Genomic DNA, 57,671 nt, shown 5'->3' on the forward strand with positions numbered 1-57,671 from the left:
CCCATAATCAATACCTGAACTACCTGGTGACATTCGGAATCGTTGGATTCGCTATCCTGATGTTTCTGCTGATCTACCCGCTGTTTCGGGTTGGAAAATTATCAGTTCTCACAGTCTTTTTCCTGCTAACCATCGGCATTGCGAACCTGGGAGACGACAACTTACAAACCCACACCATACGTACCTTTTTTGCTCTTTTTTATACCCTGCTTGTTTTCGGTTTTGCCAATAGTGCGAAAGAAACGGCAGGCAATTTTGTCTCAAACAACAATCATCAATGAAACTGAAAATCCTTGTCATTCAGCAAAAGCGAATCGGAGACGTTCTCCTGGGAACAGTTATTTGCAATCAACTTCGAAAGATGTATCCCGAAGCGCAAATCGATTACATGATTTATGCGTTTACCCGCGAGATGGCGGAAAACAATCCCAATATCGATAACATCGTCGTTTTTAATGATTCCGACCGGAAAGTCGGCAATTTGCTGAAGTTCGCCTGGAAAATCAGAAAAGCCAAATACGATATTGTCATCGACGCATATACCAAGATGGACAGCTGGGTGACCACTCGTTTGTCGGGAGCGAAAAAGCGGATTTCGTACAAGAAATTCGGACGTGGACTTTACTACAATATTCTGGTCGATAAGCACAGCCGACCTGCTTCTATTGCCGGACCTGTCATCGAGGAGCGTTTGGCACTATTGGAACCGCTGAAAAAAGAAGGCATCGAGTACGACCCGTATCCGCGCCTTTACCTAACTGATGAAGAGAAAGCTGAAGGCAAACAACTGCTCGAGGAGGCCGGGGTGGATTTGGAGAAGGAGATAATTGTGGCCGGCATCTACGGAAGCGTGGAGAACAAAACTTATCCCGAAGATTACATGCTGGCGGTCATCAAACATTTGATGGAGAATTATTCTGCGCAAATCATCCTCAATTACTTCCCAAATCAAAAGGATGCTGCCCGGGCTTTCGCCGAAAAGCTGGGCCATCCCGAACTTGTCTTTTCCGGTTTAACCGGGAAAAGCCTGCGTGAACTGGCCAAGATCGTTACACATGCCGATGCCTATATCGGGAACGACTGCGGCCATACCAACCTGGCAAAAGCGCTTGAAATTCCAACGTTCACCATCTTCTCTCCTTTCATCGCCCGCGAAAGCTGGGGAATTTTCGACGACGGGAAAAAGAATCTTTCTGTCCATCTGAACGATTTCAAGCCGGAATTAATACAGGGAAAACCCTATAAACTGCTGAAACAAGAATCATCGGGCCTTTATCGCGATTTCCTTCCGGAAATGGTTATCGGCAAGCTTGACACGTACCTGCAAGGTCTTAATATTTCTTAATTGATTTACCGGTAAACAGAAAAGTCTGTTTGTAAAACAATTCTTTAACTACTTTTGTGGCGGAAAATTTCTACAAGATGAAAAAAATAACTCTGCTTGCACTGTTTGTGGCCCTGCTGTTTATGGCAGGATGTGCCCCGAAAACACAGAAATATGTATACAACGAAGGCACCGTTTACACCACGCTTTATCATTTTATCTATTCTAGTCCTGACGGAAAAGATTTTAAGGACTCAATAGAATTAAAGATGAACGAATTCGGAAACTCGCTTTCCACCTTCATTCCGACTTCCACCATTTCACGTATCAACAAGAATGACTCGACGGTGAAAGTAGATCCTTACTTCAGGAAATGTTTCCTGAAAGCTGAAGAGGTTTCGAAGAAAACCAACGGTGCTTTTGATATGACTGTTGCTCCACTGGTCAATGCCTGGGGATTTGGGTTTACCAAGAAAGACAGTATCTCGAAGCAACTAATCGACAGTTTGATGCAGACCGTCGGTTACCAAAAAGTGAAGTTGGTCGGCGACAAAATTGTGAAGGAAAACCCAAATACGATGCTCGATGCCAGCGCTATATCAAAAGGTGAAGCGGTTGATATGGTTTGTGATTTTCTGGCCTCGCATGGTTGCAAAAACTACATGGTGGAAATCGGCGGAGAAGTACGGGCGCATGGCGTTAATGCCAAAGGAGAAACTTGGCGTATCGGGATTAATAAGCCCAACAACAAGGGATTGTACGACGACAACGACCTGGAGGATGTCATTCACCTCAAAGACAAAGCACTGGCCACTTCGGGAAATTATCGCAATTTCTATGTGAAAGATGGCAAGCGATACGCTCATACTATCGATCCTCATACGGGTTATCCTGTTCAGCACAGTCTGCTTAGCTCTAGTGTACTCGCCAATAACTGCATGACCGCCGATGCTTATGCAACTGCCTTCATGGTAATGGGGGTTGAAAAAGCCAAAAAGATTGTGGAGAACGATCCGAATCTGGAGGCGTATTTCATCTACGCCGGCGACAACAACATGAATATGGTTTGGTATTCCAAGGGGTTTAAAAACCTCATCATAAAATAACTATCGGAATTCATCCGAAAAGAAATCCCGTAACATCAAGGTTGTTGCGGGATTTTTTATGTCATCACTTTTTCAGCAGCTTCGTTACCATGGGCGACTGATTTTGCTGCCACACTTTCAGTAAATAAATTCCCCTGGAAAGATTCGGAAGAGATATACTGAAATGGTCCTGTTTTTCAGCTCCCGGTGTTCTTTCCGCCCGGTACACCATCTGCCCTTGCGAAGACCACAGTTCAATCTGCATCGGTCTTCTGCCAGTCGTTTCAACCGAAAGGTTAATCTGATCGACAAATGGATTGGGATAAGCTTTAATTCCTGAACCTGCCAGTGAAGGTTTGTCTTCTATCCCGGTTTCCAACAACCATTGTGTGTCCATCCAATCGAGACGATCTTGCAACCAATCCTTCAGGTAATTAATCTCGGAAACATAGGACGAACCAACAAAAGCATTCGGCCAAACATACTGCCCGATGATAGGCCAGCGCTTATAATTCCGGTCGATGGCATCACCCAGCATCGTTACCTGCTCGTTGATATAATTGCTTAGCGAGTCGTTGTTAAACGAACTATTCCGCAATTCTGTCCAGCGGTCAAATAACGCTTTTCGGTAAGGCTCATCCTGCATCAACCGGAACCACCAGTGCATACAATTGGGCTCGTCGGGTCCGAAGTGAGTGTACACCCATTGGTCGGTGGCCAGAAAATCCGGCGCATAATCCACATTACCGTATGCCAGATTGAAATCCCACAACGGTCCGGCGAACAGCTTGCCGCCGTTCGAGTCTTTCTTCTTGTAAAAATAGGTGCTATAACGGTACGCATCCACGTTGTTACCCAACTCCGACATGATTTGAATATCGATGAACGAGGTAATGTCGATGTATTTCGGATAGCCGTTCACGGGGTCCGCAAACTGACTGCCGTTGAGCATATTCTCGAACCCGGTGATAAAATCCTGAATGTAACCTCTCTGCTCGGTAACAATATCTTCTGCCTTTGGGTAGTAATAGGAAAACGCATACCGCCGGGCATTCATAAACGTAGTTTGCGGATACGAATAAAAGTAATCATTCGCAGTGAGTCCATCCAGTTTGTCGACCCGGACAATGTATCCTCCGGTCAAATCGTCGCCCGAAATTTCTTCTTCTTTCAGTTTATTGATGTCAACCCGGCTTTTATCACGCTTGATTTTTTCGATCAACAAATAAACGCCGTTGTAATTGCCATTCAGATAAACTTCGCAAAAGCGAAAACGCGGTTGCCATTGCCCCAACTTTGCACCAAAATAGTAGGTCAGTGCATTCCGTAACATCGTTTTGTCGCTGTAGGGAGCATACAAAACCCAATCACTCTCCTCCGGCATTCCCAGTAAAGTCACTGTAGAATCTTCACCAGCCTCATTACGGACTTCGACGGAATATGATTTTTTCGGAAACATCTGGGATGATTGTCCGCGAATCTCAATACCAATATCTCCGTCGTAGTCCGTTGGCTCATCGTAAATGGAATTCTTTGCTCCTTCCCCGTTGTTGATAACCTGCATCTTCGCCATGATTTTAGGCTCATCAGGAATCGTTTGCCCCTCTGTACTTATCATGATTAAAGGCAGATAGGAAAACTCTTCGGCTGGTTCGGTAAACCAGGATGGAACCGGACGATAGTCATTACTTGTGTCGGTAATCCCCAAACTCAACCAGGTCGAAGACGATAAATCGCTCGAGGTAGCATTGGCATTATGTACCTGCAACGCCAGAATATTCCTTCCGTTTAGCAGATACTGTTTTAAGCTGTCACGATGAATCAGAAAAGAAGGTGGAACACCTCCTTGCGGAATCTGCGCTTCGTAGTCGTACGAATCAGCAAATTGATCATGCGGCGGACGAACTCCTGGGGTACCAATATTGGCACGGGCAATTTCATGTCCATTCAGGTAAGCTACAAATCCATCGTCAAAATCAACATGCAAAACGGCCCGGCCAACTGAAGCTGAATCGACAATATCAAACTCGGTCCGCATGTAAACCGATGTACACGAAGGAATCACTGTCCCGTCATCGTTATCGCCGTAACCAATACCTCCGGGGCCCTGCTCCCACGTCGAATCGTCGAAGTTCAAATCGGCCCAGCTAAGCGGCGGTTCGGAAGTGCCAATGAAATAGTGCCATGTATCATCGTCGTAAACAACCGATTCCCAATGGTCAACATCCTGTGCCGACAACCGGTTGGTTACAGCCACAAGCAAAAAAATAACAGCTAACGCGAAAGGGACACGAATGGAAAGCATGATTGGTTAATTGTTTGGTTTAGATTAGTTCTGAAATCAAGGTAAAAATAACAAAATCTCAAAATCTTAGCTCCGGAAAGTTTCTTGTTCCCGACATACAGAAGACCTTTGATAAATATAACCGAAATTACTTTTCCTTTTGGTCAGAAATCCCTGTTCTAAATAGTGGGTACCACTTGACTTCTTATCTGTTTCGCCTTATTTTTAATAACAATAACATTCCCCTCCCCGGAGTTCACCATTCACCAGTGAAACGGAATACCTATGAAGTATTTTTACCTTGTTGTCCTGCTTTTTTCTGCCCATACTATTTTAGCCAGCTCGTTACCACGACCGGTTGAATTGTCCGACCCAATTTTGGTAAAAGACTGGCAAAACGGAAGAGCGGTGAACGTTACCCTGGAAATCGATACACTTTCTCCGACTCATTTTTTCCTGGAGATTGCCAAAATCGATGGCCAACTATTGCGTCAGGTGCGTTTTTACGGAGCCGGAGAAAAGGTTTCTCTCGACAATCTTTCTCACAAGCTGAATAAGAAGAAAGTGATAGAAGACGGAATTTTCAAACAATGGTACCCCAATGGCAACCTCTACTCGACGGAGACATTTCAAATGGGGGTTCCGACCGGAGTCAAAATAGTCTACCATTCTAACGGAGAAAAAGAATTCTATTGCGTTTACGATCCACCGGGGTTCATCTCCGAGCTTCATTCATATACCCGGACAGGCAAAGAGGTAAATGTGAATAAATACCTCGATAACAAAATTTATAGCAAAGTAGACCGGGAACCCCAATTCCCGAAAGGTGAAACAGCACTACGTCTGTACATCAACCAACATATCAACTACCCCGAAGAAGCTTTGAAAAAGGGGATCGTCGGCGAAGTGGTCGTTGCGTTTGTGGTCGACGAAAACGGACGAATTATCGACCCGGAGGTTGAAAAATCTCCCAGTCAGCTTCTTTCACAGGAAGCAATTCGTATGGTCAGCCACATGCCACGATGGCAGCCGGGGTTCCTGGCAGGTTATCCCGTCAAATCGCGAAAGACTGTTTCTATTATGTTCCGGGCTTTCTAACCTTCCCCAACTACAATTTTATTACCATCTAGCTTGTTACATTTCTCTCTCAGTATTCATTATTCATGCCGAACAAAAAAAGCAATGAACCGTAAGGAAGCGCTGTCTGTTCAAACACTGAACAAACAAAAACCAGAAGACAATGCAGAACAGACAGATTATATTAAAGTCAAGGCCTGTTGGACGGCCAACCGGAGATAATTTTGAATTGAAAGAAATCGAAATACCAACTCCAGCCGAAGGAGAACTTTTGGTGAAATCACTCTACATTTCAGTCGATCCATACATGCGTGGCCGAATGAGCGACGCCAAGTCGTATGTCGAACCGTTCAAGGTAGGAGAACCTATTAATGGTGGTGCTGTAGCTGAAGTGGTAGAAAGTCGTCATGCTGGGTTTTCCAAAGGAGACGTCGTTGTTGGACGCCCGCTGGCCTGGCAGGAGTTGCAGGTTGTCCCGGCCGAAACAGTTAACAAGATTGACAAAAATGCTGCACCGCTGAGTTACTATTTGGGAATCCTGGGCATGACAGGAATGACCGCTTATTTCGGTTTACTCGATATTGGCAAACCCCAAAAAGGTGAAACTGTTGTGGTGTCAGGTGCGGCTGGAGCCGTTGGAACTGCCGTGGGACAAATTGCTCAAATTCAGGGTTGCCGTGTGGTCGGAATCGCCGGAAGCGATGAAAAACTTCGTTACCTGAAAGACGAACTCCATTTTGATGAGGTTATCAATTACCATGAAGAGAAGGAGATGGAAAAAGCAATCGCTGATGCATGTCCCGACGGAGTTGATGTTTACTTCGACAATGTGGGCGGCGAAATCTCCGATGCAGTGATGGCGAACATCAACAAATTTGCACGCATTCCAGTCTGCGGACAGATTTCACTCTACAATGCCACGAGTGTTCCGACCGGCCCTCGCATACAACCCACCATTCTCAAGAAAAGCGCGTTGATGCAAGGATTTATCATCAGCAACTACCTTGACCGTTTCCCGGAAGGAATAACCCAGCTCACCGAGTGGGTGAAAGAAGGAAAACTGAAACATCACGAAACCGTTGTCAAAGGATTTGAGAAATTACCGGAAGCTTTCATCGGACTATTCGACGGCGTGAATACCGGAAAATTAATTGTCGAAACAAAATAAAACCCCCAAGATACAAGAATATGAACCCTAAATATGCTTCCCTTTGGGAACCGTTCCGTTTACCGGTTTCCGGAATTGATTTGAAAAACCGAATCATGATGGCCCCCATGACAACCTGGTCCGGCAACTCCGACGGAACCGTGTCGGACGCCGAAATTGAATACTACAAAAAACGCTCGGGCGGTGTTGGCGTAGTCGCTACTGCCTGTGCCTACGTCCAGCCGGAAGGCAAGGCATTTTCAGGCCAAATCGGGGTACATTCTGATGACATGCTCCCCAGCTTGAAACGGATTGCCCAAACCATTCAGAAGGAAGGTGCCAAAGCAATTCTGCAAATCCATCACGGAGGAAGAATGTGCCCTCCCGGTGAGGTGCCGGACGGTCAGCCTGTCAGTGCGAGCGCTGTTGCAGCTGAACGTGAAGGAGCCGCCGTTCCGCGGGCTATGACCGAAGAAGAAATTCTGGCCGCCATCAAAGCTTATGGGAATGCCACGCGACTGGCGATTCTCGCTGGCTTCGACGGGGTGGAAATTCATGGAGCCAACACGTATCTAATTCAGCAGTTCTTTTCACCGCACTCTAATCGCCGGACCGACGAATGGGGCGGTACACTGGAAAAACGGATGAAATTTCCGCTGGCGGTGGTCGACGATGTTTTGAAAAATGTCAAGCAATACGCTACATCTCCTTTTGCGGTTGGTTACAGGCTTTCGCCCGAAGAGGTGGAAGAACCAGGTATTACCATCGAAGACACATTTCAACTGGTGGATGCCTTGGCTGAAAAGCCGTTGGACTACCTGCATATTTCGACACTCAATTTCTGGGATGGTTCCATGCGTGATGATTCAGATAACCCCTCACGGACGTTATTGATACAGGAACGCGTTGGCAACAAAATTCCGGTTATCGGAGTAGGTTCTCTTCACACTCCCGACGACGTACTGAAAGTCGTAGAAGAAGGGAATGTACCACTGGTTGCATTGGGACGTGAGTTACTAATGGAACCGGAATGGGTCCAGAAAGCTCAGAATGGTTCGGTAGATAAAATTCGAACAACGCTTTCTGTTCACGATCAGGATGAATTGGTGATTCCGGACAACCTGTGGCACGGTTTAATAACCCGCAAAGGCTGGTTGCCGGTTGTAGACAACGAATAAAAACGAAAAGAGGGGGAACACATGTTTTCCCTCTTTTTATTTCTTGTAGTTCACGGAGCGCGGACTGAGCCAAGTTCCCCGGAAGGGTGCCAGGAAATAGTAGGCCAGCAAGCGGCGATACAAATGGGTGTACTGGTTTAACCGCCGAACGAAGAAAAACGGAAGTCCGAAAATGGCGGGTACTAATTTTCCCAGAAGGACACCTGTCATGACCACGAAATGCAGACCGGCAGCAGATAAACCGCAGTAGTGCCGCGAGAGATAAACGTGCCTGGAAATAATGACTTCCGATTTGGTTAGCGCCGTAACCCTCGGATTGATGCGCGTGGCTCCTCCGTGGTTGTGAATAATTGAAACGTGGTTATGCAAAGCCACTTTCCCCCCGGCATCGGTTGCTCGTTTGCACAAGTCGACATCTTCATAGTACAACCAGTAATCATCATTCCAGCCGCCCAACTCTTCGAACTGCTGCTTCGAAATCATCACCACCGAACCGGAAACCCAATCCGGATAAATAATCTCCTTTTCGGAAGAAAAACGTGCTGCCAGCTCGGTCTTTTTTACTTTCCGGTAGACCGCACGCAATATTCCGCTTACCGTGAATAACGTAGGGAAAAATCCATAAGGGCGTTCTTCACGACCATTGCTGTTTTTCTGTCCGCAAGAAAGAATGGTTATTGGAGCCTCGCGCCGAATAGTTGCCAGCAATTCCTTTACTGCTTCTTCTGACGCAACTGTGTCGGGATTCAGAAAGAGGAAATACTCACCGGTTGAAACTTTGGCTCCCAGGTTGCATCCGCTGGAAAAACCGTTGTTACCACTATTCAGATGAAAACGGAACTCCGGAAATCGTTGTTGAAAAGCCTCCAACTTGCCATCATTCGAGCAGTTATCGACCACATTCACCTCGAAAGAGAATTCCTCTCCACTAAAGTTTTTCAGGGCTTCCAAACAATTCGCCAAATGTTTCCACCCCCGGTAATTGACTATAATTATGGATAAATCAACCAAAGCACAACAGTTTGTTTGCGTCACGAAAATATAAATTTAACTCATTGAAGTTGGCAAGAATCTCACTTATTGACTCTTTCATGCATAAAAAACAATCAACTGCTCTGCCTTCAGTAAACTGACAATCTGTCCTTTGTCTGCAAATTTCAATTTATTATCCATGGAAATGAGAGCGAATTATGGATTCTTTGTTTAAATTACGCCGTATTTTGTATCGAAGAGAAAGATGTATCGCAACCTTATTGCGTTATTGACCGTAGGCATTTTACTCACTGTATTGGGTATTGATACCAGTTGGGGTAATGAAAATCACGCGGTTCGTCCGGAAACAAGTTCGCATTCCGGAACAATCTCTCACATCCTCTCACCATCCATTATTTTTGAAAGCGGTGTTACTGATTTTCCCGGAACGGAAAGTCAATCACTGCCGGTAATGGTTCGCCTTGCCGGGAACACCAAATCGACTTTTAACTTTCAAATTTTCCCGAATGCACTCCGCCAGCCTTTCATCACCCGGAAAAGGCCGATATACATCATGGTGAGGTGCCTTCGAAATTAGCGTAATCACGTCATACGAATGAAAAAAAGTCCCGGAGATGACCTTCCGGGAAGAACATTGATGTATAGTTACATTGAAAAAATAAAGAGATGGAAAAACAAGAAGTACAACAGGACAACAGTGCAGAAAACGGCAAAAAGCATTTCAATAAAGACATCTTTTTGATGGTGGCTGTTATTGCCGGACTCATCATTGTTCTGGTAGTCATCAAACATTTGATGGGACTCCAGTAAAAACTCCGGTTTTTGATTAAAACATAAAAAAGGCGCCAATACAAACCGGCGCCTTTCTCTTTTATAATAACTCTTTCAGTTATCTTTTCTCGTAGGGAGCATGCTCTGGTTTTCCTTTGTAATCTTTTAGTTTGTTATTTACCCATTCAATGGCCCGATCGAGCTGCGGATCGTCTCCTTTCGCTTCTTTTGTCAGGTTTTCTTTCACCACGATATCCGGGTCTACACCATGACCTTCCTTGAACCAGGAACCATCAGGGTTGTACATCCGGAAGGTTGGTATAGTCACATAACCGCCGTCAATCAATTCGGGGGCACCGGTAATTCCAATCAAACCGCCCCATGTACGGGTACCGATAAGCGGGCCTAATCCTGCTTTACGGAAGAAGTCGGGGAATGCATCACCTCCGGAACCACTCCAACCATTAATCAGCATGACTTTCGGACCGAAATTGGCTTTGGGTGGCCACGACCAGTCTTTTCCATCACGAACCGCAAAGTAAGCCAGATTCTTCCTGTTAAGTAATTCTATGAAGCGATCCGGAATTTGTCCGCCACTGTTGAAGCGCTCATCGATAATCAGCCCCTCTTTATTCCACTGAGCCATATATTGACGAACCAGATCATTCTGACCGTCGATTCCGGTACTGCGAACATAAATGTATCCAACTTTTCCATCGGTGGCTTTATCTACTTTTTCGCGTTTGGCTTCTATCCAGGCAAGGTTGCGTAACCGGCTTTCGCTGCTTAACGTCTTAACGACTATTTTGCGGGCTGTTTGCATATCCGGTTTGCTGTTCACCATCAACTCGACAGTTTTGTCTGCCAAGCCCTGAAATGCTTCATAGGGCTCTTTATCGGTGGTAATAGGACGTCCATTCACACTCAGAATATAATCGCCTGCGTGCACTCTCAAATCAGGAGCCGAAAGCGGAGAACGAACTTCCGAATCCCATGGAGCTCCATTAATGATATTTTTGATCCGGTAATACTTACCATCTGCTTCCCAATTTACGCCCAGGTAACCGGTGTTGGTCTTCTTGGCATTAGCCAGGTCACCACCACCACGGTAGGTATGCGACGAACTCAACTCACCGATTAATTCGCCCAACACATAATTCACATCCCAACGGGTAACGGCATCATCGAGTAATTTGCCGTACTTCACTTTCTGTGCATTCCAGTCAACACCGTGCATGTGCTTATCGTAGAAGAAATCACGTTCGAAACGCCATACATCATTAAATATTTGTCGCCATTCGGCACGAGGATTTACTGTCATCACCATTTCATCCAATGGCAAGGCTTTTTCCAGCTTTTGTTCGGACTCAGGCTTAATGATATACAGGTTATCTCCCTTCCGCACCAACATCTTTTTGCCGTTGGCCGACAAACGGTAACCATCTGCATCTTCAACTACGGTTTTTTCTTCCCTTTTTTTCAGATCGTAATATTTCACCGGATGTTCTGTCTCCTTGCCGGCATCAACTTCTGTCTGGTAGAAGATTTTTCCGTCTTTAGCACTCAACCCACTATAATCGTTGGCATCCGGAGGAAGAATTGCCAGTCGTTCTTCGAAATTATCGAAATCGATACTGACCGATTTGACCTCTTTGCCGGCATCTTCCTTCTTGTCATTCTCTTCATCATCGCCGTTTTCCTTTTTCGATAAATCGACCACATCGTTGCGTGGAGCTACCGCAGAAGGAATATCTTTTCGCAACGGAATAGCAGCAATTTCTGTTGTTTTCGGATAGATAAACGTATTATCCAAATCGCTGTACTGCGGTTTGAAAGAACGCCCCGTCAACAGGAACAGGTATTTTCCGTCAGCACCAAACACCGGATTATGGTCGTCATAATGACCACTGGTTACCTGGTGTTTAATTTTATTCTGGGTATCATAAATGAAGATAGCATCGTTGCGATTGTCAAGTCCTCTGTCGTAAGTCAGCCAGCGACTATCGGGCGACCAGCTGCATGAAAAGCTTTGCAGTGCTCCCTGGTACATCCAAAGTCCTTTGTCAACTGAAACCACCTTGTTGGATGGGATATCGAAATAAGAAATATTCATTGCCTGATCGATGAAAGCAATTTTCTTGCTATCAGGTGACCAGTACAAGTGATAGCGATATCCGGAAGTAAAGTCTGTTACCTTCTTCGCCTCACCGGTCTCCACGTTCTTCAGCATCAAATTGTATTCGCCCGAAGCGTCGCTCCAGTATGCAATGGTCTTTCCATCGGGTGACCAGGCACCAAAGCGCTCTGCCGAACCGGAAGATTGTGTTAAATCGGAAACCACGCCATGCTCGGCCGGAACCGAAAACAGATCACCGCGAGCCATGACCAGCGCCCGGTTTCCATCGGGTGCGATATCAGCCGACTGCATCAGGTCTTTCACTTTCTCCTGCTTCGGCATTACTTCCAATTCATCCGTTACGACCTTAACATTCACTTCATGGTATTGGTCGTCTTTCAGATCCATCAGGTAAAGATTGCCATCCGCTTCGAATACGATATCGTCAGGTCCCAGAGACGGAAAATGGACATCGTAATCGGTGAAGTGAGTCAACTGAGTCGATTTGTCAGTGGCAATGTCATACACCCAGATGTTGTATCGTTCTGCTTCGCCGCGGTCCGACAGGTAGTAAACCTTGTTACCGTGCCACATCGGAAATTCATCGCTGCCATCATCGCGGGTAATGTTTTTCGAACTGAAGTCCTTCAAATCGAAAATATAGATATCCGGAGCCCAACCTCCGCGATACCGTTTCCAGGTGCGGAAAACACGCGACTTGTAGTTCAACGCGAGCTTCGTGCCATCGGGAGAATAGGAAGCAAAATCACCGTAAGGCAACGGTAATTTCGTTGCTTCGCCACCGGTGGCTGCAATCGTGTACAGCTGGTTAAAGCGTTGTCTTCCGCTTTCGCGGGAAGATGCAAACAGGACACTTTTCCCGTCGGGCGTCCACCCAACCGTTCTATCAGTGCCGCTGTCGAAAGTTAACCGCTTCGGGACTCCTCCCATTGTCGGAATTACATAAACATCTCGGTTGTCGTCATAACTTGCCGAATAAGCTATTTCGCTGCCATCGGGCGAGAATTTAGCGAACAACTCTTCTCCTTTGGGGGAACTCAACCGGTGAGCAACTCCGCCTTCTTTAGCAACGACCCATAAGTCGCCAGCATAGGAGAAAACGATGTTTTTTGCAGAGACATCGGGAAACCGAAACATTCGCGCATTTACCTGCGCGTTGGAATAAAACACCGTGCTGCAAAGCATTAGCACCGTGCCAATAAACGTGAACAATCTCATATTTTTACTATTTGGGTTATTAGACATTGGTAGTCGTAAATCATTACAGATCTCATGTAACCGATGCATACGAAATGGTGGGAATCATAGCATCACACTCTATCCCAAACAACAAAACACCTTTCCGGTTTTCCTCTCGAATCAAATATGCATGTAAAACATTTCTTTTTTAAGACAAAACCTTCGTTTTCCTTATTCCGGTTACCGATTCACTTCTCAGAGCCGGATATATTCAGTCAAATCAGATGTCAGAATCCGAAAAAGCTCATCCATCTGGTCGCTCCTGGTTTGGCCAAAAACAAATCCAAATAATGGATAGCTTTTGTAATCCACTCTTCTCAGTTCAAGCGGATTTTCAAAGTTCTTCATCAACCTTTCATAATCGAAAGACCGAATATCTGCGCCTTCTTTGCCGGTACTGTTATCGAGAACCACAACACTGAAAACCTCACCATCTTTTTCCGCCAGCAGCTGATCCCAATCCGGCTCTTTCTTTGAAAGGAAATAATCGTAAATATTAAAACCATGTGCATGCCAGGCCAAATCGGGTGTGGTGCACCATCCGCCAAAACGCATCGGGTTTACCTCAATCGGAACGATGCGGCCATTGTTGTCAATCCGAACTTCGACGTGCGCTGCAAAATTCTGAACACCGGCAATCATCCCCATCTCTTTCAGAAAATGCTTCATCGGCTCCAGATTCGATGAGATAACCTCTTTTGAGGTGATGTAAACCCGGTCACTCATATCCTTATCCGATGAAAAAAGGTGCTTCATAATATTCAGAATAACCGGTTCTCCTTCGGCGTTATAGTAGCAATCGATGGCATACTCGGTTCCTTCGATGCTTGCTTCAGCGATGAATTCCGTCGAATCGAATACCTCTTTGGGATAAAGATCCTGAACAAGCTTTACCTCTTTAGTTATCTTTTCAACAATGCCGGGCCACTCATCCGTTTTATCGACTTTATAAACTCCCATGCTGAAAAAGCCCACCGCGGGTTTAATGATGAATGGGAAAGAAAAGCCGGAAATATCAGTTTTAGCCAATTCCCCGAAAGGGATACTTTGAAAAAAGTAATCGGGAAACAGGGGACGAAGTAATTCGCGAAATCGAACTTTATTTTTGAAAAGATTAATCCTGCCTGGTAAACTGGTAAAGGAAAGATGTTCCTCAATCCAATGTATCGAATTTTCGGAATTGGTATAAATCAGTTGCTCCGGATTTCGCTTCATCCGTTGAACGGCCTCTTCTACTGAAATGGTAGGTTGTTCTTCCTCAGCGAAGACTCCCGCTGAAAAAGAATTACGAATTACGGGTATCCGGTACTCTTTAATGGTTTGTTTGAGAAAATCTGAAACGTAAGGTCCTTCTAATAAAATCATTATCAATTCTGATTTAGTAATGGCATGCAACTTCAAATTACTGAAAAACGAATGTACTCTTTTCCTTAGAGAATTAATGTGCTAAATATTACGAAAGCAGAAATTATCAAGTACCCCCGGACTCTTGTCAATAGGCTATTTTCACGAAAAATAAAAGAGAATTATACACCCTACATTACTTTAGATTGATTCCAATCTTTGAAAATCAAATTCGGACACCCAAGTCTTTATATTTCTGAAATATACACTTTCAGCAAGCCTGATTTATAAAGGGATACAAAAGCTTATCAAACCGAACGAAATTTCAGTATATATAGCTTTGTCTATATATGCTTCTAAACATTTGGATGTTTTAGTATTTATACATCTTGATGTAAGTATAAGTTTGTATTTTTCAGCACTCTGAACCACAAAATCATTTAAATATGAAAAATCGTCTATCAAAAAGTCTTTTATTAGGACTTGTTTTTTTGCTGGGAAGCGGAGCGGCATTTGCCACGGATGGTTATTTTAGCCCTGGATATGGAACCATCAGTAGCGGCTTTGCCGGCGCTGGAACAGCATTTTACGAAACATCATTAATTGGAGGTAACCCTGCTGGGAACGTATTTAACTCAAGTGAATTGAGTTTTGGTATTGGTTTGTTTAATCCGAACCGTCAATATACCATCACTGGTAGTCCTTCAGGCTATCAGGGTACTTTTGGTCTTACTCCGGGTACCGTAAAAAGTGATTCGAAGCTTTTTATTATGCCGAACATCGGTAAAAACTGGAAGCTGAATGAAAACAACGCTTTAACGCTGTCGATTTACGGAAACGGTGGTATGAACACTAACTACCCGACACAAACATTCTACGACCAGTCTGCAGACCATACAGGCGTCAATCTGATGCAGATGTATGTGGATTTGGCTTACTCATTCAAGCTGGGAGAAAAACACAGCTTGGGTATTTCTGCTTTGTTGGGAGCCCAATCTTTCGAAGCTAAAGGTTTGGCTTCTTTCGCTCCCTTCTCAACAGATGCTACCAAACTGAACGGAAACGGAACAGACTATTCGGCCGGCGTTGGTTTCAAAGTTGGTTATATGGGTGAGTTGTTCAACGGTTTCTGGTTAGGTGCCAAGTACCAGTCAAAAATCTACATGGGCGCATTCAAAGACTACGCAGGCTTGTTTGCAGAGCAGGGAAAATTCGAAATTCCTTCGAACTGGAGCGTAGGTGTTGCCTACCATCTTTGCAGTGATTTTACTGTATTGGCTGATGTAAAACAAATCAATTACACCAGCTCAAAATCAGTTTCCAATCCGATGATGACCGCTACCGGAATGAATCCACTGGGATCAGACAACGGTGCCGGCTTTGGCTGGAAAGATATGACCATCTACAAAGTTGGTTTCAACTACACAGGCATTGATACCTGGACTTTGCGTGCAGGTTATTCATACGGAAAACAACCGATTCCCGCCAGCGAAGTGATGTTCAACATCCTGGCCCCGGCTGTTAACGAAAGCCATATTGCACTTGGCTTTTCTAAGAAAATCAACGAAAAAGGTAATGCTCTGAATTTCGCCTTCAATTACGCATTGAATAATAAAGTTTCTGGTCCGAACCCTATGGAAGTTCCGGGTCAGCAGACAATCGAATTAGAGATGAATCAACTCTATTTCGAAATCGGTTTTACCTTTTAATGCCTACTTAACTACAGTAACAAACGCGGATTAGACACCGCATTAAAAACCCCGGATTACTGCACCTACGTAATCCGGGGTTCATTTTTCCAGTCAGGATATCTTACTCACCGCTGGATTGAGAATGATGTTTCCTTCCCCACAGTCCTTCCATTTCCTCCAGTGTTCTTCCTTTGGTTTCCGGAACGACTTTCCACATAAACACTGCGGCCAAAATTCCCATGATTCCATAAATCCAATAAGCGAATCCGTGATGGAATGCATTGGTTAGTGCAGTCGAATCATTCATAATTGGGAAAGTCCACGAAACGATAAGATTCGCAACCCATTGTGCCGCTACCGCGATGGACATCGCTCCACGAATGGAGTTGGGAAAGATTTCCGCCAACATTACCCATGCAACAGGTCCCCACGATACAGCAAATGATGCCGTGTAGAGCAACATGAAAATCAGTGCTGCAATTCCCACATTTCCGATATAGAACATCAAACCTAATGCGAGCATCGAGAAGGCCATTCCAACGGCACCAATAATCATCAGCGGTTTTCGTCCCAGCTTGTCAACCGTTAAAATTGCTACTACCGTGAAAGTCAAATTAACAGCACCAACAATAATGGTTTGCAGCAGCGATGTGTCGGTTCCCGAGCCCATATTCCGGAAAATCTCCGGTGCATAGTAAAGAACCACGTTGATGCCGACAAACTGCTGGAAAATGGAGATAAACACACCGATGATAATCACCAAGCCTCCAAAAGAGAGCCAGGGTGCTTTTCGTTCAACCAATGTCTTCTTAATATCTTGCAAAACAGACTTTGACTGACTCACTCCTACCAGTCGGTTCAGTACCTTTTCCGCCTTATCATCCTTGTCCGCCATCACCAGATAGCGTGGCGATTCCGGAACGATAAACAAAAGGAAGAAGAACAATCCTGCCGGGATGGTTTCAGAAGCAAACATCCATCGCCACCCGATGGTATCGAGCCAGGTATCGTTTCCCTGACTGGCAATAGCGTAATTCACAAAATAAACCACCAACATTCCGAAAATGATAGCAAACTGGTTCCATGATACTAACTTTCCACGAATGCCAGCCGGAGCAATCTCGGCAATGTACATCGGCACAATCATCGATGCCAGGCCAACACCAATACCTCCAACCACGCGGTAGAAGATAAACGAACTCACCAGTTCAAAACCCAGGAAGTTCATCTTATCAGGAATCGCAGAGCCGATAGCAGACAAAGTAAACAGGAAAGCTGCCAGCATCATTCCGTTGCGACGGCCAAGCGTTTGACTGATGTAACCCCCCAGCGATCCACCGATGATACAGCCCACCAACGCGCTGGAAATCGTAAAGCCATTAATGGCGTTTGCCATTCCTTCCGTTAGCTCGTTCGTTTGTGCCCAGAAACGGAAATACCAGATCAGGATAGCAACAATGGCTAATACCGCCATGTAAATCCCACCCTTTTTGCTTCCGTAAAGCTTCACCAGAAAACTGCCCAGCAACACTGCAACGATAACCAGACATAGCGAAACGATAAATTTGTATTCCAGAATCACTTGTGCGGCAAGAGCCGGATCTGAATATAAAGGAGTGATAAAAAAGCTCTTGAGTGCTCCGGTTGCCCCGGAAATAACAGCCGTGTCATATCCAAATAACAGCCCTCCAAGTGTGGCAACCAGGGTGAGTGCAAAAATATATGTCGCACTTCCTTTATTACTTTTCATACGTTGAATAATTATTGGTTTAGATTCTCTCTAATGTCTCAGTCTACAGAGATTCCGGCGGTTGGTGCCACAACTCTGCTTCAACCTGACATTTCTGTTTACACCGAAAGTGTTGGCAGTATTAAAACTGAAAACCTGTTTCCAATGAGACCTCTTCATTCCTCTCCTCCTGTCCGGGAAAGGAAGAAGAGAGTCTCAATACTTTGGAAAACAGGAACAGTCCAAATTATATGCTGATTAAATGTACCAGTTGATCATCTGCTCAAACAGCTCTTGCTTGCCGCTGATTTGCTCGGGTTCGCCCACTTCACTGGCGACTTCACGCAACTGTTCGAGGGTTAGTTTACCAGCCTCGAATTCGGCTCCTTTACCGCTATCGAATGAAGCATAACGTTGTTTACGACGCTCCAGATAATCGCTTTCGTTCAGAATTTTGTCCGCGATAATCAGACCACGGGCAAAAGTGTCCATACCGGAAACGTGAGCGATGAAGATGTCCTCCAGGTCGGTAGAATTACGACGCAGTTTTGCATCGAAGTTGATACCACCGTTGGTAAATCCACCTGCCTGAATAATTTCCATCATGGCTTCGGTTACTTCGTAAATGTTGGTTGGAAATTCATCCGTATCCCAGCCGTTCTGATAATCACCTTTGTTGGCATCGATAGATCCCAGCAAGTTGGCATCGGCAGCCATTCTTAACTCGTGTGTAAATGAATGACCAGCCAGCGTAGCATGGTTTACCTCAATATTCAGTTTGAAGTCTTTATCAAGATTGTGCTGACGCAGGAATCCGATAACCGTTTGCGAATCGTAGTCGTACTGATGCTTGGTCGGTTCCATCGGCTTAGGCTCGATAAGGAAGGTACCTTCGAAGCCATTCTTGCGGGCATAATCACGAGCCATCGTGAGGAATTGTCCCAAATGATCCAGTTCGCGACGAGTATCCGTATTGTGAAGACTCATATAACCTTCGCGTCCGCCCCAGAATACATAGTTGGTTCCACCCAGTTCGATGGTCGCATCAATAGCATTCTTAATCTGTGTTGCCACATTCGTCAACACGTTGAAATCCGGGTTTGTGGCTGCACCGTTCATATAGCGCGGGTTACTGAACACATTAGCAGTTCCCCAAAGCAATTTAACGCCGGAAGCCTCCTGCTTGGCTTTCATTTCAGGAAGCAACTGTGCCAGTCGTTTTTCAATTTCAAAAACAGAACCGTCACCTACCAGGTCGGTATCGTGAAAACAGTAGAATGGCGCATTTATTTTGGTAATGAATTCAAATGCTGCATCCAGTTTTTCACGAGCGACATCCATTGGATTAGCTGCAACTGCCCAAGGGAAAACTTTCGTTCCGGGACCGAATGGATCACCACCTTCGCCGCAGAACGTGTGCCAGTAAGCAACTGCAAAACGCAAGTGCTCTTTCAGTGTTTTTCCGGCTACAACACGATTCTCATCGTACCATTTAAATGCCAGCGGATTACGTGAATCCGGTCCTTCAAATTTAACCTGCCCGATTTCGGGAAAATAAGCTTTCTTTCCTTTTAAAATTTCCATGATTATTTGATTAAAGGTCTGTAAACGTTATATATTGAATTGCTTTAAATAAATCGATTCAGTGTATCTAACCATTTTTGATAGGCCGCTTCCGTTGCTTCGACTTTGCTCTGGTCCGGCTCAACTACTTCCAACCTCTTCAACCCGCTGAAAGCTTCTTCGAAACCGGAATAATATCCAGCTCCAATACCCGCTCCACGTGCTGCTCCTACCGAACCATCGGTATTGTACAACTCGATAGTGGCTCCGGAAATATTGGCCAGTGTTTCACGGAAGACCGGACTGAGGAACATGTTGGCTTTACCGGCGCGAATAACTTTCGCATCGATGCCCATCTCTTTCATGATATCCATTCCGTAACGGAAAGAGAATACTATTCCTTCCTGCGCAGCACGAAACAGGTGCCTGCGATCGTGGATATTGAAATTCAGTCCGCTGATTTGTGCTCCAATTTCCTTGTTTTCCAGTACGCGTTCAGCTCCGTTTCCAAAAGGAAGAACAGAAACACCGTCGGAACCAACCGAAACCTGCGCCGCCAAATCATTCATTTCAGGATACGATAAGGTTTCATTCCCCACATGGCGGTTCAACCAAGAATTAAGGATACCGGTACCGTTGATGCAAAGGAGTACTCCCAGGCGGTTAGCTGTTTCCGAATGGTTCACGTGTGCAAAGCTATTCACACGCGAAAGCGGATCATATTTCACCGTATCGCTCACGCCGTACACAACCCCCGATGTTCCGGCTGTCGTAGCAATCTCTCCGGGTTGCAGTACATTCAGCGAAAGCGCATTATTAGGCTGATCGCCGGCACGATATGCTACGGGAATACCGGCCTTGATGCCCAACTCTTTTGCGGCTTTATCGGTCACCAATCCCTGGATGCCAAACGTGGGAACCAATTCGGCGGCCAGGTTATCCTGAAAACCAAATTCCTTCATCAGCATTTCCGAAAGCCCGTTTTCACGGAAGTTCCAGAAAATTCCTTCCGACAGGCCGGAAATCGTTGTTCTTACTTCCCCGGTCATTTTCATACCAATGTAATCACCGGGCAGCATAAACTTATCGATGCGACCGAACAGTTCCGGTTCGTTCTCCTTCACCCACTTTAGCTTGGCAGCCGTAAAGTTTCCGGGGGAGTTCAGCAAATCGGCCAGGCAACGCTCTTCACCGAGCTTCTCAAACGCATTCTGCCCAATTTCCGAAGCCCGGCTGTCGCACCAAATAATAGAAGGCCGTAATACTTCCTGATGCTTATCTACCAGCACCAGGCCGTGCATCTGGTAGGAAATCCCGATGGCACCAATGGCGTTGGCAGACACATTACCAGCCTGCATCGCTTCCTGTGTTGCCAGCTTCAGGTTCTCCCACCAACCCAATGGCTCTTGTTCGGCCCAGCCCGCCTGCTTGGCGGTAATAGCCATTTCCTTTTTCGGATAAAAAGCCGAACTGACGATTTCGCCGGTTTCTCCGTTTAAAATGGAAGCTTTTACAGACGAGCTTCCTACATCAAATCCCAGTAGATACATTTGTTATGATTGTTTTCTTGGTTTGTCATTACTATTCTGCTCTGTTATGTTTACCTACAATGATTCCCGTATGACCAGGTGGGTTGGAATCACCCGATCGAGCTTTTCATCGCCGGTTACAAAACCCGCAGCCGCTTCTCCCATCTTCACAAAATCGGTTGAAATAACCGTAATGCCTCCCATCACAAACTCTTTCATCGGGGTATCGTTATAGGACAAGATTCCAATATCGCTTCCCAGCTGAAACTTCTTGCTGCGCACCTGCTTCAACAGGCTGCCCAGATCAATATCCTCAAATACCAGATAGGCCTTTCCGATGGTCATTTCCAGCTTCTTCACCTCTTTTACAACCGAAAATCGTAGACCTTTTTCCCTACAAAATCGCTCAATCGCTTCCACTGAATCGTAAGGGTGATACGTATATTCCGGATATACACACACAATTTCTTCGTACTTCTGCAGAAGATGTTGGCCTTCTTCCAGACACCGAGTGACTGAATCGCCAAAATCCTGGTAAACATGAGAGTGTTCCGGGCCGGCATTTATCTTCCAGTCGATAACCAACAGCCTGTCAGCCGGTATTTTCTTTATAATGCGGGATACATCAGGATGGTCGAAATTCATCACAATGTAGGTATTGTACTTCCCCACACTGTTTTGAATAATGCTTTCGAAAACATTGATGTTGTAGTGATGAAAATTCACATCGACCACGATATCTTCCGGAAGCGACTCTTTGAAAGATGAATACAAAACCTCCTTATAAGCCTTGAATGTATCGAGAAACAGAAACACACGCTGCTGATTGCTGGCGACGAAATATCCTTTGTTGGGAATGGCCTCGACAATCCCGCGCTTTTTGAGCTCAGCATATGCTTTAAAAACCGTATCCCTCGACATCGACGACTCCTTAATCAACTGATTCACCGACGGCAGGGCATCTCCTTCCTGTAAAGCTTTGCGGTTAATGGCATCAATCACAGCATCGACCAACTGCTGAAACTTCAGCACCGTTGAATCCGGGTTCGGTGTAAACGAAAATTCATTCATAGGTTGAAATTTCACAACATCTATTCTGTTCTGTTGTGTTCTGCTAAATTAGATCAAATTTTCTTTCGAAAGCACAGATCAAAACATTTTTTACAGCATAAACCGAAAACGGAATGTGGTAAAATCGGCTCAACCGCCTTTATTTTCCTGAATAGATAAGAAATGTTAAAACCTCAGCACCAGTATAATTATATGTAAACAAACGGTCGGTTTCAGTCGTTTTCACATAAAGACGTCCCTACTTTAACCATCATGTCCTACTAAAAACCTTCAATCATGAAAACGAAAGCAATCATTCTGACGATTTTGATATCAGCAGGCATTCAGCTAACTGCAAAAGCGCAGGAAAATGAGACCGATGGGAAAAAACCGGTGTTTGTTACCGGCATTGTATTTGACAGGAAAGAGATGAAGCCTCTTCCGGAAACGGTATTCATGGTTAACCATCAGAATAGTTCAATCACCGACGACGATGGGAAGTTTTCGTTCTGGGGTTCACCGGGCGACACCATCACCGCCAGGTATGTAGGATACAAAGAGGTAAACATGGTTGTTCCGGATACCTTATCCGCTTCGGAATACCTGATGGGAGTTTTCATGTCGCCCGACACCGTGCAGATTAAAGAGGTTATTATCTTCCCGAGAAACTACAACCTGATGAGTGAAATGAAGCAATTGCCAGTGGATGAGAAAAATCTGATGAATGCTCAACAGAATGTTGACTTGGGAACGGTTCAGGGATTGACCCGATCGCCAAAAACGTATGATGCTGACATGAATACCCGGAATACCATGCGAAAATACCAGATGCAGGCGGAATATAAAGGATTGAAAGTAAGTCCGGCAAACAGTGTGGGCATCTCAACCGGAACCATTACTCCATCGAACTTTCTTTACGGAAAACCGATTCTTCACAAGGGAAAACTGAAAAAACAGGTCATTTCGAACAACGAACAGGATGTGGTTATTGGCCGATACCAGGCTTATCTTGCCAAAAAGTGGAAAAAATACGATGAGAAGAAAAAGGAAAAACAAAGAGAGGTGAATCCGAATTAATAGCTCGTCATATGATCGATAAACAAAAAAAAGACCGCTCAGTGAATTGAACGGTCTTTCTTGCTTTTAGGAGCCTATTTTGTCATCCGCGGACAAACAGAGCCTTGATGATCAACCAGGCCATGTTCGGATTTTCTTTCAAACGGCGGGTTGAATAACCAAACCACTCCACTCCATAAGGTACGTAAACCCTCATGCGATGACCGGCACTCATGATGCGGCTGCGCAAATCAGGCGTTACTCCATACAACATCTGGAATTCGTATTTGTCCTTAGGTGTATTGTATTTCTCGAGTAATTCGAATGCTTTATCAACGAGATATTTGTCATGCGTAGCAATACCAACATAAATCCCGTTTTGCAACATGTACTCCAAATCCTCTAAATAGTGATCGCGAACTTCCTGGTATTTCTTGTAGGCAACTTCAACCGGCTCGACATAAATACCTTTACACAACCGGAAATTCAAGGGAGCTTCCTCTGAATGCATATCCATCAGGTCGCGAACATCACTCAGCGTGCGACGCATATACGACTGAACAACCAATCCTACACGGGTAGGAAATTCAGCTTTCAACCGACGGAAAATCTCAACTTCAGCGTCTGTGCAGGTGGAATCTTCCATGTCTACCCTGATAAAGGAATCACACTCATCCGCTGCGGCAACAATTTCGCGGATATTCTGGTAACAACTCTCCTTGTCTAGCAACAAGCCGAACATCGACGGTTTTACCGAGAAATTACCATCAATCTTCTCGTCGGTAAACCGCTTGATAAGCTCGATATACTGTTTCTTATTCTCAGTGGCTTCTGATAATTCTTTGATATACTCACCCAAAATATCAACAGTCACCATGGTCTGTTCAGCATTCAGTTTTCTCGATTCCCGAAGTGCATCTTCAATATTTTCACCAGCAATGTAACGTTTGGAGAAAATCCAGACCAACTTTTTAGGCATGTAAGGCAGGATTCCTGCTATCATTTTATTGAACATAGTCGTAATAGTACTAGTTAGAAAATTTTACTCTTTTTCATCAAGAGGTAAAAGTAGTAAACGCAAAAGGCCCGATTTATGACGTTTATCAAGAGTAAGGGCTAATTTATTTCATGAATTATCAGAAATTGGTTTTCGCAGCCAACAAAATTTAAGGCGCATCCTTTGTGCATTCAGCAATTCGGTTATATTTGTCATTCCTAATTCCATACAAACAATCATTTTACGATTCATATGAAAAATAACTCTACACTCATTCATGTTATTTTGGCACTGGCTGTTATTGGCCTCTATGTATTATACTTTACAGGAAATCAAAAAGGCCAGTCAGACCAGGCAACCACTGAAACACAAACGGGAAATGAACCAGTTAAGGTGGCATTTGTAAAACTCGACTCTGTGTTGGTCAACTACGATTTGGCTAAAGAATTAAACGATAACTTCAAGAGCAAGCAGGATGCTTACACTAATGAGTACGGCCAAAAACGAATCAACTTTGAGAAACAGGCCAACGCTTTCCAGGAAAAACTGAAGCGCGGTGGTTTCCTCACTCAGGAACGCGCCATGCAGGAACGCAACCGCCTTATAGGTATGCAGCAGGATATTCAAAAACTGGACAACGATCTTTCCAGCAAATTGCAATCCATGCAACAGGAAATCAATCAGCAAATAATTGATAGTATTTCCAACTATGTGAAAATTTACAATGCTGATAAGAAATACGATTTGATTTTCAGCAACGCCAATCTTCTGGAAGGTTCTGATCAGCACAACATCACCCGCGAAGTGATTACAGCGCTGAACAAGCGTTACCACAGTTCGAAAAAGTAAGACCCAATTACGATATAACTTGAAAGCCCTGCAAAATCAGGGCTTTTTTTGGCATTATGCATAGCTTCGATTCCTACCTGAAAAAACATGCCGGTTTCCCGCCGTTCATTACCGAAAAGCCGGAAGACCAACTCTCGTGTTGCGTGGTAATTCCGTGCTACCGCGAACCGGAATTGTTCAAAACCCTGGAATCGTTGTTGTCGGCCACACTGCCCTCTCTCCCAACCGAAGTCATTGTGGTGGTTAACTCACCCGAAGCGGCTCCTTCTGATGCCCTTGAAATTAACCAACAAACTATCGCTCAATTTCAATCCTGGAAACAGAGAACTCCATCCGGGAAGATTAGCTTCAAACTTATTCACATCCCGGAACTCAGGAAAAAATGGGCCGGCGCAGGTTGGGCACGCAAAATTGGCATGGATGAAGCCATTTGCCGATTCAACCTTGCGGGAAATGAAAACGGAATCATTGTTTCGCTGGATGCAGATTGCCGCGTATCGCCGAACTACTTTGTGGCGATTGAAGAAGCTTTTCAGAGTTGTTCTAAATGCCAGCTCTTCACCATTGGATTTGAACACGATCTGCAAGAATTCGGTCTGGATGCTAGTCTCCGCGAAGGAATTACCCGGTACGAATTGTACATGCGTTACTACCGGCATGCCATGCAACTAACCGGTTATCCGAATGCTATTTATACGGTAGGTTCAGCGTTCGCTGTACGGGCCGGAGCCTACGTAAAACAAGGCGGCATGAACCGCAAAAAAGCAGGAGAAGACTTTTACTTCCTCCACAAAGTTGTCCAACTGGGAACGTTCGGGGAAATCAGTGAAGCGCTGGTTTTTCCGGGAATCCGAACGTCTGACCGAGTGCCGTTTGGAACCGGGCCAAAATTGGCTCAATTCCTTTCCGGGGAAGACTCCATGGAAACGACTTATTCCTTTCGGGCTTTCGTAGATCTGCAGCCTTTCTTCCGGAAAGCAAATGAACTTTACCACCTGAATCAAGAACAACTTGCTGAAACAATCGATGGTCTTCCGGCACCGCTTCGTCGGTTTTTGATGCAGTCCGGAGCTACCGATATGATACTTGAATTGCAATCCAACTGCTCTGGTGATAGCATTTTTGCCAGACGTTTCTTCCATCGGTTTAACGCCTTTTGGATACTAAAGTACCTGAATTTTGTGCACGACGAGGATTTTAAACCGGAATCGTTGCTGAAAGCCGCCCGGCAACTATTGCAGGCGAAGAGTATCGAAAGTGGAGCATCCTCCGATTATTCTACACTTCTTCATATTTTCAGAAATATAGATTACCCGAATCATATTTGAACTATCTTTGCACCAGAGAAAAGAGATGTTATGGTTTTAGTAAAGGTAATTTTACTGGCCGTTGCTCTTGTTTCCCTGGCTTTCTTCGGGTTAGCCTTACAAATTGTTCTTAAAAAGAATGGGAAATTTCCGGATACGCATGTCGGACATAACCGCGAAATGAAAAAGCGTGGTATTGTTTGTGCTAAAACATTCGACCGGATAGAGCAGGCAAAAGTAAAGAAGGAACAGAAGCTTAAAAACCTGAAGCTCGCGAAGTAAACGGTATATAGCTTTGAAATAATCACACCGGAGAAATCGGGTGATTATTTTTGACTTCATTTAAGACCTTTTTATCTCTTTTATTATTACTTTTGAAGCACAAAACGTTAATGCTATGTTGAAATTGTTTTTACTTGTTTTGGGCATGATCAGCTTCGTATTTTTTGCTTTGGGATTGCGTTTTCTCAAAACAAAAAAGGAAGTCACCGACCCGACTCTGGCCGATCTGAGAACAGGCACCGGCTGCGGTTGTGGTGGCGGAAGCTGCGGTGTCAGTACCGATTCATCATGCCATACCGATTTATAATAATCAACGACTTTAATCAGAAAAAGCCGGACTACTTATCGTAGCGCCGGCTTTTTTTATGACCATTAATTTCTTCTGATTAGAAACGCGATTCTACAACGTCCCAATCCAGAACTTTCCAAAATTCTTCAATGTACGCGGGACGAAGGTTTTGCTTATCCAGATAGTAAGCGTGTTCCCACACATCACAAGTTAACAACGGTGTTTTGCCATCGCGCAGCGGGTTGCCGGCATTGGCGGTCTGGACAATTTCCAGCTTACCGTCAGCATTCTTTACCAACCAGGCCCAACCCGATCCGAAAAGTGTAGCGGCAGCGTTGCTAAATTTTTCTTTGAAGTCTTCCAATGAACCAAAATCACGCTCAATAGCCGATTTCAGTGCTCCTCCCGGTGATGTTTTGGGTGAGCCCGAGAGTTGGAAAAAGTAGAAAGTATGATTCCAAACCTGTGCTCCGTTATTAAAAATACCGCCCTCGCTCTTCTTGATAATCTCTTCGAGATCGGCATTTTCAAAAGGGCTTCCCGGAACTAATCCGTTCAGTTTGTTTACATACCCCTGGTGATGTTTTCCGTAATGAAATTCGAGGGTTTTCTTACTAATGTGTGGTTCAAGCGCATCGAGTGCGTACGGCAATTTAGGTAATTCGAATGCCATGATAAATTTATTTTAAAGGTTAATGATGATTTTACTGCAAGAACGAACGACGATCGAAATTTGTTCGCTCTTTTCATGGCAAACTACCCCTAAAAGCAAAAAAAAGCCGGAGCATCACCTCCGGCTTCTCAAACCAAAAAATCAATTAACCTTTAAAACGTCTATCAACCTCGTCCCAGTTGATAACTTTCCAAAAAGCTTCGATGTATTCGGGACGCTTGTTCTGATACTTCAGATAATAAGCGTGTTCCCATACATCTATACCTAAAATGGGAGTTCCTTTCACATCAGAAACATCCATGAGCGGATTGTCCTGATTCGGTGTGGATTCCACCTTTAGTTCGTTTCCATCCTTCAGTAACCATGCCCAGCCCGAACCGAAACGTCCGGCTGCTGATTTTGAAAATACATCCTTGAATGCTTCGAGTGAACCGAATGCAGCGTTAATTGCGTCTGCCAATTCACCTTTAGGCTCTGAACTTCCACCCGGTTGCATTACATCCCAATACAGGTTGTGGTTGTAAAACCCACCTGCGTTGTTACGCACAGCCGCCGGAAATTTTGATACTACCGATAAAACTTCTTCAATGGTTTTACCGTCCAATTCGGTACCTTCGATGGCGTTATTCAACTTACTGGTATACCCTGCATGGTGCTTCGTGTAGTGAATTTCCATGGTGCGGGCATCAATGTATGGCTCAAGAGCCGTATAATCGTATTTAAGTTCTGGTTGAATAAAACTCATATCACTAATGGTTTTTAGTAGTTCAATGTTTTTCAAAAGTAATCTTTATTTGGATTTGTTCCAAATTAAAATAAAAACTTTTTTGTCCTTTTTCTTCACTCTATTTTTGTGGCCTGAAAATGAATATTTAAGCATCAAAACCTCAACACCTTGAACCGAAAAATACTTGACCTCGCCATTCCCAACATAGTTAGTAACATCACCGTTCCGTTATTAGGTCTTGTGGATATGACCCTGATGGGGCACCTCGGATCAGCCGTTTATATCGGCGCTATCTCGCTTGGCGGTGTCATCTTCAACTTTTTGTATTGGATGTTTGCCTTCCTGCGAATGGGAACCAGTGGATTTACGGCACAGGCAACCGGCAGGAAAGACCGGAAAGAAAGCGAATTGATTCTGGGACGTTCTTTTGCTCTGGCGCTGTTTTTCGGCGTCTTGCTGATTATTCTGCAAGTTCCAATCGAATGGGTTAGCTTCAGTATTCTCGGAGGAACCGAAGAGGTCAAGCAATTGGCCAGTCAGTATTTTTATATCCGTATATGGGCTGCACCCGCTACCATTGGCCTCTATAGCCTGAACGGCTGGTTCATCGGGATGCAGAATGCCAAAGTTCCCATGACGGTGGCTATTATTATTAATGTAGCCAACATCATCTTCAGTGTACTGTTTGTGTTTGCTTTCGGAATGAAGGCCGACGGAGTAGCCCTGGGAACCGTTCTTTCGCAATACATGGGTCTGTTTCTTTCGCTTTGGTTTGCCCGGGAAAAATTCGATGCTCCATTATCGCGCCTTTCGAAGAAGCAGGTTCTCGATATAAAAGCATTACGGATTTTCATGCTAGTGAACAGCGATATTTTTATCCGGACGCTTTGCATCATTGGTGTTTTCACCTTCTTCACCTCGAAATCGGCCGGAATGAACAACACGGTTCTGGCTGTTAATTCCCTTTTACTTCAGTTCTTCATGTTCTTCTCATTTTTCATGGATGGCTTTGCTTATGCAGGTGAGGCACTGGCCGGGAAATATTTTGGAGCCGGAAGTAGAGCCAAGCTCAAAAAGGTGAGTCAGCTGCTGTTTCTTTGGGGTACTTCTTTAGCGATTGTGTTCTCGCTAATCTACCTCTTTGCAGGCAACCAGATTGTTGCCCTGTTGACCGACCAGGTTTCGCTCAGAAAAGCAGCCCGGCCATTTATCTGGTGGACAGCATTGGTTCCCATCAGCGGATTTGCCGCCTTTATCTGGGACGGCATTTACATTGGGGCTACCGCTTCGAAAGGAATGCGCAATAGTATGTTGGCAGCAACCTTTCTGCTGTTCGTTCCTGGCTTTCTGTTGTTCAAAGATTCCATGGGAAACGACGCCCTGTGGCTGGCGATGATTCTTTTTGTATTCGGGCGCGGACTGTTTCAAACCATCCTGGCGAAAAGAGCAATCTATAGACGAATACACTAAAGCCTGGATAGCTTGTATAAATAAATTTTCAAAAAATTATACATTTAACGCTACCCATTAACTTTTTTTTTAAATTCGTATTGTCTAGACAGAATCAATCTTATTTTTTAACCTTTAGCCTTGCCCACCAGACATGGCTTTTAACTCAAATTCATTATGAAAAAATTAATTCTCCTGCTGGTTATATTTCTACCGATTGTTTCTATGGCACAGGAAGTAAATCATGGCTTTTTTACCATGTTCGGGAGCTCTGTACTTATCACTACAAACAACAGGTTGGTCAGTAGTAAATATGCCGACACCTTTGCTAATGCAGAAACACAAAATCAAGTTCCTGTTTCCCCAAATGGCAATATCTATTCCGGAAGTCAATATGAATTCGACTCAATGAGTGGATTAGGTATTAACGTTATAGCCGGATGGTATATTACGCAGAAGTTTTCCCTTGGAGCAGGAATTGGCGCACAGCCAAACACTGTTCCTGTGTTTCTGAATGGGAGATACTGTTTGACAAATAAAGCCAACGCACCTTTCCTGGTAACGGACGTTGGGATATTCACAAAGTTACTCCATGCCAATAGTGGACATTTTTACCGGTTAGGAGGAGGTTATCGTATCGGATTAGGAAAAAGCCAAAAGACTCGCCTGCTTCTTTCGCTAAATTATGATCGTTCTTTAATAAAAGACGGAGCCTATTACTGGTCAGGAAACGATTTTAATTCAATGATTGCTCACTATGTTGACACACATTTCAACAACCTTGTTTTCTCTGTTGCTGTAGAATTATAAACTGTTTCTGCCAATATTTAATTCCCCAATCCGCTTATCCAATAACCATTATAAGCGAATTGGGGAATATTTTATTAGTAATTGAAACTACTTCCTCCCAGAAATTCGCGCAATACGGAAGTAGGTGGTATTTCCTGCGATGAGATTGGATAAAAGTAGGAAATGAATACCAGCAACCGAACAGCTTCAGCATATTCCGGCGCGTTCTCAGGAACAAGTTCAAGCAGATGTTCTGCATACCGTTTTAGAACACCTAGCTCGTAAATCAGAGCTGAGTTAAACATGACATCGGCATTTTCCTGGTAAGGGAAAATATGCGTATCCTCTCCCCTGCGAACGCTCGGCCAGCGTTGAATAGTTGTTCGGGCATCGTATCCGCGGTATTTGCTATCGCGAATAATGCGCCTCAACAAACGGTTGTCCGTCGTGGGAATATACGTGTGCTCATCGATGGAAATCTGGGTCAGCGCCGAGATGAAAATTTTGAAAATCCGCTCGTTGTCAATTCCGGGAATCAAACCAGGATTCAACCCGTGAATACCTTCGATGATGAGAATGCTGTTCTCCTCCAGCTTCAGCATCTCCCCTTTGAACACCCTTTCCCCGCTATGGAAATCGAATACCGGACGTTCCACGGTTTCACCGTTCATTAACTTGGTCAGGAACTCGTTGAAATACGCAATATCGATGGCTTCCAAAGCTTCAAAATCATATTCACCCGACTCGTCTTTTGGGGTGTGTTCCCTATCGACAAAAAAGTCATCCAGCGAGATGGAAGTAGGCCGCATTCCTACAACAGCCAGTTGAATCCCTAACCGCTTGCTGAAAGTCGTTTTTCCCGAACTCGAAGGTCCGGCTATCAGTACCAGGTTCACCTTATTGCGACGGGCATAAATCTGGTTGGCAATCTCCACGATTTTCTTTTCGTGAAGCGCCTCCGATATTTTAATGATTTCACCGGCTCGTTTTTGCCGAACCTTCTCATTCAGACCGGCAATATCTTCTATCCGAAGAATTCCGGCCCATTCCTTATGCTCACGGAATATTTCGAAAAGTTTTTCCTGGCGAATCATCGGTTCCAACTCTTCGGGAGAGTCCGGATTGGGAACCCGCAACAGAAGTCCTTCATAATATTTCTCTAACCCAAAGTGCTTCAAATAACCGGTCGAAGGCAATACGTGACCATAGAAAAAGTCACGCCTTTCGGCCAGGCAAAGAAGCGGCGCATAAATGCGGCCATATTCCTTGAAGAGTTCCGCTTTGCGGTGCAAACCTTCCTGCTCAAAAATTTTAACAGCTTCTTCGGTCAGTACCCTTTTTCGGGAAATAGGTAAATCTTTGTCGATCAACTCATGCATTTCCTCCCGAAGTGTCCACACATCCTGATCGGTAAGCGGTCTTCCTAAATTCTCTATTTCACAGTAGTAGCCTTTCGATATCGCATGATCGATTTTCAACTGCGCTTCAGGCCAGATATTCCGCATTGCCACATACAAGACAAACGAGAGCGACCGAAGATACATACGCTGCCCATCGGTGTTGCTGTAATCGAAGAACTCTATCTTCTTCGGCTTGACCAACTCAAAATCGAGTGGTTTTACACGGTGGTTCACGTAAGCTCCCAAAATAGGAGACGGTAATGAGACTTCCATACTACCGGCTATTTCGCCGAGTGTGGTTCCCAGTGGGAAGTTGCAGAGCTTTCCACTGTTTTCGCATTGCAATTCAATATCTCTTACCATAAAAAGGCTGTTTTCTGGTGAATGGGTGCATTAAGTTAGTACATTTTGTTCAATTGCTTCCAAAATGTTCACTGCACTTTTCGGAGGCAAACCTCCCTGCATTTATTTTCTTTTCAACTCTTCTTTCAGGAACCGTGCCGTATACGAGTTGCGGTGTTTGGCGACCTGTTCCGGTGTTCCGGAACAAATGACTTTTCCACCAGTTCGTCCGCCTTCCGGCCCAATATCAATGATATGATCGGCCACCTTAATTACATCCATGTTGTGCTCGATCACAATCACTGTGTTTCCTCGTTCGACCAGCTTGTTTAAGACATCGAGCAATACCCTGATATCTTCAAAATGAAGACCGGTAGTGGGCTCATCCAGGATATAAATGGTTTTGCCCGTATCGCGTTTGCTGAGCTCGGATGCGAGTTTCACGCGCTGCGATTCTCCACCCGACAAAGTCGTTGATGACTGTCCTAACGTGATATAACCCAGTCCCACTTCCTGAAGACTTTTCAACTTGGTTAAAATCGACGGGATATTCTCGAAGAATTCAACACCCTGATTGATGGTCATATCCAGCACATCGCTGATGGACTTTCCCTTGTGACGGACCTCCAGAGTTTCGCGATTGTAACGCCGGCCATTGCACTTATCACAATGCACGTACACATCCGGAAGGAAATTCATCTCGATAACCTTCATCCCGGCTCCCTGACACTCTTCGCAGCGCCCGCCTTTCACATTAAACGAGAAACGGCCAGGTTTGTAGCCACGAACTTTCGATTCCGGCAACATCGCAAAGAGATTACGGATATCGGAAAATACGCCGGTGTAGGTTGCCGGATTGGAACGTGGCGTCCGTCCCAGCGGTGACTGGTCGACCTGGACTACTTTATCGATATGTTCAAGACCTTCAATTTTTTCGTAAGGAAGCGGATCTTTCACCGATTTATAGAAATGCTGACTCAGAATCGGCTGCAGAGTTTCGTTAATGAGCGTTGATTTTCCACTTCCGGAAACGCCTGTAACGCAGATGAATTTTCCTAACGGGAATTCGACATCAACCTTTTTCAGGTTGTTACCGCTCGCTCCTTTGATGCGAAGCACCTCACCGTTTCCTTCTCTCCTCTTTTCCGGGATGGCGATCTTTTTCACTCCGGTCAGGTAAGCTGATGTCAGCGTATCCAGCTTTAACAGCTCTTTCGGATTTCCGGCAGCAACGACTTCACCACCATGCCGACCGGCAAACGGGCCCATGTCTACCAGGTAATCAGACTCCATAATCATGTCGCGGTCGTGCTCCACTACCACCACCGAATTTCCGGTATCCCGAAGTTGCTGCAATGAATTAATAAGACGCAGGTTATCGCGGTGGTGCAAACCGATACTCGGCTCGTCGAGGATATACAGCACGTTGACCAGCTGCGAACCAATTTGCGTTGCCAACCGGATGCGCTGCGATTCCCCACCGGAAAGACTCCGCGCCGAACGATCGAGCGAAAGGTATTCCAACCCAACGTCCAAGAGGAATCGTAAGCGATCCCGAATTTCTTTCAATACTTCCGAGCCAATCAGTCGCTGTCGTTCGGTTAACCGCGACTCGATGTTCTCGAGGAACATCGAGAGTTCTCCAATGTCCATCTTCGACAGTTCGGCAATATTTTTTTCGTCAATCTTGAAGTGGAGCGCTTCTTTATTCAACCGTTGTCCGTTACAAACGGGACAAACATTGGTCTTATGAAACTGATCCGCCCACTTTTGCGCCTTCTTAGACGGGTTATCGCTTTTCTGATTGACGATATATTTCACCACACCTTCGTAGCTCATCATGTAATTGACTGAGCTGCCCAGCGGCGTATTTTTTAACTGAATTCTTTCACTCGTGCCGAAAAGAATGGCATCGATGGCTTCTTCAGGGTACTTACTCAAGGGAGTTTTTAACGTCACTCCATATTTCTCAGCCAACGCTTCGATTTGCCAAAATATCAGCGAGTTTTTATAGGAGCCTAACGGTGCAATTCCGCCTTTGGCAATACTTATTGACGGATCGGGAATAATCTTGTCAATATCGATTTCGGTTACTTCTCCCAGACCGTTGCACTTCGGACAAGCTCCCTGCGGCGAGTTAAATGAGAAGCTGTGCGGCGCCGGTTCGTTGTACGAAATTCCGGTCGTCGGACACATCAGGTGACGGGAATAATACTTGGCTTCATCACTTCCTTTTTCCTGGATCATGATGATTCCGCTTCCGTGTTTCATGGCTGTTTCCACCGAATCGCGCAAGCGCTTTCTGTCAGCCGAATCCACCACCAGCTTGTCGATGACAATTTCGATGTGGTGATTCTTGTAACGATCGACTTTCAGACCATGCGTCATTTCGCGCACCTCGCCATCGACTCGGGCGTACAGAAACCCCTTGCGGCGAATTTGCTCGAACAATTCACGGTAGTGCCCTTTACGCCCTTTTACTACCGGAGCCAGAATAATGGTTGGTTTGCCGTCGAAACGCTCCAGGATCAAATTGATGATCTGCTCGTCGGTGTACTTCACCATTTTCTCGCCGGTGTTGTAGGAATAAGCAATGCCGGCACGGGCATACAGCAACCGGAGAAAGTCATAAATTTCAGTGACCGTTCCTACTGTAGACCGCGGATTTTTATTCGTTGTTTTCTGTTCGATGGAAATCACCGGGCTTAAGCCACTGATTTCGTCCACATCGGGGCGTTCCATGTTGCCCAGAAATGAACGGGCATACGCCGAGAAAGTCTCGATGTAGCGTCGTTGTCCTTCTGCGTAAATGGTATCGAATGCCAGTGACGATTTTCCACTTCCCGATAGGCCGGAAATCACCGTCAGTTTGTTGCGTGGTATCTCAACATCAATGTTGCGGAGGTTGTGCACACGTGCACCCCTCACAACAATTTTATCTTCTTTGTTCATTCAATCTGCTTATTCGTCCTGGTCGGAAATAGAATCCTGCTCTGCCTTATTCACTTCCTTGTCCCAATGAAAAGTGCGGTAACCTTCTTCAGGTAACCTGATGACGTAAGTCTTTCCTGACGGATTGGACAAAGTTGTTTCCCTCAACCAGGGATTGAAATATTTCAATATTTTATAATTCACACCATGCTCCCGGGCAAAATCGGCAAAATCATCTACCGGCCCGTCGATTGTTATGTTATAGGTCGGAATGATCGGATAGATTTCGTCCTTCGGGACTTTAAATCCATAGTTCTCCGGATCGCTCAGAATCAATTTCAACGCCAGTATGCGATAAACATACCGCCCGGTTTCTTCACCTAATAACAAATCGTAATAATTGTGGTTCTTCTGACGAACAATTTGCCGCGCCACACCGGTACGGCCAGCATTGTAAGCCGCTGCCACCATGGTCCAACTACCATATTTCTCGTAATTGTGCTTCAGGTATTTGCAAGCGGCCTGCGTGGCTTTCACCAGATTGTACCGTTCGTCCACCTCATTATTCACCTCCAAACCATAATCGCGGGCGGTCGGTTTCATAAACTGCCAAATGCCCACAGCACCCGCCGGACTCACTGCCCGGTCGAAAAAACTGCTTTCGGCCAAAGCCAGATATTTAAAGTCATCGGGAACGCCCTGTTCCTTCAGAATGGGCTCAATCACGTGAAAATAGCGTGGTGCCTTCTTGATAAAAAGTAATGTTTGAGAATGAAAATAGGTATTCACCAACATCTCCCGATCGAGTGCTTCCTTCACATCAAAATCCTGTAAAGGAACCGGTTCGCCGGCAAAGTTAAGCGTATCGGGTAACTCAGGCGGACTGAAATAAACCTTTCCTGTATTGTCATTCAATGAATATGGCGATTTGGTATTGTCATCACTGGTACTGTTGAAAAACAATCCTCCGATGATAACTCCAATGGCAATTACCGATAAAAAAATGGAAATGCTGTTCAGACTCCCCCTCTCGCGTGATAAATTCCTCTCCTTCAATTTTCCAGGGTTTTAAATTCGAGTTTCAAAGATAACCTTTTTGAAAACCGATTCAAACCCCAAAAGCAGGCAGAATTTTAATTAAACGCATAGGTCAATCCCGTGTAAATACCCAACTGGTACGGACGGTAATTGATTTCACTGCTGGTACTAATGGAATTGAGATAATATTTTATCCTTGGTTCCAGTGTCACGGTCACCCGCTTACTCAACTCATATCCCAACCCGAGGCCAACGGTTCCGGCATAAACCAGATCGCGCAGTTGACTGGTTTCACCACTTTGCGTCTTCACTCCGCTTTCGTAAAGAGAAGCATTGTTGCCGACCAAAATGTTGGTGCTCATTCCTCCGGTTAAATCGACATTCACTTTGCGGTCGATGAGATGGTAGGCTACCAAAACCGGAACCTCAATATACTCCAGGTTCTGCTTCAAATCGGCATTGCTGGCATAGGCAGTAGTACTAGTGCTCATACCATTAGACGAACTCACAGCTAAATATGCTCCGTCCTTTATTGACGACGGCGGTTTCCGGAAGTTAACCATCCCAACTTCGGTATTAGCTGCATAGGCTGTCGAGTTGGAATTAACTCCGTAGTCAGTTCTGACGTTCGCAAATTCCGGATTATTGTCGCCAAAAACGGGAACCCGGCTGGTGTTATGCCTGATCTTTGAGTACACGATACCCGATCTGACTGATAACCGCTTGTTGAGCTTATAACCAAACATCACTCCGCCTGAGAATGTAGGTTCTGTGGAAGTAGAGGACTGAGAGACACTTGAAAACGCATTGGCTGCTGCATACAAATCGCCATGACCTCCTGATGACGACTGTCCTGAAAAAAGAGGAGATGCTTCTGCTGCCAATCTCCATCGATTGATCGGTTTATTCTCTTTTTCGTCCTGGTACTTCTGAATGTTGTCAGCAATGATGCTCTGGTCATTCAACTTCTGTTTTAAAGCTGCCAGTTGCGAATCGTTATCATTGTCCAGCCCCAAATGCTTTGACAGGAATTGAATCCAGCTTTCATTTCGACCTGACAATGCGGAGTTACTACCAGAAGGAACAGACGGTATGCGGGCGTTGATTTCCGACATGGTCTCATCCTGCTTTCTTTCGGCCATAGCCAAAACAGCCGCTTCGTTTATCTGTACAGTATGATTGCTTCCGTTACCGGGACCTCCGATCATTTTCACCGGCATCACAGAAGCCGAAAGTGTAGACATTTTGACCGGAACAACCGTTTGCGTTGCACCAGGTGTAGTTTTTTCACCGGCAACGTCAGCCGGTTGGGGCGTAACCGTTTTTTGCGGCACTACTGCCACTTCGTTTGCCGCTTGCTCCTGGTGTGGTTGGGTTACAACCCATCCGGCGATAAACGCCAGAACCACCGCAGCTGCAATCGACAATCCCTTTATCAAAGCCAGCCTATACGCTTTCTTCCGCTTGTCCAGCGAATCTTCGATATTTTTCCAGACATACATAGGAGGAGTTTCTTCAAATCCCTCCAGCCTGTCCCGGAAAAGCTGGTCAATATCGTGTTTTTCAGCTAACATATTGTATTGTTGACTTTGCTCCTTTCAACACCAAATTTTTCATATACTTTCTTCTGTAATATCACTCGCGCCCTCGACAGGTTCGACTTCGAAGTTCCTTCTGAAATCCCCATCATTTCCCCAATCTCCTTGTGGGAAAATCCTTCAATCGCATACAGGTTGAACACCATACGATAACGGGCCGGCAGTTCCTGCACCAACTTGAGCAATTCATTGGCATTAATCTGCGCCAACAAATCTTCACTCAGTTGTTTCCCCTCATATAAGGTAATATCCTCTACCGGATACAGATTATTTTGCTTGCGGAATTTTTCAAGTGACGTGTTTACCATGATTCGTCTCATCCACCCCTCAAACGAACCTTTAAACTGAAACTGGTCAATCTTGGTAAAGACCCGGATAAACCCCTCCTGAAGATTATCCTCCGCTTCGGTGGCATCTTTGGAATACCGCAGACAGACCCCGTACATCTTGCCTGCGAAGCGTTGATATAACAGGGACTGCGACTTTCGGTCGCCAGCGGAGCATTTTTTTATGATATCATCCAGGTCGGTCACGCAGTATACTTTAGTTCGAATTCTCGATCAAAAATCAGGCCCGAATCAAATTAAACTGCAACCTAAATAAATTCCACCAATATAAGAACGCAATGCACGAGCTATTTCTGTTAAAAAATGTTGATAAACTCTCTGTATTTGGGGATGAATATTCATTCTCATTTCATTTAGATTAACCGGTATTTTTCTAAACTCAATGATTAGACGCAAAGCCCGTCGCAAATGGTTGCGTCACTAGTCAGAATTTTATCTACGCAACCAATTATGCTTTCCTCCCATCTAATTCCAAAATGCCAGGCCATGAAGTTAACAAAACTAGTTACCCTGATTCTATTGCCGGTGTCGATGACCGGTTGTTCTTCCGGGGCGAATGATAATACACCCGGAACCGACATCAAACTCGATGAGAAGTCGACTGAAATAGTCAATTCAGATAATCAGTTTGGCTTTAACCTGTTCGGCACATTGATTGAAAACAGTGAAGCCGGCACCAACCTGATGATATCACCATTAAGTATTTCAAGTGCCCTGAGCATGGCCCTCAACGGAGCCAATGGTGATACCCGTACCGAAATGGAGCAGGTATTGTCGTCAAGCGGATTTACGACGGATGATATTAACTCTGCCTACCAGAAATTAATTCCCGCTTTGCGGAATTGCGACACCAGCGTCGACCTCGATATTGCCAATTCCATCTGGATTCGGAAAAATTTTGATGTACTGGAAAAGTTCATCAAAGTCAATAACGACTATTACGACGCGGAAGTTACCCGACTTCCCTTTGATAACACTGCCGTGAATCAAATCAATGATTGGGTCAGCCGGAAAACGCACGATCGGATTCAGAAAATGGTGACCAACATCGATCCGAATGATGTGATGTACCTGTTGAATGCCATTTATTTCAAAGGAAGCTGGGCCGAGAAATTCGATTCGGATGCCACACAGAATAAGCCATTCACACTGACCGATGACAACACAGTCAACGTTCCGATGATGCGGAAACACCTGAAGCTGTCGTACCTGGCGACCAACAAATTTCGGATGGCGGCTTTTCCTTACGGACGGGGGAAATTCAGGATGCTCGTAATGCTGCCCAACGAAGGGGTATCAAATACCGAGATATTGCAATCGCTGGACGCCGATTCATGGCAGACTTATTTGAAAGGAATGAGCCAACCGGTGGAACTGGATGTTTGGCTGCCCAAATTCACCTTTTCGTGGGAAACCGGACTGAAAGACGTGCTGGCCTCCTTGGGAATGCCCAAAGCCTTTTCGCAATCCGAGGCAGACTTCACAAATATCAACAGCGACGGAAGATTATACATCAGCAAAGTGAAACATAAGACATTTATTGAAGTAAACGAGGAAGGAACGGAGGCGGCTGCTTCCACATCAGTGGGAATTAGTCTTAATTCCATTGGGCCTTCGGCTGTGGAGTTTCATGCCGACCATCCTTTCCTTTTCTTCATTACGGAAGAAGATACCGGGGCTATTTTGTTTATGGGGCAACTGTCGGACCCGGAGACAGAAAGTTAAGAGGGATCACACCAGGCCCGGCAACTAACCAGATTTTTTATTCATACCTCTGTGTTTTTAGGCACAAAAAAGGGACGGCCCCAATGAGTCGTCCCTTCATTTTTTTATTTCCTATCAGAACATCGGGTCCCACGGCGGCAGCATTTCTGCTTTTTCGCTCCAGGCTTTCAATGTTTTGCTATCGAGATATTTTTTGTTAATGACGAACCGGAACATGTATTGGTTGAACCAGTTGTCGGTAAACGTCAGGTAGCCGTGGTAATCAGAATCCGGGCCCCAGCTGTTTTCAAACTGCCACTTGGTGGGTTTTCCCTGGTCGTTCACATCAACGGCAATCAGCGCCATTCCGTGTGAAGAACCACTCTCGCCAGTCAAAATACGCTGCTTCTTATCCATGCCGAATTTCACTCCGTAAACCGATCCGTAGTCGTAATTCTCAGTAGACAATACGCCTGAACCTTTTACGTAGAAAGCGCCAACATCGCAGGAAGCATACATCGGTTCGTTGTTTTTAATCGACTCGATGGCAAACTGCTTGATAACATCATTGGGAAGGTTCACGTAGTTCCAGTTGATGCCTTCTTCGGTATTGCGGTAATTCTCGATTTCGTAGTGTTTGTAATACGGGCGCGTCGGGTCGTTCATCAGCATGACGTAATCCGACAGTTTGATGTCGCCCAAAACTTCATCGCGGAATTGCTGCGGTGTGTAGTTTTTGTATTCCGAGAGATTACCGTCTTTATCCTTGTATCTCCAGCGGAACTGTTCCGGCGGATTTCCCAGGTTCAGGGCCAGCATCCGGTAAACGCCTTCCAGCATTTCTACCCGGCGGTTCTCGATGTCGGTTTTCGATTTTTTGTCGGCTACCATCTGGCGGAGTTCCAATCCATCCTGACGCAACTTGGTCACGATGAACTTCACCATCTTCCGGGTGTTCTCGCTCGAATGAGTTTCGGGCATGACACTCTTGGGAACCATGCCGTACTTGTTCACCAGGTTGACAAACGAGTTCCAAACGCCACCGTCGTCTACCGGCGATTTGAAATACCAGTTCACCTTCCGGCTCGTAAACGGAAGGTCAGCGCTGGCAACCACATTGTTCAGGAACAGATTGGCCTTCTCGAAAATATCGTAGAAGTAGAGGTAATTCTCCGAGAACTCAAACTTTTCGACGTTAAAATGCCGCATGGCCACCGGCCGGAAGATATTCAGCGAGGTAAACATCCAGCAACGCCCCGATCCCTTTTGATCGGTGATGCCGGAAATGTCATCCACCTTGTATTTAAAATGCTGGTCAACTTTGTCCACATTGTCGCGGTTAAGCGCCAGCTTATTAATGTCGTTGTTCGAAAGCGCATTTTCCATCGCTTTGGTGTACGAATCTTCCTTGTACGATTGTCTGATCTTCTGTAGTTGGTCTGCTGTCAGTGCCCCCGATTGAGCCCAGGCCGCGTTAGCAACCCACACCCCGAGCAACACCAGCAATGTCAGTTTTTTCATCATATTCACTTATCGTTTTGTTTAAAGTTGAAGGGTAAATATAGTTATATGAAAATTTATGTCTGGCGACATTCATCACGTATGGAACGAAACAAACGATTCTCTTCTTTTTATTTTGCTAGTCACGGTAGGTAGGTATCGGGGAATAGCAAATCATTACAATATCTGCACGCGCAAATAACACATCAGGCTAAAACATAAAAACAAAAAACCCTCCGGTATGGCAGTAACCGGAGGGTTCGTATCTCGATAAAATGAAATCTCTGCTTAGATGTGGATCACCTCGTCGAAAGCGGCAGCTGCAGCTTCCATCACCGCTTCGCTCATGGTTGGGTGCGGGTGAACCGATTTGATGAGCTCGTGACCGGTAATTTCCAGCTTGCGGGCTACTACCAGCTCGGCAATCATTTCGGTTACGTTGGCACCAATCAGGTGAGCGCCGAGCAATTCGCCATACTTGGCGTCGAAAATCAGCTTCACAAACCCATCAGCAGCACCGGCCGATTTCGCTTTACCAGATGCCGTGAACGGGAATTTACCGACTTTCAGTTCGTAACCAGCTTCCTTCGCAGCTTTCTCGGTCATACCGACCGAAGCAATTTCAGGCGAGGTGTACGTGTTGGCCGGGATATTTCCGTAATCGAGCGGCTGCGGATTTTCACCGGCAATCTTCTCAACACAGATAATACCTTCGGCGGAAGCCACGTGTGCCAATGCTGGTCCGTGAACAATATCACCGATAGCGTAAACACCTTCTACGTTCGTGCGGTAATAGTCGTCGACTTTGATTTTACCTTTCTCGGTAGCAATCTTCATCTCTTCCAGACCAATGCCTTCGAGGTTTGCCTCGATACCAACCGCTGAAAGTACGATGTCGGCTTCAATCTGCTCTTCGCCTTTCTTGGTTTTCACGGTCACCTTACACTTCTTACCCGAAGTATCGACCTTTTCAACCGAAGAATTGACCATTACTTTCATGCCCATCTTTTTGAACGAGCGTCCAAGCTGAGCAGCTACATCAGCGTCTTCATTCGGAACCAGGGTCGGCATGAATTCGACCAAAGTTACTTTGGTTCCGATAGCGGAATAGAAATAGGCGAACTCGCTTCCAATAGCTCCGGAGCCAACAACCACCATGCTTTCGGGTTGTTTCTCGAGTGAGAGAGCCTGGCGGTAACCGATAATTTTTTTACCGTCCTGCGGCAGGTTAGGCAGCTGCTTCGAGTGAGCACCTGTGGCCAGCAGGATGTGCTTGGCTGTATACTTTTCTTTTTTCCCTTTGCTGTCGGTTACCTCAACGGTGTTTTTGGCAACCAGCTTTCCAAAACCTTCAATCTTTTCAATTTTATTCTTCTTGAAAAGAAACTGAACGCCGTTGCTCATGCCTCCGGCTACATCACGACTTCGTTTTACCATACCGGTAAAGTCGGCCTTGATATCGCCATCGATAGCTACACCATAATCGGCTGCATGTTTGGTATATTCGAAAACCTGCGCGCTTTTCAGCAACGATTTGGTCGGAATACATCCCCAGTTCAGGCAGATTCCACCCACGTTTTCTTTCTCAACTACAGCTACTTTTAAACCGAGCTGCGAAGCCCTGATAGCGGCAACATATCCGCCCGGACCACTTCCTATTACTAAAAGATCGTAGTTCATTTTTTTATCAATCGTTTTCCGGAAAAAAATTTTACACTTCTTCCAACAAAGAAAAGTTCGTTATGTTCGGGGAAGCCGTAAGCAAAAAAAGCCGCCCCTAGCGGAACGGCTTTTTGCCAGCATAAATATTTTATTCTCCAAAAATTTCTTTCAGCTTATCATCCAAAGCCTGACCACGAAGATTCTTAGCAATAATTTTTCCGTCTTTATCCAATAACAAAGAGTGCGGAATACTCGTTACACCGTATTCTTTGGCTACTTTGTTGTTCCAGTATTGCAGGTCAGAAACATGATGCCAGGTCAAATGATCATCCTTAATGGCTTTCACCCAGGCGTCGTGATCGCGATCAAGCGATACACCCAAAACAGTGAAGCCTTTATCCTTGTACTTGTTGTACTCTTTTACCACGTTGGGATTTTCCTGACGACAGGGAGCACACCATGATGCCCAAAAGTCGAGCAGTACATATTTTCCGCGGAGTGACGACAATGTAAATGGGTTTCCATCCGGATCATTCATGGTAAAATCAGGAGCCACGGCACCAATTCCGGTTACGCGACGCTGATCGGCCATTTTCTGCAGCTCTTTCACATAGATCGATTGCTTAATGGACGGGTCGAAGTAAGCAACCAGGGTATCCAAATCCTGATAAGTGGCATTCTGACCAAACTGCCATAAAGCAACGAATGGAGCTACCGTGCTGTTTTTATGCTCGCGGATAAAATTCTTGGCAAACACTTTTTGGTTGTCCACCATAGCCTCGATATCAATCTGCGCTTTCTTCATGCCATCCTCATCACCGCTCATGCGGGCTTTGGCATATCGCTGCTGAATATCTTTAGCCTCACCGGAAAGACGTTTCATCTCGTCTGTAAACTGAGAAAAAACATCGTTTGATTTCGAACCGGTTACGACCGTTTTATCCAAACTATCGGCGTAAGCCTGTACATCTATTTTTCCGTTTTCAGCAAAAAACTGAGAAACCAGTTTTTTCTGCCCCAATCGGATTACGCGCAATTCTGGCAAATCGGTTTTACCTTTCAGCACAAAGTTTCCATTGTCAAGCTTGGTGGTGTCTTCCACATTCCACTTGGTGCCGTCATATTTTAACAAAGCCACTTCGCCGGAATCCTGCCCCTGGATATTTCCTTTAATGGTAAATCCATCGGGTGACGAACAAGCTGCGAAAACAGCCAGGGCAAGCAGCAAAAACAGGAGTTTTTTCATTCCATTCATTTTTTTCATAGTTGCGTATATTATCCTTCTATCAGATATTTTCTTACTCTAACGAAACAATACTTGAACATATTTCAATGTGATAAACAAAGTTATCAAAAGATCTGAATCAGGAAAACGGTTCTGAAATTCCTGCATTACATAACTTACCCATCAATATTCCCTGACTTTCAGGCGATGAAACGATCTCCTCAAGCAAAGCTATTCCGGCTTTTTATCGTTATTCTCAAACGTTTTGAAGTAGATATCAAGCAACCGTCGGGCGGCAACAAACGAACTGATCTCGTCACTCAGTACTGCTTTCTCCATCCCATCCAACTGCTTTTTTATTTCCGGATTACCGTAAAAATTGTTCCTCAGCGTTTCGTTTACCGATTCGTACATCCAGTATTTCGCCTGTTCCCTGCGACGATAATTGAAAAATCCATTCTTCCGGGTCCGATCGGTGTAATCATTCACGGTGTCCCAAATTTCGGTAATACCTGTCCCTACCAGTGACGAACAGGTCAGCACCTTCGGAATCCATCCCGATTCGGTGGGCGGGAAAAGGTGTAATGCATTACGGAACTGCGAAGCAGCCATGTTGGCCTTCTCGATATTATTTCCATCAGCCTTGTTAATGGCAATAGCATCAGACATCTCGATGATGCCGCGCTTGATTCCCTGCAACTCATCGCCGGCTCCGGCTATTTGAATCAGCAGGAAAAAGTCGACCATGGAGTGCACTGCAGTTTCGGATTGTCCCACGCCCACCGTTTCGATGAAAATGGTATCGAAGCCGGCTGCTTCACAAAGGACAATAGTTTCGCGGGTTTTCCGGGCTACACCGCCCAACGAACCTGCCGAAGGACTGGGCCGGATGTAAGCGTTCGGATCACCTGACAAACTTTCCATCCGGGTTTTGTCGCCAAGAATTGAACCTTTCGAACGCTCGGAACTTGGGTCGATAGCCAGAACGGCCAGTTTACCACCGTTCCCGGTGATGTGCTTTCCCAACGCCTCGATAAATGTACTTTTCCCTGCTCCGGGCACACCGGTAATTCCCAACCGGGTTGAGTTTCCGGCAAACGGCAGACATTTTATAATGATGTCCTGCGCCAGCTGTTGATGTTCGGGATTACTACTTTCGATAAGCGTTACCGCCTGGCTCAGCAAAGTCCGGTTTCCATCCAGAATTCCTTTCACATATTCATCCGCCGAAAGTAATTTGCGTTTTCGTTTTTTCAGAAACCGCTTTACCGAATCTTCATTCACCGAATCAGGCTGCTCAATTCCTTTATTTACGTTCAATCCAAGGTAGTTCGGATCGTTTTCAGGGTGATCGCTATGATGATTATCCTTGCTCATTTGTTGTTCACTTTCCTGCGAAATTACAATTTTTTACCCCGTTTACACGGAATAACCAGCGTATTCGAACATAAAAAAACCTCCATGAAAATGGAGGTTCTCCTAATGAATATTTTTAAATCGGGTTATGATTTCACATTTCCGGTAATCCGTAAAATCGTGGTTGGCTGATCGGGATCATTCGTAATAACCGTAATCGATTTGTTCTGACGACCACGTTTGCCATGCGAGTTAAAGACGACTTTCAAATCGGTGCTTTGGCCCGGCTTAATAACGGTTGTAGCCGGAGTAACGGCAGTACATCCACACGATGCCCGGATGCGATGTATAACCAAATCGCTCTTACCGGTATTCTTAATCTGGAAAACATGATTCACTTTCTGTCCTTCGCTGATTTCGCCGAAATTAAACACGCGCTCGCCGAACCCTACTTTAGGCGAATTGGCTAACTGCTTCGGAGTCAACTTGGAGAAATCTTCCACGATCGTAGCGCTGACACCGATGGAGTAATTGTAGTTCGATTCACCGTTTTCTGTCAGATAAATCCGGTCAATCACGAATCCATATTCTTTCTTTTTCGAGGCATCGTAGGTTACCACGAAATGGCCTTTTTTACCAGGTTGTACCGTCTTCGGAACAATGTCCACTTTCAGATATGACGGTGCCTGCTTCACACCAATCGTCACCGGCTTGTCGCCCAGGTTAACGAATTGGAGACTATCGGTTCTGACCTCATCATCTTTAATTTTCACAAAAGCCAGATGATTGGTACGCATCCTGATCAAGCCTACTTCACGCGGATAAAGCTCTTCCGGTGTTTTCACGCGGGGAATCACCTTACCGCGAATCTTCAGAACCACCATCGGATTCGTTGCATTTGAGGAGATACTAATCGTCTTGGTAAAATTTCCCGGACGGTTACGCGGATTGTAGGTTACCCTGATATGGCCCTCATCACCGGGCGACACAGGTTTCCGTGTCCATTCCGGGGTTGTACAACCACACGAAGAACGCACATAGGAAACAATCAAAGGCGCGTTACCCGTATTTTTAAATTTGAAATCATACGATACATTCCCTTGTTCTTCCTTGAATGTACCAAAGTTATGTTCCAGGTTATCGAATTTTATGGTGGCCCGGTTTTGTGCGACCGCCGAATTCAAACCCGCCATGAACAGAAATAATACTAAAACAGAAACAGTTCTCTTCATAATACAACATTTTATCTGAACAAAACTAATAAAATTATGATTCGCTTATTGAGACCAACTTCAGATAATGGCCTGTAAAAGCACCAGTTTTAACATTCTTTAATTCTATTTAGGAAGTAGGCAGCGTCCGGCTCTTTACGTTCTAATAACGTTGTACTTTGGGAATTTCGTATCTTCGACAAAAACTATGATCTATGGAACTATCGCAGGTTTTGTTGCTGGTTCTGGTCGGATTTACCGCCGGGATCGTTAGTGGAGCACTCGGTGTGGGCGGCGGTATTGTCCTGATTCCGGCTTTGGTCTATCTCTTCGGAATGGAACAACACACCGCGCAGGGAACCAGTTTGGCTATCCTCTTACCGCCTACCGGGATTCTGGCAGCCATGGCTTACCAAAAACAGGGTTTCATCAACTGGAAATATGCCATTATCATTACCTTGATCTTCGTTTTGGGTGCCTGGGTTGGAGCACAGTTTTCGATTGCTGTTCCCGAGAAGTTGATGCGACGAATCTTTGCGTTATTCCTGTTAATTGTCGGAGCTAAAATGTTTTTTGGAAAATGATGGAATTGAAGAAAGAGATACAACAACTGGCACAGCAATATTTCGACGACACCGTGGCTATCCGTCGCCACTTACACCAATACCCCGAGTTGTCATTCGAAGAGTTTGAAACCTCCGATTTTATCCAAAAGCAATTGGACGAAATAGGTGTTTCCTATCGGACAGGAATTGTCAAAACCGGTATCATTGCCCGGCTTGACGGAAAACTGCCGGGAGGACGAACGATTGCGTTGCGCGCCGATATCGATGCCCTTCCTATTGTCGAGAATTCCAACCAGGGTTACTGTTCGCTCAACCGGGGCGTGATGCATGCCTGCGGACACGATGCACACTCTGCCTCTTTATTGGGAGTTATTCGAATCTTGAAGAAACTGGAACATAAACTTCGCGGTACGCTCCTGTTTATCTTCCAGCCGGGAGAAGAACAATTCCCCGGAGGCGGAAAACTGTTGTTGGAATCGGGAGCATTGAACGATCCGAAACCGGAACTGATTCTGGCTCAACATGTGCTACCGGAAATGGAAGCCGGACATGTTGGTTTTCGACCCGGAATGTATATGGCTTCCGGCGACGAAATCTTTTTCACCGTTAGGGGAAAAGGCGGACACGGAGCTTTGCCACACAAACTGACGGATACTGTTTTAACAACCGCACACATCATTACTGCGCTGCAGCAAGTAGTGAGCCGTAACGCTCCGGCCGATATCCCATCGGTGCTTTCTTTCGGAAGAGTAATTGCCGAAGGGGCCACAAACATCATCCCCGATGAAGTTAATGTATCCGGTACGTTCCGCACCATGGACGAAGCCTGGCGGGCCGAAGCGAAGGAACGAATTCAAAAAATCGGCCAGGCAATAGCCGAAGGAATGGGAGCTACCTGTGAGTTTCAAATCAACCATGGCTACCCCATGCTGATGAACGACCACGAGGTGACCAAACAGGCCCGCGAGTTTGCCGTCGAATATCTGGGTAAAGAAAGAGTGGAGGACATGGGATTGCGAATGACCTGCGAAGATTTTGCCTATTATTCGCAACAATTTCCGGTTGCCTTTTTCCGCTTTGGCGTGAAGAAACCCGGAAGCAGCGAAACCGCATCACTGCACTCGCCCACTTTCGACATCGACGAAAAAGCGTTGGAAACTTCTGTTGGAAACATGGCCTACCTGGCGGCCCGTTTCTCGCAGCAGAAAAAGGAATAAGCTAAACTAGTCTGTCAGACCTTCGTCCCGGTACAACTTCGGACGTCGGTCTTGCAACCAGTTATTTCGATTTGTCAACGATTTGTCACGGGCCTGAAGCGGATCAATGGTTGTCATCAGCACCTGCTCTTTAGTAGCGTCTGCTTCGGCTAGTATTTCTCCTTTTACTCCACAAATCAGGCTGCTTCCCGTAAAGGTAAGCTCCCTCTCCTGTCCGATTCGATTAGCTAAAGCGACGAAATACCGATTGGTGACGGCGTGTGCCGGAACTGTCCTTTGGGCCAGGCCGGGCAATACCAAATTGCTGAGATGACAAACAATGTCGGCTCCTTTCAGCCCCATGATTCTCCAGGCTTCGGGGAAAACCCAGTCGAAACAAATTAGCATTCCCACGCGCACTTCACCCAACAAAAAAACCGGAAAACCTGTGTCTCCCGGTTCAAAAATATCTTTCTCGTTCAAAAACAAATGTGCTTTCCGGTACGTACCGATCACACCATCTGCATCGAGTAAAACAGCCGAATTGAAAAGTTTGTCACCGTATCGCTCGTTAAATCCTGTCGCAATCGCGAATTGGTGTTTCCTGCATTCTTCCGTAAGGAAGGAAAGAAAATGGCTTTCTTCCACGCATTCGGAAAGCGACCAGGCTTCTTCCTGTGAGGAAAATGCATAACCTGAATTTGCCAGTTCAGGAAGGACGACCAAATCGGCCGCTGCAGCCTCTTTCAACAAAGAGCGAAGCCTGGCAACCGTCGCATCAGTATCTCCTATAACGGGCGCAAACTGAACCGTGGCAATCTTCATTTCCATCAAAAGATGAATCAATTATTCGTCTCCAAACGAAACTCCAAGATTCCGGCCTTTCAGAATCAGTGGGTCAGACGGATCAACTAACCGCAATTTTCCGCCAACCTCATCCAGCGGGACAGCTGCTAAATCATTGTTCCGAACAGCCACCATATTATTATAGGCTCCGTCGGCAATCAGTTCCGTTGCAAACGCTCCATACTGAGTTGCCAGAATTCGGTCCATTGGCGACGGCGTTCCACCTCGCTGGATATATCCCAGCCGGGTTTCGCGCGCCTCGATGCCGGTGTAAGTCTGAATATTTTCGACAACATAACGCGCAGCCGAAATCTTTTTCGGTTTATCAATTCCTTCGGCCACCACTACAATCGAGTAGGGTTTTCCCTTAGCAAAACGTTCTTCGATGGTTTTACACACTTTGCCGATGTGGTAGTCAATTTCCGGAATCAGGATGATGTCACCTCCACCGGCCATTCCGGCGTACAATGCAATCCATCCGGCATGGTGCCCCATTACTTCGATAACCATTGCACGTTGATGCGAGTTGGCTGTCGAGTGCAAACGGTCGATGGCTTCAGTAGCAATCCCAACGGCAGAATCGAATCCGAAAGTGACATCCGTTCCATACACATCGTTGTCAATGGTTTTCGGTATACCGATGACATTTAAACCTTCTTTCGCCATCATACTGGCAGTTTTCATCGTGCCATTACCACCGATACAAACCACACAATCGAGATCCAGCTCTTCATAAGTTTGTCGAATCAAATCTGGTTTATCATTGAACTCTTCTCCTTTTTCCAGCTTATAGGGCTTCTCCCGGGAAGTTCCTAAAATCGTCCCGCCAAGGGTAATGATTCCGGACACTTTGGGCTCGTCGAGCTTAAAATATTCCTTGTTGATTAACCCACTGTAACCCGCAGTAAATCCGTAGACTTCCATACCGTGTTTTACAATGGCAGTTTTACCTACACCGCGAATTGCAGCATTCAGCCCGGGGCAGTCACCACCGGCCGTCAGAATTCCAATCTTTTTTCCTTTTTTACTCATGCTGGATGGAGTTTATTCCTTATGATAGTAATTAAGAAATGTTATGAATTGCAGCTTTAAGAACGATTTTACCTAACAAATTAATGGAATTACCGTGGGTATAGAAAATTTATGCATTCAATTTTTCTTATTTTTGTGATTGGTCACAAGTTTGGGCTTGTCAACCGACCATTCGACCGAACCTAATTTCTTGCAAGTATAAAACACTCATCCCCTAACAATAAACAGGATTGTGTATCAGAAAAAGTGTTCACCGAAACATCTTTTACGTGGCGCAGGCATATTTACCATATTGAACTAACAAACTAAGGGATAAAAGTATTTTTGAATACCCACAGAAGTTCCTTAATACCGATCCCTTTTATCAATAAATTTTTAAATTAGCGAGGAAACTGAATCGTAACACTAACAAACAAAAGCATCAACTCATGAAAAAAATTGTTTTGCTCCTGATGGTTGCAACCATCGCCTTTGCTGGCTGTAAAAATCAATCGAAAAAAGCGAATGACGAAAAAGCTACTGCTGAAAAAGTAGAAAAGAGTGCACCCGCTCCCCTCAACACATTAACTGATCAAGAAAAGAAAGACGGTTGGGTTCTGTTGTTCGACGGAAAAACCTCTGATGGATGGCGCGGATATAAAAAAGATCACTTCCCGGCAGGTTGGGAAGTTGCTGACGGAACATTGCATTGCATCGGCTCCGGTCGTGGAGAAGCCGGCTCAGTTGACGGTGGTGACATTATCTATGATAAGAAGTTTGGCAACTTTGACCTGAAGCTCGACTGGAAAATTTCGGAAGGCGGAAACTCAGGTATCATGTATCTCGGACAGGAGACCAAAGATCATATCTGGGAAACTGCTCCTGAAATGCAAATTCTGGACAATGAGCGTCACCCCGATGCCAAATTGGGTAAAGACGGAAACCGTCAGGCTGGTTCGCTGTATGACCTGATTCCGGCCAAACCGCAAAATGCCAAGCCGGCTGGTGAATGGAACTCCATTGAAATTATCAGTTACAAGGGTACCATTGTGCATAAGCAAAATGGCGAAACCGTTGTTGAATACCATCTCTGGACTCCGGAATGGAACAAACTGGTGGCCGACTCTAAATTCCCGGCATTGAACCCCGACTGGGCAAACGTGGCTACCGAAGGTTACATTGGTCTGCAGGATCACGGTGACGATGTTTGGTTCCGCAACATTAAAATCAAAGAACTCTAAAAGAAGTTATATAAGAAAAAGGCCCGGAAATTTCCGGGCCTTTTTTTATGTCGTCAATCAGGATTGTATCCCGAGCTGTTCAAAATTTCACTGTAATTCGTATCATTCATCAGCGCTTCCAGGCTAACTTCCTTATGCTTTCGCATGTACTTGCGGACAATTTGCCAGCCCAACCATACACCTGTCCTTCCCGGTGATTCGGATGTGAAACTATTGGTATATGGCGCCGGGTTAATGTAATGCAGAACTTCCAGTCGTTCGGTCGAGAAAAGTAATTTATGCCCTACCAGGTAAGTCCACATCGAACCTTCATTCTTTTTGCACCATTCCAGTTTCTTTGCCGGGTAGCCAATCTTCAGGCTGTCCGCCATATCCGGGAACATCGCATCCAGAAAATACATCAACTTTCCATGGTAAATCATGTGATCGATGAGCTTGCTCTGAGATAATTTTTCGGGATATTCTGACATGGCCCAACCACGCATCGCATCAGGTGCTATCATCTCCGGACGCATATTTCTTCTCCGGTAGTCAGGCAGCGCCAGTTCTTTATAAAATGAGTTATTCGCACCAAGGTAATTGTCCAGACTAATTCCCAAAACTCCCTGCGCCATCACCACCGATTGATTAAAGCCCGAAATGCAGGTGTACACATCCGGAACTTTCTTATCGGGGAAATAATACTTGTAGTGTTTGAACGCGCCTGTCAACTGCTTTTTCAGCGCCGACAAATCAGGATAAACTGAATCGACCGCTGCCTTGGCTTTCTGAATCATCGGATCGGTTAAAAAGGTTTGCAGGTAATTGGGGTACTGAATATCATCCGGGTTTCCCAGCCGTATTATCCGATAGTTATACAGTTTGAAGAAGCCGCCGTACTCCTTTTTTATCTGCGGAAGCAACGAATCCTCATTCAACGGAGTCACCTTAAATAAGTCCTGATCCAATCGTTTGATTTTTACCGAAACATCGATATTCGAAACATCTACTTTCAACCGATTCTGCCGACAGGCTGTAAAAACGATCAGAATAGCCGGAATTAACAGCAGGAAAACTTTCTTCATCTGGTGCGATTTAGAATTATCATTAATTTTGTTCAATTCACTTAAAAACCGGAGATTTGTGTCTTATCCGAAGTTGCAAAAAAGCCGCTCAAACAAACTGCTTTTCGCAAACTTCGTGTAAAAATAAAAAACCAACAGTAAATTATTTGTGTAATCTTGATTATCGTAAAATGAAAAGACCTCTTGTACTCACCGCTATTTTAACGATGATGTTTTTCTCATCGTATGCTCAGCGCCCTTTTCGACTGACATTCGTTGCCAACCCACAATTTTCGTGGCTAACCTCCGATTCGAAAAGTGTTAGTAACGACCAGGCTCACCTCGGATTCGATTATGGTGTTGAAGCCGACATTTTTCTCGGAAACGAAAGTTATGCGCTGACGACCGGTTTAACGATGAACCAGACAGGAGGAAACCTGATTTACCAGACCGGGCAGAACTTTACTTTTGCCGGCGAATCACTTCCTTCGGGAACTCAAATCGAGTACCGCTTGAAATATCTCGAAATGCCTCTGGCCATCAAACTCCGCTCGAAAGATTTTGGACGGTTAAATATTTACGCACAGTTTGGTCTAACCAACTGGCTGAACATTAAATCATCGGGCACCAGCAGCGACGGAACGCTGAATGATGCCAGCATCAATGATGAGATTAAAATGTTCAGCATGGGCCTGAATATTGGTTTTGGTATCGAGCACGACCTGGGTGGAAACAATGCTCTCACAGCTGGTGTTATTTACAACAACGGCTTCACCGACGTGACCTCCAATCCATCGGTAAAGGATAACACCAACCTCAAAACGCTGCGGTTCCGCCTCGGATTCATTTTTTAATTAGATAACTGACATTAAGCATACGCTGAAACAATGAAAATTGCGCTGGCTCAACTCAATTACCACATCGGTAATTTTCAGGATAACAAGGAAAAAATTATTCGCCATATCGGCAAAGCCCGTGAAGCGGGGGCCGAACTGGTCGTTTTTTCAGAATTGTCGATAACGGGATACTACCCACACGATTTGCTCGAGCGAAAAGAATTCATCGAGCATTCGCAGAAAACCATCGAAGAGATTGCCCGGCATTGCACCGGTATTGCGGCGTTGGTAGGCGGGCCGAGCATCAACCGGAGTCCGAAGGGAAAAATGCTGTACAATAGTGCCTTTTTCCTGAAAGACGGCAAGATTGAAAGCGTGCATCACAAAACCTTGTTGCCCACTTACGATGTTTTTGATGAGTACCGTCATTTTGAGCCCAACCGCGATTTCGAATTGATTGAACTGAACGGCAAAAAACTGGCGGTGACCATATGTGAGGATTTATGGTACAACCAACCTGTGCTAAGCGCTTTCGGCCGGGAAAAACTGTATGCGGTTTCCCCGATGAAAGAGTACGCCAAACAAAACCCTGATTTGGTTATCAACCTTTCTGCATCGCCGTTCTCCTACAACCAGGAAAAACTCCGCAAAGACATTTTACTAAACAATGCCCGCGATTTCAATATCCCGATTGTTTACGTCAACCAGGTGGGAGCGCAAACCGAAATCATTTTTGATGGCGGTTCCCTCTTTATCGACGCTAATGGCGATGTGGTCAGTGAAATGGCTTATTTCGAAGAGGACTTTCGGATTATCGATACCGAAAATACCCAATCGAGGGACACTTTGCGTGAATACGAGCCGATTGAAAAAATTCACGATGCACTGGTTTTGGGTATCAGGGATTATTTTGGAAAAATGGGATTCAAACAGGCTACGCTGGGACTTTCCGGCGGAATCGATTCGGCTGTCACCGTTGTACTGGCAGTTTTGGCACTCGGCCCTGAAAATGTGCGTGTGCTTTTGATGCCCTCAAAATATTCGTCGGAACATTCTATCACCGATGCACGCGATTTGGCCGAAAATCTGGGAATTCAGTACGAAATTGTCAATATCCACGAAATGGTGGACGCTTTTGACCATTCACTGGCACCGCTTTTCGAAGGACAAGAGCCCGATGTAACTGAAGAAAATATACAGGCCCGCATCCGCGGAACACTGATGATGGCCATTTCCAATAAATTCGGACACATCCTGCTCAACACTTCCAATAAAAGTGAGGCCGCGGTCGGCTACGGAACGCTGTATGGCGACATGAACGGTGGCCTTTCGGTATTGGGCGATGTGTACAAATCGGATGTATTTGCCATGGCTCGCTTTATGAATCGCGATCGGGAAGTGATTCCGGAAAACACCATCGTCAAACCGCCGTCAGCCGAGTTACGACCTGATCAAAAAGATTCGGACTCGCTACCTGATTATGATATTTTGGATAAAATTCTTTTCAACTATATAGAGCTGGCCAAAAGCCCGAAGGAAATCATCGAAATGGGATTTGAGGAGGACACGGTTCACATGGCTGTGCGAAAAGTTAACATGAACGAATACAAGCGATTCCAAACGCCTCCAATCCTTCGGATTTCCTCTAAAGCATTCGGCTTTGGGCGAAAAATGCCACTGGTCGCGAAGTACCCTTATTGACAATATTAAGGTTTTATATATGGCATTTCCTCAGACCTCTTAAATCTGAGTTTACAATTCCTTCAAATTAATTTTATATTTGGATTAATTATTTAACTTTGATGCTGTATAACATAAATGCCCGAATTATATGTTTAGTTCAAACTTTGACCTTGAAGGTCAATTTGAAGACAACAAAACAATATTTTATCTCCTGACTCCCGAGGAGAAGGCAGAAGTAGAGAAACATCAGACCTTAACCTATTACAAGAAAAATGAGTATATCTTCAAAGAGGGTGACAAACCTGCCGGAATGCAGTACCTGAAGGAAGGTAAAATCAAAATTTTCAAGGAAGGGGTTGGCGGTCGCGAGCAAATCATCCGGATGGTTAAACAGAACGGTTTGATTGGATACCGGTCCTTACTTGCCGATGAGATGCATAATGGAACTGCAGTGGCGATTGAAGAGTCTGCCATCATCACCATTCCGCCTGATATTCTTTACAATGTATTGTTGCGCAACCACGATTTTTCGCTGGCGCTGATGAAAGATTTGGCCCGTGAGTTAGGTTTTTCCAACCAACGAACGGTTAGCCTTACGCAAAAGCATATTCGCGGACGTCTGGCAGAATCATTGTTGCTCCTTCGCAACCAATACGGTTTTGAAAATGATGGCATGACACTGAAAGTTTACCTCTCGCGTGAAGACATTGCCAATCTTTCGAACATGACAACTTCCAATGCGATCCGCACGCTATCGACATTTGCCGGTGAAAAAGTGATTGCGATTGATGGAAGAAAAATCAAAATACTGGATCTGCAACAATTGCAGCGTATCAGTAAACTGGGATAGCAAAATCAGTTCGACACATATCTAATCTAAATGCCGGTCCGGAGTCATACGAATGATTACCGGACTTTTTTATTCAGCAAAGTACACGCGTTTCACCCGTTGTCCGACGGAAGTCAATACCTCATAAGGAATCGTGTGCAACGTTTCAGCCACTTCACTCACCGGAACGTCTTCACCGAATACAACCACCCGGTCGCCCTCCTGAACACCGATACCGGTTACATCAACCATGCACATGTCCATGCAAATATTCCCAACCACCGGTGCCTTTCGGCCTTTTATGCTGACGTGTCCAGCGCCGTTACTCAACAAACGATTAAAGCCGTCGGCATAACCAATGGGTAAAACAGCAATTTCCATTGTTCTATCCGCCACACCTTTTCGGCCATAGCCAACTGTTTCGCCAGCTTGCACGGTTCGTATCTGTGAAATAGTGGTTCTCAGCGTTGCTACATTTTGTAGCTCATTTTGTATAAACGAACTCACACCGTAGAGTCCAATCCCCAACCGAACCATGTCGTATTGCCTTTCGGGAAAACGCTCGATGCCCGCCGAGTTCAAAATATGCTTTAATATTTTGTAATCGAATCCGTCGGTAATAATCTTACTCAGCAAGTCAAAGCGCTGAAACTGTTGCTCAGTGAACTTGTCTTCGACCGGTTCATCGGAAACAGCCAGGTGCGAAAACACAGAACGTATATATATGGTATCTCGCGACTGAACAAAAGCAACCAGTTCTTTCAGATGCTCTTCGCGCTCAAACCCCAGGCGCTTCATGCCCGTATCGAGCTTGACGTGGATGGGAAAATTCCGCATGGCATTTCGCCGGAGCGCCGCTTCAAAGTCTTTCAATAATTCGAGTCGGTAAATGTTCGGCTCCAGCCGGTTTTCAATCATCGCATCGAAGCTGTGTTCTTCAGGGTTCATCACCACAATGGGAAGTTCGATGCCTTCCCTACGAAGCTCTACCCCCTCGTCGGCAATTGCCACCGCCAGATAGTCTGCGCCGTGAAACTGCAATACACGCGCTACTTCGGTAGAACCGGTTCCGTAGGAAAATGCCTTTACCATGGCCATAATGAGGGTGTCATGCTTCAATGTCTGCCGGTAAACTTTCAGATTATGTGCCAGTGCTGACATATTAATTTCGAGCACCGTTTGATGCACTTTCTCCTGCAGCATGTCCGAAATCAAATCGAACCGGAAAGTTCGCGCCCCTTTCAGCAAAATCACCTCATCGTGAAAATTCCTTCCATTCAGGTGTTGCAGAAAATCGTCAGTAGAATTATAAAATGCTTTGTCGCCTAACGGGAAAAGTTCCTGGTGTTGGCTGATTTTGGGCCCGATACCGATGAAGCGTTCCACCTTTCGCAAGGCGAGATATTCCGCCACTTGCCCATAAAGTTGCTCATCAGGAATGCCCGACTGCAAAATATCCGATAATATGACCGTACTACGTTTGCCACTATTGCCGGCCTGCTGCTTCAAAAAATCGAGCGCATTGAGCAGCGAACCGGTATCGGAAT

Annotated in this window: 48 protein-coding genes (2 of these 48 cut by a window edge); 23 read left to right on the plus strand and 25 right to left on the minus strand. The window is 45.3% G+C overall.

The window, feature by feature from the left end; translation table 11 throughout:
• From AC060N_RS17685 to AC060N_RS17695, 3 genes are all read left to right on the plus strand, one after another.
• Positions 1-281, plus strand: the end of a protein-coding gene (locus AC060N_RS17685) for an O-antigen ligase family protein (protein ID WP_479524902.1). Its footprint begins 1,330 nt before the window's first position; 281 of the gene's 1,611 nt are visible here — the last part of the coding sequence; its start codon lies off the left edge, out of view; the stop codon is at positions 279-281.
• Positions 278-1,345 carry a glycosyltransferase family 9 protein gene (locus tag AC060N_RS17690; protein ID WP_479524903.1) on the plus strand — a complete coding sequence of 356 codons (1,068 nt, stop codon included), beginning with the start codon at positions 278-280 and terminating at the stop codon, positions 1,343-1,345. The genes AC060N_RS17685 and AC060N_RS17690 overlap by 4 nt, the downstream gene beginning before the upstream one ends.
• Before the next feature lie 77 nt (positions 1,346-1,422).
• Positions 1,423-2,430 (plus strand): FAD:protein FMN transferase, encoded by a 1,008-nt coding sequence (locus AC060N_RS17695; RefSeq protein WP_479524904.1) that lies wholly within the window; start codon positions 1,423-1,425, stop codon positions 2,428-2,430.
• 64 nt (positions 2,431-2,494) lie between these two features.
• Here the strand turns inward: AC060N_RS17695 and AC060N_RS17700 are convergent, their stop codons facing one another.
• Positions 2,495-4,714, minus strand: a complete 2,220-nt coding sequence (locus AC060N_RS17700; RefSeq protein ID WP_479524905.1) for a CotH kinase family protein — start codon at positions 4,712-4,714, stop codon at positions 2,495-2,497.
• A 264-nt stretch (positions 4,715-4,978) separates the two neighbouring features.
• Between AC060N_RS17700 and AC060N_RS17705 the strand changes: the two genes are divergently transcribed.
• From AC060N_RS17705 to AC060N_RS17715, 3 genes are all read left to right on the plus strand, one after another.
• Positions 4,979-5,791 carry a TonB family protein gene (locus tag AC060N_RS17705; protein ID WP_106540430.1) on the plus strand — a complete coding sequence of 271 codons (813 nt, stop codon included), beginning with the start codon at positions 4,979-4,981 and terminating at the stop codon, positions 5,789-5,791.
• A gap of 142 nt (positions 5,792-5,933) precedes the next feature.
• A complete protein-coding gene (locus tag AC060N_RS17710) occupies positions 5,934-6,938 on the plus strand; it encodes an NADP-dependent oxidoreductase (RefSeq protein ID WP_479524906.1) in 1,005 nt (334 codons plus the stop codon).
• 20 nt (positions 6,939-6,958) lie between these two features.
• Complete coding sequence (locus AC060N_RS17715; RefSeq protein WP_479524907.1) at positions 6,959-8,095, plus strand: NADH-dependent flavin oxidoreductase; 1,137 nt, start codon at positions 6,959-6,961, stop codon at positions 8,093-8,095.
• Positions 8,096-8,131: 36 nt separating this feature from the next.
• Here the strand turns inward: AC060N_RS17715 and AC060N_RS17720 are convergent, their stop codons facing one another.
• A complete protein-coding gene (locus AC060N_RS17720) occupies positions 8,132-9,130 on the minus strand; it encodes a glycosyltransferase family 2 protein (protein ID WP_479524908.1) in 999 nt (332 codons plus the stop codon).
• 202 nt (positions 9,131-9,332) lie between these two features.
• On the opposite strand from AC060N_RS17720, the gene AC060N_RS17725 reads away from it, so the two are divergent.
• Both AC060N_RS17725 and AC060N_RS17730 read left to right on the plus strand, forming a co-directional pair.
• Complete coding sequence (locus AC060N_RS17725; protein ID WP_106540434.1) at positions 9,333-9,665, plus strand: hypothetical protein; 333 nt, start codon at positions 9,333-9,335, stop codon at positions 9,663-9,665.
• Positions 9,666-9,754: 89 nt separating this feature from the next.
• Complete coding sequence (locus tag AC060N_RS17730; RefSeq protein ID WP_153637022.1) at positions 9,755-9,898, plus strand: hypothetical protein; 144 nt, start codon at positions 9,755-9,757, stop codon at positions 9,896-9,898.
• 79 nt (positions 9,899-9,977) lie between these two features.
• Here the strand turns inward: AC060N_RS17730 and AC060N_RS17735 are convergent, their stop codons facing one another.
• Both AC060N_RS17735 and AC060N_RS17740 read right to left on the minus strand, forming a co-directional pair.
• Positions 9,978-13,214, minus strand: coding sequence for a S41 family peptidase (locus tag AC060N_RS17735; protein WP_479524909.1), 3,237 nt, complete (start codon positions 13,212-13,214; stop codon positions 9,978-9,980).
• A 216-nt stretch (positions 13,215-13,430) separates the two neighbouring features.
• Complete coding sequence (locus tag AC060N_RS17740; protein WP_479524910.1) at positions 13,431-14,600, minus strand: ATP-grasp domain-containing protein; 1,170 nt, start codon at positions 14,598-14,600, stop codon at positions 13,431-13,433.
• Between the two features lie 425 nt (positions 14,601-15,025).
• Here AC060N_RS17740 and AC060N_RS17745 point away from each other — a divergent pair, with 425 nt between their 5' ends.
• On the plus strand, positions 15,026-16,288 hold the full coding sequence (locus tag AC060N_RS17745) for an OmpP1/FadL family transporter (RefSeq protein ID WP_479524911.1): 1,263 nt from the start codon (positions 15,026-15,028) through the stop codon (positions 16,286-16,288).
• A gap of 103 nt (positions 16,289-16,391) precedes the next feature.
• Here the strand turns inward: AC060N_RS17745 and xylE are convergent, their stop codons facing one another.
• The 4 genes from xylE to AC060N_RS17765 all read right to left on the minus strand — a co-directional run bounded on the left by xylE (position 16,392) and on the right by AC060N_RS17765 (position 22,162).
• Positions 16,392-18,020, minus strand: a complete 1,629-nt coding sequence (gene xylE, locus AC060N_RS17750) for a D-xylose transporter XylE (RefSeq protein WP_479524912.1) — start codon at positions 18,018-18,020, stop codon at positions 16,392-16,394.
• 237 nt (positions 18,021-18,257) lie between these two features.
• Entirely contained in the window at positions 18,258-19,583 is a 1,326-nt protein-coding gene (xylA, locus tag AC060N_RS17755; protein WP_479524913.1) for a xylose isomerase, read from the minus strand.
• Positions 19,584-19,627: 44 nt separating this feature from the next.
• Positions 19,628-21,112: a xylulokinase gene (locus AC060N_RS17760; protein ID WP_479524914.1), complete on the minus strand. Its 1,485-nt coding sequence runs from the start codon at positions 21,110-21,112 to the stop codon at positions 19,628-19,630.
• A gap of 54 nt (positions 21,113-21,166) precedes the next feature.
• Positions 21,167-22,162, minus strand: a complete 996-nt coding sequence (locus AC060N_RS17765; RefSeq protein WP_463228360.1) for a GntR family transcriptional regulator — start codon at positions 22,160-22,162, stop codon at positions 21,167-21,169.
• A gap of 276 nt (positions 22,163-22,438) precedes the next feature.
• Here AC060N_RS17765 and AC060N_RS17770 point away from each other — a divergent pair, with 276 nt between their 5' ends.
• On the plus strand, positions 22,439-23,218 hold the full coding sequence (locus tag AC060N_RS17770) for a peptidase associated/transthyretin-like domain-containing protein (protein WP_463228361.1): 780 nt from the start codon (positions 22,439-22,441) through the stop codon (positions 23,216-23,218).
• An 82-nt stretch (positions 23,219-23,300) separates the two neighbouring features.
• Here AC060N_RS17770 and AC060N_RS17775 read toward each other — a convergent pair whose 3' ends face one another.
• Positions 23,301-24,176, minus strand: a complete 876-nt coding sequence (locus tag AC060N_RS17775; protein WP_228492017.1) for a proline dehydrogenase family protein — start codon at positions 24,174-24,176, stop codon at positions 23,301-23,303.
• Positions 24,177-24,446: 270 nt separating this feature from the next.
• On the opposite strand from AC060N_RS17775, the gene AC060N_RS17780 reads away from it, so the two are divergent.
• The 4 genes from AC060N_RS17780 (at position 24,447) to AC060N_RS17795 (ending at position 26,939) form a co-directional block, all read left to right on the plus strand.
• Complete coding sequence (locus tag AC060N_RS17780) at positions 24,447-25,043, plus strand: OmpH/Skp family outer membrane protein (RefSeq protein WP_463228363.1); 597 nt, start codon at positions 24,447-24,449, stop codon at positions 25,041-25,043.
• A gap of 56 nt (positions 25,044-25,099) precedes the next feature.
• Positions 25,100-26,371, plus strand: a complete 1,272-nt coding sequence (locus tag AC060N_RS17785; RefSeq protein ID WP_479524915.1) for a glycosyltransferase family 2 protein — start codon at positions 25,100-25,102, stop codon at positions 26,369-26,371.
• 30 nt (positions 26,372-26,401) lie between these two features.
• A complete protein-coding gene (locus AC060N_RS17790; protein WP_153640332.1) occupies positions 26,402-26,632 on the plus strand; it encodes a hypothetical protein in 231 nt (76 codons plus the stop codon).
• 115 nt (positions 26,633-26,747) lie between these two features.
• A complete protein-coding gene (locus tag AC060N_RS17795) occupies positions 26,748-26,939 on the plus strand; it encodes a hypothetical protein (protein ID WP_106540447.1) in 192 nt (63 codons plus the stop codon).
• A gap of 79 nt (positions 26,940-27,018) precedes the next feature.
• On the opposite strand, the gene AC060N_RS17800 is transcribed toward AC060N_RS17795, so the two are convergent.
• Positions 27,019-27,594: a superoxide dismutase gene (locus tag AC060N_RS17800; RefSeq protein ID WP_106540448.1), complete on the minus strand. Its 576-nt coding sequence runs from the start codon at positions 27,592-27,594 to the stop codon at positions 27,019-27,021.
• 145 nt (positions 27,595-27,739) lie between these two features.
• Positions 27,740-28,375, minus strand: coding sequence for a superoxide dismutase (locus tag AC060N_RS17805; protein ID WP_425529588.1), 636 nt, complete (start codon positions 28,373-28,375; stop codon positions 27,740-27,742).
• Positions 28,376-28,489: 114 nt separating this feature from the next.
• Here AC060N_RS17805 and AC060N_RS17810 point away from each other — a divergent pair, with 114 nt between their 5' ends.
• Both AC060N_RS17810 and AC060N_RS17815 read left to right on the plus strand, forming a co-directional pair.
• Positions 28,490-29,791, plus strand: a complete 1,302-nt coding sequence (locus AC060N_RS17810; RefSeq protein ID WP_479524916.1) for an MATE family efflux transporter — start codon at positions 28,490-28,492, stop codon at positions 29,789-29,791.
• A gap of 156 nt (positions 29,792-29,947) precedes the next feature.
• Positions 29,948-30,580 (plus strand): hypothetical protein, encoded by a 633-nt coding sequence (locus tag AC060N_RS17815; protein ID WP_479524917.1) that lies wholly within the window; start codon positions 29,948-29,950, stop codon positions 30,578-30,580.
• Between the two features lie 74 nt (positions 30,581-30,654).
• Here AC060N_RS17815 and AC060N_RS17820 read toward each other — a convergent pair whose 3' ends face one another.
• The 5 genes from AC060N_RS17820 to AC060N_RS17840 form a co-directional block, all read right to left on the minus strand.
• Positions 30,655-32,322, minus strand: coding sequence for a uridine kinase family protein (locus AC060N_RS17820; protein WP_479524918.1), 1,668 nt, complete (start codon positions 32,320-32,322; stop codon positions 30,655-30,657).
• A gap of 102 nt (positions 32,323-32,424) precedes the next feature.
• A complete protein-coding gene (gene uvrA / locus AC060N_RS17825; protein WP_479524919.1) occupies positions 32,425-35,253 on the minus strand; it encodes an excinuclease ABC subunit UvrA in 2,829 nt (942 codons plus the stop codon).
• Positions 35,254-35,262: 9 nt separating this feature from the next.
• Positions 35,263-36,288, minus strand: a complete 1,026-nt coding sequence (locus tag AC060N_RS17830) for a lytic transglycosylase domain-containing protein (RefSeq protein WP_228492018.1) — start codon at positions 36,286-36,288, stop codon at positions 35,263-35,265.
• Between the two features lie 77 nt (positions 36,289-36,365).
• Positions 36,366-37,844, minus strand: a complete 1,479-nt coding sequence (locus AC060N_RS17835; RefSeq protein ID WP_479524920.1) for an outer membrane beta-barrel protein — start codon at positions 37,842-37,844, stop codon at positions 36,366-36,368.
• Complete coding sequence (locus AC060N_RS17840) at positions 37,838-38,401, minus strand: RNA polymerase sigma factor (RefSeq protein ID WP_153640339.1); 564 nt, start codon at positions 38,399-38,401, stop codon at positions 37,838-37,840. The genes AC060N_RS17835 and AC060N_RS17840 overlap by 7 nt, the downstream gene beginning before the upstream one ends.
• A 300-nt stretch (positions 38,402-38,701) precedes the next feature.
• Here AC060N_RS17840 and AC060N_RS17845 point away from each other — a divergent pair, with 300 nt between their 5' ends.
• The gene (locus AC060N_RS17845; RefSeq protein WP_479524921.1) at positions 38,702-39,940 is read left to right on the plus strand and encodes a serpin family protein; all 1,239 of its coding nucleotides are present in this window, start codon (positions 38,702-38,704) and stop codon (positions 39,938-39,940) included.
• Positions 39,941-40,054: 114 nt separating this feature from the next.
• Here AC060N_RS17845 and AC060N_RS17850 read toward each other — a convergent pair whose 3' ends face one another.
• From AC060N_RS17850 to AC060N_RS17870, 5 genes are all read right to left on the minus strand, one after another.
• On the minus strand, positions 40,055-41,443 hold the full coding sequence (locus tag AC060N_RS17850) for a C1 family peptidase (protein ID WP_479524922.1): 1,389 nt from the start codon (positions 41,441-41,443) through the stop codon (positions 40,055-40,057).
• A gap of 264 nt (positions 41,444-41,707) precedes the next feature.
• The gene (lpdA, locus tag AC060N_RS17855) at positions 41,708-43,099 is read right to left on the minus strand and encodes a dihydrolipoyl dehydrogenase (RefSeq protein ID WP_479524923.1); all 1,392 of its coding nucleotides are present in this window, start codon (positions 43,097-43,099) and stop codon (positions 41,708-41,710) included.
• Between the two features lie 130 nt (positions 43,100-43,229).
• Positions 43,230-44,327 carry a redoxin domain-containing protein gene (locus tag AC060N_RS17860; protein WP_479524924.1) on the minus strand — a complete coding sequence of 366 codons (1,098 nt, stop codon included), beginning with the start codon at positions 44,325-44,327 and terminating at the stop codon, positions 43,230-43,232.
• A gap of 210 nt (positions 44,328-44,537) precedes the next feature.
• On the minus strand, positions 44,538-45,683 hold the full coding sequence (gene meaB, locus AC060N_RS17865; RefSeq protein WP_479524925.1) for a methylmalonyl Co-A mutase-associated GTPase MeaB: 1,146 nt from the start codon (positions 45,681-45,683) through the stop codon (positions 44,538-44,540).
• A 125-nt stretch (positions 45,684-45,808) separates the two neighbouring features.
• Positions 45,809-46,894, minus strand: coding sequence for a DUF1573 domain-containing protein (locus AC060N_RS17870; RefSeq protein WP_479524926.1), 1,086 nt, complete (start codon positions 46,892-46,894; stop codon positions 45,809-45,811).
• A gap of 194 nt (positions 46,895-47,088) precedes the next feature.
• Here AC060N_RS17870 and AC060N_RS17875 point away from each other — a divergent pair, with 194 nt between their 5' ends.
• Together AC060N_RS17875 and AC060N_RS17880 are read left to right on the plus strand one after the other, a co-directional pair.
• Positions 47,089-47,457, plus strand: a complete 369-nt coding sequence (locus tag AC060N_RS17875; RefSeq protein ID WP_106540461.1) for a sulfite exporter TauE/SafE family protein — start codon at positions 47,089-47,091, stop codon at positions 47,455-47,457.
• Positions 47,454-48,656, plus strand: a complete 1,203-nt coding sequence (locus tag AC060N_RS17880; RefSeq protein WP_479524927.1) for a M20 metallopeptidase family protein — start codon at positions 47,454-47,456, stop codon at positions 48,654-48,656. Before AC060N_RS17875 ends, AC060N_RS17880 begins: the two co-directional genes overlap by 4 nt.
• Before the next feature lie 6 nt (positions 48,657-48,662).
• Here AC060N_RS17880 and AC060N_RS17885 read toward each other — a convergent pair whose 3' ends face one another.
• Together AC060N_RS17885 and AC060N_RS17890 are read right to left on the minus strand one after the other, a co-directional pair.
• A complete protein-coding gene (locus AC060N_RS17885) occupies positions 48,663-49,466 on the minus strand; it encodes a nitrilase-related carbon-nitrogen hydrolase (RefSeq protein ID WP_228492020.1) in 804 nt (267 codons plus the stop codon).
• A gap of 15 nt (positions 49,467-49,481) precedes the next feature.
• Entirely contained in the window at positions 49,482-50,513 is a 1,032-nt protein-coding gene (locus tag AC060N_RS17890; protein ID WP_153640346.1) for an ATP-dependent 6-phosphofructokinase, read from the minus strand.
• 428 nt (positions 50,514-50,941) lie between these two features.
• On the opposite strand from AC060N_RS17890, the gene AC060N_RS17895 reads away from it, so the two are divergent.
• Positions 50,942-51,733, plus strand: a complete 792-nt coding sequence (locus AC060N_RS17895) for a 3-keto-disaccharide hydrolase (protein ID WP_479524928.1) — start codon at positions 50,942-50,944, stop codon at positions 51,731-51,733.
• 53 nt (positions 51,734-51,786) lie between these two features.
• Here AC060N_RS17895 and gldB read toward each other — a convergent pair whose 3' ends face one another.
• Complete coding sequence (gldB, locus tag AC060N_RS17900) at positions 51,787-52,797, minus strand: gliding motility lipoprotein GldB (protein ID WP_479524929.1); 1,011 nt, start codon at positions 52,795-52,797, stop codon at positions 51,787-51,789.
• Positions 52,798-52,967: 170 nt separating this feature from the next.
• On the opposite strand from gldB, the gene AC060N_RS17905 reads away from it, so the two are divergent.
• The 3 genes from AC060N_RS17905 (at position 52,968) to AC060N_RS17915 (ending at position 56,145) form a co-directional block, all read left to right on the plus strand.
• On the plus strand, positions 52,968-53,630 hold the full coding sequence (locus tag AC060N_RS17905; protein WP_479524930.1) for a porin family protein: 663 nt from the start codon (positions 52,968-52,970) through the stop codon (positions 53,628-53,630).
• Positions 53,631-53,663: 33 nt separating this feature from the next.
• Positions 53,664-55,313 carry an NAD+ synthase gene (locus AC060N_RS17910; protein ID WP_479524931.1) on the plus strand — a complete coding sequence of 550 codons (1,650 nt, stop codon included), beginning with the start codon at positions 53,664-53,666 and terminating at the stop codon, positions 55,311-55,313.
• A gap of 130 nt (positions 55,314-55,443) precedes the next feature.
• Positions 55,444-56,145, plus strand: coding sequence for a Crp/Fnr family transcriptional regulator (locus AC060N_RS17915; RefSeq protein ID WP_025863260.1), 702 nt, complete (start codon positions 55,444-55,446; stop codon positions 56,143-56,145).
• A 69-nt stretch (positions 56,146-56,214) separates the two neighbouring features.
• Here the strand turns inward: AC060N_RS17915 and AC060N_RS17920 are convergent, their stop codons facing one another.
• Positions 56,215-57,671: the 3' portion of a bifunctional UDP-N-acetylmuramoyl-tripeptide:D-alanyl-D-alanine ligase/alanine racemase gene (locus tag AC060N_RS17920; RefSeq protein ID WP_479524932.1), read on the minus strand. Its footprint extends 1,027 nt past the window's final position; 1,457 of the gene's 2,484 nt are visible here — the last part of the coding sequence; its start codon lies beyond the right edge, outside the window — the gene reads right to left on this strand; the stop codon is at positions 56,215-56,217.

This window comes from Prolixibacter sp. DSM 2831, from assembly GCF_056493735.1.

Coding starts and splice junctions, on each gene's coding strand:
- AC060N_RS17690 (WP_479524903.1), top strand. CDS start 278: ATGAAACTGAAAATCCTTGTCATTCAGCAAAAGCGAATCGGAGACGTT.
- lpdA (WP_479524923.1), bottom strand. CDS start 43,099: ATGAACTACGATCTTTTAGTAATAGGAAGTGGTCCGGGCGGATATGTT.
- AC060N_RS17910 (WP_479524931.1), top strand. CDS start 53,664: ATGAAAATTGCGCTGGCTCAACTCAATTACCACATCGGTAATTTTCAG.
- AC060N_RS17735 (WP_479524909.1), bottom strand. CDS start 13,214: ATGAGATTGTTCACGTTTATTGGCACGGTGCTAATGCTTTGCAGCACG.
- AC060N_RS17715 (WP_479524907.1), top strand. CDS start 6,959: ATGAACCCTAAATATGCTTCCCTTTGGGAACCGTTCCGTTTACCGGTT.
- AC060N_RS17800 (WP_106540448.1), bottom strand. CDS start 27,594: ATGGCATTCGAATTACCTAAATTGCCGTACGCACTCGATGCGCTTGAA.
- AC060N_RS17875 (WP_106540461.1), top strand. CDS start 47,089: ATGGAACTATCGCAGGTTTTGTTGCTGGTTCTGGTCGGATTTACCGCC.
- AC060N_RS17760 (WP_479524914.1), bottom strand. CDS start 21,112: ATGTATCTACTGGGATTTGATGTAGGAAGCTCGTCTGTAAAAGCTTCC.
- AC060N_RS17780 (WP_463228363.1), top strand. CDS start 24,447: ATGAAAAATAACTCTACACTCATTCATGTTATTTTGGCACTGGCTGTT.
- AC060N_RS17820 (WP_479524918.1), bottom strand. CDS start 32,322: ATGGTAAGAGATATTGAATTGCAATGCGAAAACAGTGGAAAGCTCTGC.
- AC060N_RS17710 (WP_479524906.1), top strand. CDS start 5,934: ATGCAGAACAGACAGATTATATTAAAGTCAAGGCCTGTTGGACGGCCA.
- AC060N_RS17860 (WP_479524924.1), bottom strand. CDS start 44,327: ATGAAAAAACTCCTGTTTTTGCTGCTTGCCCTGGCTGTTTTCGCAGCT.
- AC060N_RS17765 (WP_463228360.1), bottom strand. CDS start 22,162: ATGAATGAATTTTCGTTTACACCGAACCCGGATTCAACGGTGCTGAAG.
- AC060N_RS17835 (WP_479524920.1), bottom strand. CDS start 37,844: ATGTTAGCTGAAAAACACGATATTGACCAGCTTTTCCGGGACAGGCTG.
- AC060N_RS17915 (WP_025863260.1), top strand. CDS start 55,444: ATGTTTAGTTCAAACTTTGACCTTGAAGGTCAATTTGAAGACAACAAA.
- AC060N_RS17770 (WP_463228361.1), top strand. CDS start 22,439: ATGAAAACGAAAGCAATCATTCTGACGATTTTGATATCAGCAGGCATT.
- AC060N_RS17850 (WP_479524922.1), bottom strand. CDS start 41,443: ATGATGAAAAAACTGACATTGCTGGTGTTGCTCGGGGTGTGGGTTGCT.
- AC060N_RS17870 (WP_479524926.1), bottom strand. CDS start 46,894: ATGAAGAGAACTGTTTCTGTTTTAGTATTATTTCTGTTCATGGCGGGT.
- AC060N_RS17815 (WP_479524917.1), top strand. CDS start 29,948: ATGAAAAAATTAATTCTCCTGCTGGTTATATTTCTACCGATTGTTTCT.
- uvrA (WP_479524919.1), bottom strand. CDS start 35,253: ATGAACAAAGAAGATAAAATTGTTGTGAGGGGTGCACGTGTGCACAAC.
- AC060N_RS17775 (WP_228492017.1), bottom strand. CDS start 24,176: ATGCCTAAAAAGTTGGTCTGGATTTTCTCCAAACGTTACATTGCTGGT.
- AC060N_RS17845 (WP_479524921.1), top strand. CDS start 38,702: ATGAAGTTAACAAAACTAGTTACCCTGATTCTATTGCCGGTGTCGATG.
- xylA (WP_479524913.1), bottom strand. CDS start 19,583: ATGGAAATTTTAAAAGGAAAGAAAGCTTATTTTCCCGAAATCGGGCAG.
- AC060N_RS17880 (WP_479524927.1), top strand. CDS start 47,454: ATGATGGAATTGAAGAAAGAGATACAACAACTGGCACAGCAATATTTC.
- AC060N_RS17785 (WP_479524915.1), top strand. CDS start 25,100: ATGCATAGCTTCGATTCCTACCTGAAAAAACATGCCGGTTTCCCGCCG.
- meaB (WP_479524925.1), bottom strand. CDS start 45,683: ATGAGCAAGGATAATCATCATAGCGATCACCCTGAAAACGATCCGAAC.
- AC060N_RS17695 (WP_479524904.1), top strand. CDS start 1,423: ATGAAAAAAATAACTCTGCTTGCACTGTTTGTGGCCCTGCTGTTTATG.
- AC060N_RS17890 (WP_153640346.1), bottom strand. CDS start 50,513: ATGAGTAAAAAAGGAAAAAAGATTGGAATTCTGACGGCCGGTGGTGAC.
- AC060N_RS17730 (WP_153637022.1), top strand. CDS start 9,755: ATGGAAAAACAAGAAGTACAACAGGACAACAGTGCAGAAAACGGCAAA.
- xylE (WP_479524912.1), bottom strand. CDS start 18,020: ATGAAAAGTAATAAAGGAAGTGCGACATATATTTTTGCACTCACCCTG.
- AC060N_RS17885 (WP_228492020.1), bottom strand. CDS start 49,466: ATGGAAATGAAGATTGCCACGGTTCAGTTTGCGCCCGTTATAGGAGAT.
- AC060N_RS17895 (WP_479524928.1), top strand. CDS start 50,942: ATGAAAAAAATTGTTTTGCTCCTGATGGTTGCAACCATCGCCTTTGCT.
- AC060N_RS17790 (WP_153640332.1), top strand. CDS start 26,402: ATGGTTTTAGTAAAGGTAATTTTACTGGCCGTTGCTCTTGTTTCCCTG.
- AC060N_RS17725 (WP_106540434.1), top strand. CDS start 9,333: ATGTATCGCAACCTTATTGCGTTATTGACCGTAGGCATTTTACTCACT.
- AC060N_RS17795 (WP_106540447.1), top strand. CDS start 26,748: ATGTTGAAATTGTTTTTACTTGTTTTGGGCATGATCAGCTTCGTATTT.
- gldB (WP_479524929.1), bottom strand. CDS start 52,797: ATGAAGAAAGTTTTCCTGCTGTTAATTCCGGCTATTCTGATCGTTTTT.
- AC060N_RS17700 (WP_479524905.1), bottom strand. CDS start 4,714: ATGCTTTCCATTCGTGTCCCTTTCGCGTTAGCTGTTATTTTTTTGCTT.
- AC060N_RS17905 (WP_479524930.1), top strand. CDS start 52,968: ATGAAAAGACCTCTTGTACTCACCGCTATTTTAACGATGATGTTTTTC.
- AC060N_RS17745 (WP_479524911.1), top strand. CDS start 15,026: ATGAAAAATCGTCTATCAAAAAGTCTTTTATTAGGACTTGTTTTTTTG.
- AC060N_RS17740 (WP_479524910.1), bottom strand. CDS start 14,600: ATGATTTTATTAGAAGGACCTTACGTTTCAGATTTTCTCAAACAAACC.
- AC060N_RS17705 (WP_106540430.1), top strand. CDS start 4,979: ATGAAGTATTTTTACCTTGTTGTCCTGCTTTTTTCTGCCCATACTATT.